Source organism: Paraburkholderia sp. GAS348 (assembly GCF_050434205.1).
GTDB lineage: Bacteria > Pseudomonadota > Gammaproteobacteria > Burkholderiales > Burkholderiaceae > Paraburkholderia.
This window is the reverse complement of the sequence record NZ_JBNPVT010000017.1, coordinates 1-56,744: the sequence shown is the minus strand read 5'-3', so window position 1 is coordinate 56,744 and position 56,744 is coordinate 1. Positions and strand designations below refer to the sequence as shown.

Here is a 56,744-nt window from a genome sequence, read left to right as displayed (position 1 = left end):
GAGCCGGCGTCCCCCGGCGCGTCACGGGTTTCAACGAATCAGGCTTGACGTGGGGTGCCTCATCGAGTCTGTCGACCGGCCGCGGGCGTGCATGCGATCGCGTTCGCTCGCATGACCCTGGCGTTTATTCGTTGTAGAGGTCGCTGCACGGGCCGGCATATCGAACATCGAGCGATGAACCGTCCTTGAATACGAGCCGTTTCACAACTCCGCAATCCTGGACTGTGTGAACCGCACTCCGCTTCACGAAAACACCCGGGCGTTCGTCGGGCAGAACCAGCTGCATCAGCGGACCGAACTTTTGCATGGCGTCGAAAAAGCTGGGTTCGCGCGATGGTTCTGTCACCCCCTCCCAATAAACAAGGGCGGCGCCGGAATTCCGGGCGTCGCGCGCGAGGAAGCGCAGCGTTTCCTGACCAAGGACGTAGGAGGACGTTTCAATATGTGGCACATCGCGCATGCGGGTCTCCGTTGGTAAACTGTGCGAATTATGATGATCGAGCCTGACGGGGGCTCGCGTTCTCATGTCAACCCAGATGCGTCCCCGGGGGGACGCACTTCAACGCCTGCTCGTCTTCGAAGAAATAATCCAGCGCAGCGAAGGCCTTCGGCGCGAGGCCATGCTTTTCGATGACAAGGTCTGCGGCATGCAGACCGCCGGGCGCAGGACATGCGATAGCCGTGAGTTGAGAGCCTCGATGCAATGTCGGAACGACTGCCTTCATGAACCGTGTCTCCATCGTGTGCCCTTCGTCGACGCGAAGGTGTCTTCGGTATTCAAGTAGTACCGGCGCGACTATTACCGCAGGCGATTACTCGCGTGTGACAGCCCCTTGACTGGGACTTCGTCCTCACGCGCATTTTGGGGGCAGGCACTGGCCACCAAAACCCGTGTTAACGCTGAGTCCTATTAGACACGAGAGCCGCGCAATGACAGGAGCCCATTTTCAGTCTGCCCGCACTGACTAACAATTATGTATGTGCAAGCCGCATTATTTGTGCGGCTTGCATGGGTCATCGACGGTGTAAATCGGTTCTGTCGATGCGCGTTTGCGACGAGTCGGCGCTCACAAGCGCTGCGGGGCGAACCGCGCCGACAGATATCAATCGCGTCACCCACAAGCTTTCGATGTGAAAGAATTTGGGGCGGCGCACAATAGTTCCTGCTACGTTCGGGCGCGTAGAATATTAAATGCCAGCGCGATGCGACCGCGTTCCGGCTTCGCGAGGTGCGCAGATGACTACTGAACCGACCCGCCAAATAACGGCTGAAACCGTAGTAACCGACGGCTCCGTCATTTACGTCGTCGATGATGACAAGGCAATCCGCCTTGCCCTCGGAACGCTTATGCGCTCTGTAGGCTTGCGCGTCGAAGTGTTCGAGTCCCCTGACGAATTTCTTCGTTTTCCCCACTCCGCGGGGCCGAGCTGCCTCATCCTCGACGTGCGACTCCGCGGCAAAAGTGGCATTGCTTTTCACCAGGAAATCGTCAATAGCGGCATGCGTATTCCCGTCGTATTCATGACCGGTCATGGGGACATCGAGATGGGGGTGAAGGCGATGAAGGCCGGCGCGCTGGACTTCTTTGCCAAGCCGTTCAAGGACCAGGACATGCTTGACGCAGTTGCTCAGGCACTGGCGAGAGACAGTGAGCGGCTCGCGGCGGAAGCGGCGTTAGCCGGCCTGCGCGCCTCGTACCAATCGCTGTCGCCGCGCGAGAAAGAGGTGATGGCCTTTGTGCTGTCCGGCCTGCTGAACAAACAGATTGCCTCCGAGATGAACTTGAGTGAAATTACGGTCAAGGTTCACCGTGGACAGGTAATGCGCAAAATGAACGCGCGCTCGATGCCGGACCTTGTCCGCAAGGCCGAATCGCTTGGGATCGAGCCCTGTCTGCCCCAGGTCGGTCATCACTAGGCGCCATCGCACCCGAGCGCACCTGCAGAGCGTGGACGACTCGCTAGGGGTTTCCGAGAGCGACCGAGAGCCAGTGAGTCAATGCAGCGGCCCGGTAAGGCTTCTGCAGCAATACGAGTGCGCCGGCACCTACCGCTTTCGCCTGCAGCGACGGGGTCGGATATGCGCTGACAAAGATGGTCGCAGGGGCGTGCCCCTGAGCACGCAGGCGCTCATGCATTTCGATACCAGACATCCCGGGCATACGAACGTCGGAAATCAGGCAGGAGGTATGAGCGGCCTCCCCGGACGAAAGAAATTCTTCTGCCGACTCATACGTGCGTACCTGCCAACCCAGCGACCGGATTAGGCTGCCTAACGCGAGACGGACGGCTTTATCATCATCGACAATCGAAACAACAGGCGTGATTTGCAAAATGCGGCCCTCGACCTCTCTTTCCAAGGGATGACGTGCGGTCGGTGCCGCGCGCCTCGTTTAATCCGCAGATTAGCTTACAACCGCGCCCACTGACATGATACGAATGTATATGTGAACCGAACTACGTCCGCGCCGGTCGCCTCGTGTGTCTCAGATTCGCACTACCTCATGCGTCGTGGCTGGTGGGAGGCTGAATGAGAACGTCGCGCCGCCTTCAGGGTTGTTGGAGGCCCAGATTTGCCCACCATGGGCGTCGAGAATAGAGCTGCATATAGCCAGCCCCATCCCCATGCCGGAGTTGCGTGTCGTAAAGAACGGTTCAAAGAGTCGTGGAAGATTGTCCTCGCGGATACCGGCCCCGGAGTCCTTCACCGCCACGACAACATTGCCTTCAGGGTCAAGGCGGGACTGGATTATGAGTTCGCGCTTGCCGTTGACGCTTGCCATCGACTGCAGGCCGTTGATGATTAAATTGATGAGCACCTGCTGGAGCTGCACACGGTCGCCCATTATCAGAGGTAGCCCCTCCGCGAGACAACGGGTCGGGGAGCCCCTCTGACGCTCACTATCCCGTCCGATAAGGGCAATCGCGTCCTCGACCACGTCGTTGATGGCAACCGGCACCCGGTCCGGCGGCGCCCCCTTCATGAGTTTCCTCACACGTTGCACGATTTCGGCGGCTCTATTTCCCTCGTCTGTCATGTGGTTCACGCAACCCTCTATTTCTTCCATGTTCGGAGGCTGGCGATGCAGCCAGCGAAGACATGCTTCACCGTTCGTAACGATGGCGGAAAGGGGTTGTCCCACTTCGTGGGCAATCGATGCGCTCAGCTCACCAAGCGCCGTTACCCGGCTTGTCCGTTCAAGCTCGCTTCGCGCGTGCCGTAACTGCTCCTCTGTCTGCCTCGCCCGCGTCACGTCCATTACGGCCCCGAGGAACTTCCTGTTATTCGGCTGACCGTTCGCTGCGTGTGCAACCACATGGAGGTGCTTGACGCGTCCATCGGGAAAAAGCAGACGATGCTCGATGTCAAAGTCGTGACTGGAACCGCTCGCCTGTGCAAGCACCTCCTCGAACACCGGTATATCCTCCGGATGTACCCTCTGCCTGACCAGCTCAACGTTGGGTGCAACAGCCGCGTCGTACTCGAAGATAGAAAAAGTCTGCTCAGACCAGGAGAGTTCTCCGCTCAAGACATTCCAGCCAAAACTGCCGGTTTTGCTTAGCTTCTGCGCTTCGGCGAAGTACTGCGCCTGACTCTTTTGAAGCAGTTCCTCGGCGCGCTTGCGCTGCGTGATGTCGTGATTGGTCTCGAGCGTGGCCAACGGGTTTCCCGCGCCGTCGTGCTGCAATGTCCAGCGGCTCGCTACGATTACCGCCGTGCCGTCCCGTCTCGTGTGTATTAACTCGCCCTCCCAGTGGCCTTCGCGAAGAAAAATCTGCTGGATTTGCTCGCGAGCCAGGGGGAACACCGTATTCAGAAGTTCGTCGACCATTTGACCAAGCGCCTCTTCCTTCTTCCAGCCATAAAGCGTCTCTGCTGCGTGATTCCAGTACGTAATGACTTCGTTCCTGTCGCGCACGAATACGCTATCGTGTGTCAGGTCCAGCAGCTGTGCCTGAGCGCGCTGCGTCTTCTCAACCCGGTCAATCCGCCTGACAAGGGTTGTGACCGCGATTGATGTGACGAGAAAGGCCGAAAGTGAAAAGTAATCCTGGGGTTTGCTAACCCGGAAGCTATAGAGGGGCTCCGTGAAAAAATAGTTGAGGAGCGCGGCGCCAAAGACCGAGAAAATCGCGGATGAGATGAAGCTGTCCAGCAAGGACAAGAGGACAAGGACAATCAGAAGACAGTAGCCAGTGGCGCTCAATCCCAACTGCAGCCCGAAGCAGGTCGCAGCAACGGCTCCGAGCGCCATACAGCCCCAAATCCACAAAGGCGCGAGATGCCGTAAGCTGCCGCTTTTATGTGAAGAACCTGTTGCCTGCACCGAACGCCTCCCTTAGCGCAGCTGCGCTGACCACTTCCATCCGGTCTGGCGCAACAACTTGCGGGCGCCATTCTTTCATTCTTTAATAAACGCTCGGAAATATTCTCGACTTCTCCGTCGATTCTGTTCTTCATCTTCATGATGATAGCCGACGGAGATAGTTTCGCGCCGTTCGACACCGCTCATTAAGTCTGCTCACCGCGCCTATACGCCCGTATAAGCAAGTTACCCTAACGCGGCATCCGGATATCCAACCGTAGAGTAGATTCGCCCTTCGGCAAAACCTACTCTTCTCTCATCGAGACCGCGCTTGCCGTTATGACAGCACAAAGCTCGCGGTTCGGCCCGACGACACCATCGCCTTTTCGGATGCCCGCCCGACCGGTTTCCTCTAAACGCCTCCAAGGAATCATCGTGTCACATACTTTGCATAGCTGGATACATGTCGGAAGCAACGCATATGTCGAGTACACCTTCGTGCCGTGGCTTGGCAGAAACATCTATCGCCGCACCGTCGAATTCTCCACAATATGCATCCAGTAGCTGCAAGTCAGGAGTTATTCGACCTCTACCACTGCTTCGCTCTTTGTTACAGAGAGGAACACGATGTTGAACGCTGAACCCAATACGGCTTCGGACATCCTGTCAGAGAATGGCCTTCACGATACGTCTACTGCCCCCGACCTGCCCTCAATCCATCACCCGTCTTCCCGTCGGCCGGGCCGGCTCGCCCAGTCGAAGTCCACCTGCCGGACTTCGTCGCCGAAGGGTAGCGACCCGTGGGCGACGATGGTCGCATCCATCCATCAATTTTCTTCCCCGCCAGACCCGCTGCGGAATTCTCCGGACCTGTCCGGCCGCTCCTGCTCCGCTGGCGGGCTGTTCCGTCCGCGGGAGACGGACGGCGGTGACGTGCGCACCTTTACTGTGACGGTCGTGGAGGAACTTTCCAATTCGCTCTTCGTGCTGTGCTGGCGCGACCCGACGCTTTGCAACTACGAAGACCAGGTCTGGTCGCCGTGTCTCGCTCGCGCGTCGGGGCGTTGCGCCCTATCCGGAAAACATATCGGCCGGGGCGACCCGGTCTACCGTCCCCGAACCCGCGGACGAGGAGTGCCACTTAATGGCGACGCAATGATTCTGGCCAGCGAGATGGTCAAGGTCCGCACAAGCGCCTGATTCGCGTTGGAGTTGGCGCATGTCGGCTCGAACTCACAGATGAAGCATTGCCTGAGGGGTGGCCGACTCAGGGTGCGCTGCTCCGTCTGGCCACAGGAGGTTTCAACATGAAACTAGAGGCCGCTACATTTGTGCGACTGCGCCGTCTCGCTCCGGTTCTCGACGACATACTCAATGCGAGAGAGGTCGAGTACGCTGACCAGGCCGTTGACCTTGCTTCACTTGCTCAGCTGTGCTCACAGTTGTTCGACGCGTACCATTACCAACACCCGGGCGAGATTGCGCAAGCGCGCCTCGACGCCCCGGATGCTATGGGAGGGATGTGGAAGTAAGCCCGCTGGAGTCAAACGGGATTCGCAGACTCGTTTGTCCGAAGGAGGGCGGGGTGAACAAGGTACGCGTTTATGCGCTGCAGTGCATAAACGCGTTAAGGTGGCTGCGGGGCGCGTCCTTGAAAGGTCGATCGCTCAAAATGGTATTGTGGAAGTTGCGGCATCAACTTTTCCAGTGGCGCTTTTTTATTGCAGCACCACGGTCCGATCGCCGTTGATGAAAACCCGCCGCTCGATAAACGCCTTTACGGCCCGCGCAAGCGTGATGCATTCGACATCGCGTCCTGTCGCAAGCAGCCGCTCCGGGCTGTATGAGTGATCGACGCGCTCCACGACCTGCTCGATGATCGGACCTTCGTCGAGATCGTCGGTGACGAAGTGCGCGGTTGCGCCAATCAGTTTCACGCCGCGCGCATGCGCCTGGTGATACGGCTTCGCCCCTTTGAAGCCCGGCAGAAACGAATGATGGATATTGATCGCGCGGGCCGCGAGCGCACGGCTCGTTTCGCCGGAGAGAATCTGCATGTAGCGGGCAAGGATCATCAATTCAGCACCTGACGTTTCGAACAGGTCGAGCAAACGCGCCTCCTGTTGTGGCTTGGTATCGGCGCTAATCGGCAGATGATGGAACGGCAAGCCGTGCTGTTGCGCGAGCGGCTCCAGATCGCGATGGTTCGAGGCAATCCCGGCAATATCCATCTTCAACTCGCCCATGCGCCAACGGAACAGCAGATCGGCGAGACAGTGTTCAAGTTTCGACACCATGATCAGCACCTTCGGCCGCGTGCCGACGTCGTGCATCGCCCACGTCATCTGAAAACGCTCGGCGATCGATTCGAATTCGCGCTTGAGTGCCGCGATATGCAGGGTCTCGTTGCTGTCGACGCCATGAAACACGCAGCGTACGAAGAAGTGCTCGCTGAGGTCATCGTCGAAAACGGTCAGTTCGTCGATATAGCAATGATGCCGGTCGAGAAAACCGACAACGGCGGCAACCTGGCCCGCCGCGCTCGGACAGGCGACCGTGAGAACCAGTTGATCGGGACGGGAATCGGCGGACATACAGGTTCTCCACTTGAACGATAGGGCAACGCCGCGGGGCGCGGCATGCATCATCGCAGTAGAGCAAATCAGCGGGTCACGGGGATAGAAGCTAACCGCCGTCACGCTGGAATGGGAGCGTCAGACGAGGCTGGGGCGGGACGGTGAAATAAGCCCGGCATTCCAGACTTCGGGGTCGCTACTCGACAGATTGATGTCGCATCCGGTCGAATCCTTATAAATCTGGACCCGTATTCTTGTTCCGTCGATGCAGGCATGGCAGATGATCGAATGCATTGCGGATAGTCTCAATCAGCCTGATTAGGTGGAGTCGCCCTGGTTAGCTTTAGTCAGCTTTAGTCAGCTTTAGTCAGTTTTGGCGAGTTTCAATCCGTTTCAACCAGTCTCAGCGGTTTCGAACTGCCCGTTATGCGAGAAGCGCCGCGCGTTGGAAGACAGCGCGCAGCAGGGATCGCTTTATCCAACGAACTACGCAGGCAAAGAGCAGGGGAGAATTGAATGAAGAAGAAAAATCCCGTTAGTCTTTCGGGACTCGTTCTCGCGGCAAGCGCTGTATGCGCACCGACGGTGGCCCATGCGCAAAGCAGCGTCACCCTGTACGGGATTCTGGATGCCGGCATCACCTACGTGAACAATGCCGGCGGCGCGAACCAGTTCAAATTCGACGACGGCATTTCGTACGGCAACCGGATCGGCTTCAAAGGCGTGGAAGATCTCGGCGGCGGCTTGCAAGCGGTCTTCGTGCTGGAATCAGGTTTTCGCCTGGGCAATGGGCAACTGGGATTCGGCGGTGCTGAATTCGGACGCCAGGCTTATGTCGGCATCAAGAACGGGTGGGGGACTTTCTCGTTCGGCAATCAGCTCGACATGACCGAAGAGTTCGTGTTTCTGTACAACATCTCCGCATGGGCGAGCGGCTACGCGATTCACCAGGGCGACTTCGACCGGATGAACGGCGACCGTCTGCCGAACTCGGTGAAGTTCCTGTCGAATGATTTTGCCGGTTTCACCTTCGGCGGCATGTACTCGTTCGGCGACACCGCCGGCGACTTCCATCAGAAGAGCGCATGGAGCGTGGGTGCGCATTATGACCACGGTCCGTTCAACATGGGCGTGGCGTATACGCAGTTGAACAATCCGTTCGGCATCTATGCCTTCGACCCGTACGCGATGATCGGCACGCGCACTTTCCTCGGCCAGCCGACCGTTTCCGTCGATCCGGCCACCGGCGCGGTGACCGATCTGTATAGCTCGTCGGCATTCCCGGTGGACAAGCAAGGCGCGTTTGCGGTCGGCGCGGCCTATACGATCGGCAACCTGATGCTCACCGGCGATTTCACCTATACGACGATCAAGGGCTTCGGGCAGAGTTCGCACATGCAGGTTTATGAAGCGGGCGCGTCGTATAACTTCACGCCTGCGCTGTCGCTGTACGGCGGCTATCAGCACACGAGCTTCGAAGGCAATCACTGGAACCAGGGCTCGCTCGGGTTGCACTACCTGTTGTCCAAACGTACCGATGTGTATATTTCCGGCGACTATCTGCGTGCGTCGAATGGCGTGAATGCGGTGATCGGCTACAGCTTCGCACCGTCGTCGTCGAATACGCAGTCCGATGTGCGGATCGGGATGCGGCATTCGTTCTAAGGTTTTTTCAGCGCATTGACGCGAGCGGTTTCGCAGGCTGCGGGAGCCGCTCGCGTTCATCACTTCGGGTTAGCCGCCACGCGGCCAGCGTGTCCACGCGATTCCCATCGTTTGCCCATCTTCAGTCCGACCATCGCAACACCTGGCCGCAACGCGATTGCGGGAGCCAGTTCGACTCCACGGCACCGTGGCAAACGACCGCCTTCCCCTGTCGAACCTCGACGCGATAATGACCATCAACGGTGCGTTGGCGTCCTTGAGATCCGTACAACTGGTAGCCGGCTATGCCGATCTTGCAGCGAATGCAGGCTTCGTGTTGCCGGCGGGGGCGGTTGCCTGTCTGCCTGCGATCGACACTGTCGAAAGCGCTGCGTCACTTGCGCCGTTTGACCAATTGGAGTCACCGCCATGGCCGAACCGAACACCACCACCGCCACAGCGCTATCGGCCGCTTTCGGCCTCGCGCCGGGTATAGATGCCATTGCGCTGATCGGCGCGTTTACCGGTGCGGCGCTCGTCGTCGTCACGACAAAGAATATCGGCGTGCTGAAGCGCATCGCTTACATGCTGATTTCCCTCGTGATGGGCTATCTCGCGGCAGCCGAGATCGTCAACGTGACGCCGATCCGCTCGACGGGCGTGGCTGCCTTCTTCGCGGCCGCGCTCGTGATTACCGTCACGCTGCAACTGATCAAGCGTGTCAAAGCGGTGGATGTATTCGCGTTTCTCAAGAGACGGAGGTGAGATGCCCATCTTTTTCGCACCGGCCGCGCACACCGCAGCGTTCGTGCGCCTTCTGTGGAGTGGCAATCAATGAGAACACTACGCTCTGGCGATCATGGCGCGGATGTCGGCTTGCTGCAAAGCCGCCTGATCCGCGCCGGCTACACACTCGACGCGACGCACCTTTACGACGACGCGACCGAAACCGCCGTTAAAGCGCTACAGGTTAAAACAGGACTCGTCGACGATGGCGTCGCCGGCCCAAAAACGCTCGCCGTGCTCGCCACCGGCAAGCGCGACCCAAAGCACCTCGCCGACGCCGATATCGTCAAGGCGGCCGACACGCTCGGCATTCCTGTCGCGCTCGTGCGCACCGTGAATGAGGTCGAATCGCTTGGATCGGGCTTTCTGCCGGACGGGCGGCCGAAAATCCTGTTCGAGCGCCATGTGTTCTGGAAGCGTTTGCATGCGCGCGGCATCGATCCGGCTCCGCTCGCCGCCAAGTATCCGAACATCGTTTCGCAGAAATATGGCGGCTATATGGGCAACGCGGCTGAATACACCCGGCTTGCGAGGGCCGAGCTGATCGACGCCGGCGCGGCCTATGAGTCGGCGAGCTGGGGCGCGTTTCAGGTGATGGGGAACAACTGGGGGCGCCTGAAATATTCGAGCATCGATGACTTTGTGACCCGCATGGAAAACAGCGAAGGCGACCAGCTCGAAGCGTTCGTGCGCTATGTCGCGGCCGATAAACGCCTGCTTGCCGCGCTCAAGGCCCGCGAGTGGGCAGTTTTCGCCGAACGCTACAACGGCAAGAACTACGCTCGCAATCTGTACGACGCGAAGCTCGCGCGGGCATATCTCAAGTACGCCGGCGCCGAGGCGGCCGCATGAAAGCGATCGCCGTGGACAAGGCAAAACAACAGGCGCAGCGGGTATGTCTCAAAGCTGCCGAAGGCTGGAATGTTTCGACTGCCGCACAGCGGCTTGTTAGTTCGACGGTGCACAAATCGTTACCCAGCGGTACATGATGCAACCAGGAACTGAGGGATTCGGATTGCTCCTTGCTGCAGCAGACAGCGATATGTCAACCGCTTACCGAATCGTCAACAGCGGGAGGCTGCTGGCGGTACCCGACCATGTTCATGCCCAGCGTGGCGATTTTCGCCGCAATTTCCTGAGAGTTCAGGCGGCCGTTTGGATGGTACCAACGGTGCACCCAGCGGACCATCCCGCTGATACACAAAGATGCCAGTTTGGCATCTGGAACATGAAAGACGTTGGCGTCTACACCCTCCTGGATGAGTTGCGCCAGCAGCTTATTGAATGATCGCTCGATGTCCTGCACGCGCTCCAGCAAGCCAGGCGACAAGTTCTTCTCTTCTTGCATATAGATGCCCACGGCGATCTGATGCTTGATGTTTTCGTTGACGAAGACACGAATGAACTGGCTAAGCCGCTCTTCCGGAGTGCCGTCTGACTTCAAGGCCTGCTGTATGTGGCCTACTAGCCGGCTGGCCGACTGCTCGTACACGGCTTCGAGTATGGATCGCTTATTTGGGAAGTAACTGTAGATGAACGGCTTGGTTACCCCCAACTCGGACGCGAGCATCTCGACGCTAGTCGCTTCGAAACCCTGCTCATAGAACAACCGGGAGGCCTCTTCGATTATCCTGGATCGTTTGTACTCTTTGATTTCTTCACGCATGGCTATTGGACCCGGCATAACGCCGTCAGACTGAGTACGTAATTCTAACTCGCGAGGGCACACGTCCCTTTGGCGCGGCAACAGCAATCTGTTCGTCATCAGCGCCCGCCAGTCAAAAACCACCAGCCGCCGAAGAACGAAGCGCTATCAGCACGGCGACAGTCCGGCCGCCGACAGTTGGCGGTATAGGGCATCGCTTCTATCACGCCTGCCTGTCTCCCATTGGGCCAGTCCGGCTGATCCCGAAATCGGTGCATCGATCAGCATGGTTGAATCAAATACCACCGTGCGCTCCTGAATGCGCCATGCCCCACTGCGGCGGGTTATACGGTCGATGTAACGGCACGCAATCAGCAAATCAGCCTCGCCTGAGCCGTTTGTACCAAGATCTCCAGCCAGCGCCACCAGGCTTGCACGGGCGTTGGCGGGATAGCGCTGGATGGCGAGGCAATAGGTTTCCACCAGCGCTTCGTCCGGGCCGCAGAATTCGATGAGCATGTTGCCCAGCCTGTGCATCGAAAAAGGGATGGTGCGGTGGCGTTCACGTATCCATTCGATGAGTCCGTTCACCCCGCCGACATAGGCGCCATGGTTGTCGACGGCGTCTGGATGGAACACTGCCCTGATGGCATCGAAATCCAGGCGGTCGATCCCCCGGCACCAGCGGAAAACCACATCCTGAATGGCGGCTCGGTCTGCCAGTCGTTCCACCGAGTAATCGTTCACGTCATTCGGCATGCTGCTGCTCCTCATGTAAGTAGGGCCAATGTGCCTCGGGCGATCGCAATTGCGCGGATGGCACGACGCGTACCCAATATTACTATGCGGTATAAAAAATAAAATACTGGTGTGTGCTATTTGCGCTTGATGCATCGGTCAGGCTCGCTCGAAGTCGGACGAAACACGCTTATTTGGAGTACACATTCCGCGATTCCGCATGATTCCGCGTTTACCCGATCTTTTATAAAAATACCGATGAGTATATATTTGTACCGAATAGTCGGAAGCCGGACTTTTGACAGGGGGTACAAGGGACATGCAGCAAGCGATGATCGAGGACGAGCAGGGGGAAGAGGCGACTGTGTCGTTGGAGGTGTTCGAGACGGCCGATCCGTTACTTCTGGGATTGACCGTGGTGTACCTCACGGGAGATATGGATCTCTTGATCGAACTGGAGGGAGCCCGCCGCGGATCTGGACGCCCCAAGCTTGGCGATTCCTTGAAGGCGCAAGTGCTGGCAAAAGCGGCGGGGCTGCTGACCAGGCGGCGGTCTCACAGCCGCCCGGCGGCTAATCTTCCGGCGAATGTGATGAACCGTCTCATAGCATTGGCAGTGGGTTTTTCCCCAGAGGCGCACTATGTCTCGATGTTGCTCGACCAGGCTGGCTTCTCCACTGGAAAACTTGCCCCGAAACTCGACGTGCCGCGGGAACAGGCAGCCGACTTTCATGTTGTGGTCATCGGGGCGGGGATGTCCGGCATCTGCGCCGGCATCGACCTCAAGAATGCTGGTATCGCGTTTACCATCCTTGAAAAGACCCACTCGGTGGGAGGGACGTGGCAGCAGAACGCCTATCCGGGCTGTGGGGTGGATACGCCGAGCTACTTCTATTCATATTCATTCGCGCAGAACGCGGAATGGTCACGCTACTTCGTCAAGCGGGACGAAATCCTGGCGTATTTCGAACGTTGTGTTTCCGAGTTCGGGTTGACGGAGCACATCCGGCTGGAAACTGCGGTGACAGCCGCAATTTTTGACGAGAAACGCCAGAAATGGCGCGTCACGGTGTCGGACGCGGGTGGTACGCAAAGCGAAATCTGGTGCAATGCGATCATTACCGCTGTCGGTCAACTCAACATCCCGGCCATTCCGAAGATTCCAGGGCTGGACAAATTCGGCGGCAAGGTAGTTCACACCGCGGAATGGTCGGATCAGCACGACGCGGCAGGCCGCCGTGTCGGCTTGATCGGCGTCGGCGCGAGCGCCATGCAGGTCGGCCCCGCCATCGCGAACAGCGTGACCCGACTCAAGGTCTTCCAGCGAGAGCCGCACTGGATACTGCCAAACAATTCGTACCACGCCGACGTGCCCGTGACGGAGCAACGGCTGCATCAGCAGTGGCCCGATTACTTGCGGTGGAAGCGACTGCAAATGATCTGGACCTATGGCGATGCGGTTTACGGCGCGTTGAAAGTGGATCCGCAATGGGCAACTCCCGATGTATCGCTCAACGAAACCAGCGAGCGCTACCGGCAGAATATGCTCGCCCATATTCGGAGAGAAGTTGGCGACGACCCCGACCTGCTGGCCAAGGTCACGCCATCCTATCCACCGTACGGGAAGCGGGTACTCCTCGATAACCATTGGTACAGAATGCTCAAGCGTGACAACGTGAACCTCGTGACGAGCGACATCGAGGCAATCGAGTGCGGAGCCATACGCACGCGAGATGGCGCAAGGCATGCGGTGGACATGATCGTGCTCGCAACGGGCTTTCAGGCCAGCCGAATGCTGTGGCCGATCGACTTCCAGGGACGCGGTGGCGTGCGGTTGCGAGAGATCTGGAACGACGACAATCCGCGCGCCTATCTCGGCATCACGATGCCAGGCTTTCCCAACTTGTTCGTCATGTACGGGCCGAACACCAACCTCGGCTATGGCGGGAGTGCCATCTTCAATTCGGAATGCCAGAGTCGCTACATCACCGCCTGTCTGGTGGCTCTCAGGGCTAACCAATGGGCCACATTGGAATGCAGACAGGACGTGCACGACGCGTACAACACCACGGTGGACAACATGCACGCCAACATGGTGTGGGCACGCAACAACGTCAGCAACTGGTATCGGAATCACGGGGGGCGCGTTACCACCAATACGCCCTGGAGCATGGGCGACTATTGGAGCATGACGCGAATTCCTGACTTTACCGACTATGTCGTTCGCGGGCAGGATGGTCACAAAATCGCACCTGTCGCTTCTGCATAGTTTTCTTCCACGACTCGGAACCATTTGACAACAGGATACGACGCCGAAAGAGCGCGCAACCCCGATGGGCTCGCACGCCAAGCCGCGTTCAGTGATCACATGGACTTGAAGCTCACCGGGAACACTTCGAGATGTGGCGCGAGTCGATCGTTGATGGCGTTGGCAAAACAGTCCGGGCGTCGGCTCTGCAGCAAAAGTGGGGGCAACGCATCGTGTTGCCCGATCATCGGTGGGGCGAGGTCGAGGAAATTGCAAATCTGGTCGCCTTTGCGGCATCTCCCGTATGCGGCTTCGCGACCGGCGCGATTTTTGTTGCCGACGGCGGCGAGTCGCATAACTGAGGTCTATCGGCATGAATTACGACTCTGATTCCGCGCGCGCGAGCTGGCTTACGCGATGCCTGTCGCCGCATGCGAATGATACATACCCGACCTTTCTGCAGCGGCGCGCCACAAGCCCCGACCGCGTCGCGCTGATTCACCAGGATCGGACGTATACCTACAAGCAATTGCATGCCGCCATCGAGGCGACCGCCAAAGTGCTTGTGGCCGAATACGGCGTGATGCCGGGTGATCGGGTAATGATCAACATGGAGAACAGCGATCATTTCGTCATTTTCTATCTGGCCATTCAGCGCGCGGGCGCGGTTGCCGTGCCCATCAATCCAAAGCTTGTGGGACGCGAAATCGCATACCTGTTGTCGGATGCGCGACCGGTGCTTTATGTCTGCGACGACAACAGGATCGATGCGGTGGGTTCGATCAACAGTTCTGCTTCGATGGCAGCCGCCGCGGTCTCGACAGTGATGCATGCCCGGTGCGGCGACGCGCAACTGCCCGAGCCGAACCCGGATCTGCCCGCGACGATTTTCTACACATCGGGCACAACAGGTGTTCCCAAAGGGGTCGTGCATACCCACCGGACGCTGATTGCAGGTGCCTTCCAGAATTCGCGTTCATGGGGCTACGATCAGTTCGGCAGTGTCACACTCGCCGTGACGCCGCTTTTCCATGTTGCTGCCCACTCATGGTTCTATCCGGTTCTTGCATTCCAGGGCACGCTGGTCGTCGACGGGTTCAAGGTAGAAAGAACTTTCGACTTGATCGAACGATTTCAAGTCGATGGCATAGGGGCGGTGCCGGCGATGTTGTTGATGATGATCGGCGCGGAGAAGCGCGATCAGTACGACCTGCGCTCGGTCCGCAATATTCGCTTCGGCGCGTCGCCCATGCCGCCGGACAAATTGCTGGCCGTGCAAGCGCTGTTTCCGAACGCCGACTTGTACCATGGCATGGGGCAGACCGAATCCGGCGGCACGATCAGCGTGCTGCCGGGCACGCTGGCGTTCAGCAAGAACGGCAGCACTGGCTACCCTATTGCGGGTTGCGAGGTCCGAATCGTGGACGATGCTGGCCGCGATCTGCCGATTGGAGCGCTGGGTGAAGTGCTGGCACGCGGACCCAACGTGATGAACAGGTACTTCAATATGCCCGAAGCCACGGCGAGCACGCTGGTAGACGGTTGGCTACACACCGGCGACATCGGGTATATCGACACAGAGGGATGCATATACCTGGTCGACCGGAAGAAGGACATGATCATCCGTGGTGGCGAAAATGTCTATTCGGTGGAGATTGAACACGTCATCATGCAGCACCCGGGTGTCGGGAAATGTGCGGTTGTTGGCGTACCTGATGCTGTGCTCGGAGAAAAGGTCTGCGCGTTGATCGTGCCGCTCTCGAGAGAGCGGCAGGACCCGATGGCGGACGATCTGCTCGGCGAGCTCACAGCCTTGTGTCGCGAAAAGCTCGCGCCTTTCAAAGTGCCGCAAGTATGGCGTGTACTCGAGGAACTGCCGTGCACGGCAACCGGAAAGGTGCAGAAAGCCATCTTGCGCAAGCAGGCAGCGGACCTCCTCTACGGCGGTTGACGGCGACATGTTGCCCTCTCGTTACGAACTGACCGCGGACGAAGCGCGCCTCCACGAGTTCCGCATTGCTTCGACCGACTTTTGCCATGTGGGGCACGATCTGCATCGCCCTGAATGCGTGGTCGCGCTGCAAGACGGCAGTTGGATTGTTTCGGACCATAGTGCCGTTGTGACATGCATTCGCCCAGATGGAACGCAGCACCGCTACGGCCGCGCATCGGGTCTGCCAAACGGCTTCGCGATCGACGACCGGGGCGAACTCATGGTCGCCGACCTGGCGAACGGGGCCGTACTGGGACTCAGCGCCGCCGGCGAAGTCAGAACCCTTTACGATCGTTGCGAAGGGCAGCCGCTTGGGGCGGCAAATTTTGTCCTGGCCGATGACGAGGCGGCCGTCCGATGGATCACTGCTTCTACAAGGCGCTCTCCTTTCCAGAGCGCGATTTCGCATCCTCTGCCGGACGGACGGATATACCGGGCCGATGGTCCGCACCTGACGCTGGTAGCCGACGGTCTGTACTTTCCCAACGAGATGCGAGTAGACCGCCAACGCGGCGCTGTCTATGTCGTCGAGACGACAGCGGGGCGCATTAGTCGAGCCCCGCTGCTGGCGGGTGACGAGGTTGGCGAATTTTCGCCCTTTGGGCCCGCGCCGCTCTATCCTGGCGCTTATCCGGACGGTCTGACGCTCGACGAAGAGGGGAATCTCTGGATAACGGAACTCTCGCGCAACGCCATTTTGATGCTCGACATGGCGGGGCGCCTTCACGCCATCTTCGAAGATCCCACTGGAAAGACGCTCAATAAGCCAACCAGCCTCGCGTTTGGCGGAGCTGATTTGCGTACCGTCGCTGTCGGCACACTGAAGATGGACGTGCTGCCCTTATTCCGTTCTCCCGTGCCAGGGCGTCCTGCGCGTCACTGGAGGATGAATACCCGCTTTGGAGCGTGGAAATCCGTGAAAACCCCCTCCGTGTCCCGAGTTGGAAATTCATAGACACAAGCGCGTGACGCTGGCGCGGACGTCGTCGGCCGATTTGGTCCAGCTGGAAGGTCTCGGATCGGTGTTGTTGCTCTGGATGTATTGGCGAATAGCCTGTTCGAGTTGGTGGAGGGAGCGATGAGTGCCACGGCGGATGTATGTCTCGCTGAGGCGGGTCGCGAATACTGGGCAGCCCGGAGCCTCGTTGCGGGTAAACACCCTCCGTTAGCAAGATTGACAGCGCTTCGGCTCTCGATGTACTTTAGGTAACAGCGATACCTAAAGTGGATTGCGCGGAAACAGACGCGGGACGCCTCCAGCGCTTGCGTCGATTTCGTGCACCCGACAGAACGCACCCGTTTTACAACCTGGAAGTGTTGCTTGGGATATAGAAGATGAAATTGTGTCGATTCGGCGATGTGGGAAGTGAGCGCCCGGGCATGTTGGACATGCATGGCTCAATTCGGGACTTGTCGTCCGTCATTGATGACGTTGGACTCGACGAAATCAGTCCAGGCGGGTTGGCAAAGCTGCGCGAGATTGATCCACAAACGCTACCTCTGGTTCAAGGGTCTCCGCGAATGGGGGCGCCGTGGAAGGGCGCATCCAAATTCATTGCGATCGGCCTCAACTATGTCGAGCATGCAAAGGAGTCAGGTCTGCCCATCCCCGACGAGCCGGTTGTGTTTCTGAAAGCCACTACCTGCATTTCGGGGCCTTGCGACGACGTGATTCAGCCACGCGGTTCGACGCAACTGGATTGGGAGGTTGAGCTCGGGGTTGTGATTGGCACCAAGGCTCAATACGTGGATGAGCAGGATGCGTTGGACTACGTGGCTGGATATTGCGTCGTCAATGACGTTTCAGAGCGGGCATTTCAAATGCAGTCGCCCCAGTGGGATAAAGGCAAGGGATGCGATACGTTTGGGCCTGTCGGTCCATGGCTGGTGACTGCCGACGAAGTTCCAGATTCCCAGCGCCTTGATCTTTGGCTCGAGGTGAATGGCAAGCGCATGCAGGATGCCAACACCCGATCGATGATCTTTCCTGTCTCGAAGCTTGTCTCGTACGTGAGTCGATACATGACACTCTTGCCGGGCGACGTGATTACGACGGGTACGCCAACCGGCGTCGGCTTGGGCGTCAAGCCCAGTCCTGTTTACCTGAAACCTGGCGATACCATGCGCCTGGGAATTTCGGGGCTGGGTGAGCAACAGCAAAGAGTCGTGAGCCTGGAGTCAAATTAGGAGCGGCGACTTGACCGCACGGGAGGGGCAGTGTCGCAATAAGGGGTCGGGGGTGGAGTTGGCGAACCGACTTGGTTGACGAACACGATTTGCCGGATGACGAAGATGCCACGTTAAGCATTCCTGTTGATATGGAATCGGTTCGCCACACCATCCTTATCGCGACACAACCGTTTTGAACGCGTTCCTGAGTTCATTCTCGCGTTCCGTATAAACGAAAGAGGTCCAATCATGCAGTCAATCAACGCTTCGAAACCTTTTATCGTCGGTCTTGGCGGCACAGCGCGTCCCGACTCCTCAACCGAAAAGGCGCTTGCGATCGCACTATCCAGTGCTGAACGTGCGGGCGCGAGAGTGCAGTTAATTGGAAGCGATCTGCTGACGCGGTTGCCACACTATCTGACCACGGAAGTCGCAAGCTCACCGGAGGCATTAGCGCTATTGGATGCGTTGCGCCGCGCAGACGGCGTGATTATAGCGAGCCCGGGCTACCATGGATCAGTGTCGGGTATCTTAAAGAATGCGATTGATTATCTCGAGGAAACGGCTAGGGACGATCGCGCGTATCTTCACGATATCCCAGTCGGATTGATTGCAACCGCCTATGGTTGGCAGGCCACGAGTAGCACCCTTGCGACTTTGAGGACGATTGTTCACGCGCTGCGAGGATGGCCGACACCGCTCGGTGCCGCGGTCAATAGTTCAGGAGGAATATTCTCCGCGGAACGATGCAGTGATGCAAAGGTTATCGAATTACTCGAGACGGTCGGTCAGCAGGTTGTCGAGTTCGCTCTAATGAAATGCCGATCCTTGGCCGACTCGGAACGAACAGCAGCCTTGGAGACGGTAGTGTCGCAATAAGGATGCTTGCCGACCAGTTCTATTCGATGGTTACATAAGCAATCCTATCGATCTGGAATTCGTTCGCCACATTATCCTTATCGCGACACTGCCTGTGCAGCTGCGCACAGTGGACGTGCGCAGTTGATATTTACTGCCGACATAGAAAATGGATAATCGATTTTCGGAATTGTAAAGTTCCTGGCGAAGATACAAAAAAGCGTATCGTCGTTGCCTAATGCTCCCTTTTCAGAGGAGCCAACTCGTGTTGTCGGAGACTAACATGGCGGAAAAGTTCAAGAAGGTTGATATCATTCGTGGCCCATTCGACCCGGGCGGGCAGCCCGAAACGCGCACCGGTCAGCCGCTTGAGCTTGGCTTCTTTGCCTGGAACATCAAGGGCGGCATGACGGCGTCCAAGGCCGTCCTTTCGAACCCTGAACGACTCCAGAATTACTGGGAGTGGCCGAACTCGATGCGGCTGGTTCAACTGGCCGAAGAAATCGGCTTTGACTATCAAGTTCCGTTCGGCCGCTGGATCGGGCAAGGGGGCGAGACCGACTACAACGGGGCGGCCTTGGACTTTTTGGCGTCAGCGGCCGCAACCGCGCCGGTCACGAAAACTCTCGGGCTGTTCTCGACCGCTCATATTACGTTCCGTTTCCATCCGCTGCACATCGCGAAGTTCGGCGCCACCATCGACCACATTTCGAATGGGCGATGGGGCCTGAATGTTGTCACGGGCTATTCGGAAAGCGAAATGCGCGCCTTCGGCTTCGACAAAATGATCGGGCACGACGAAGCCTATGAAATGGCTGACGAATTCGTCTGTTTGATGAAGCATCTATGGACCGAGGAGGAACGATTCGATTTTCATGGCAAGTACTACCAGGCCTATGGCGCCTTCCTGGCGCCAAAGCCTCGGCGAAAGCCGCGCCCGATTCTCATGAATGCCGGCGGGTCGGAAGCCGGCATTGATTTCGGTGTCCGGAATTGCGACTGGCTATTCACTTTGGCCGAGAATACCGACGGGTTCCGGAAGAAGGTCGATCACATTCATGAGAAAGCCGGCAAGTACGGTCGCGACGTGAGAGTGGCCACGATGTGCTGGGTTCTGCCGGAGGCCACCAACGCTATGGCCAAGGAAAAGTACGATTGGATCGCCTCGCAAATCGACGTTGGAGCGATTGAAAGTTTCCTCAAGTCGATGAAAACGACTTCGGTTCACGACACCGCAGCGAAGCCCGAAATGATGGAGAGGATCGCCCTCGGCATTACGGCGCCTCAGATCGTCGGCAGTTACGAAAGTTGCGCGGAGCAGTTGAGAGAGCTCAAAAATGCGGGCATCGAGAGCACGCTCCTCTGCTTCTTCGATCCGCAGGAAGGTCTTCATCAAATGCAGGATCACATCATGCCAATCTTGAAGAAGATGGGGCTGCGCAAGAGCTAAATCGACATAAGTAGCCCTGCTGAATCTGTTTGAATTCCGCAACCCTGGCGCCTTTTTGACGCCGGGGTAGCGGATGACGTGTGTCGTAGCAATGGTCGTCGGAAAATTCAAGCGGCGGGCGCTCGTCTTCGCAGGCTTTGGGATGGCCGCGCTCCGAGCTTGGAAAGCCGTCGCTGAATTTTGCATTCCTAACAGGAATGGCGGTCTTGATTTTGCTGGTCAATTGCGTCTGGGCGATGGACACCAGGGATGGCTCAACATCGTCCGAAATCAGAATGTGCATACGCGGCCGATCATCGGTCTTGAGCGATCGGCGTCCCAATCGCCCAATGAGTATCGGCGTTACTTTTTTCGTCGCCGCGACCCAGATTATCTATTGTGACTCTAATGTGCCGGTGTTAATGTAACGACGTTACCTATTTTATATGGGCGCCCATCTTGCAAGAAGCTCAGACATTCGACTACATCGTGGTAGGTGCCGGATCAGCTGGTTGCGTCACGGCATCTCGCCTGGCGGGCGAGTTCGGCGCGGATGTGTTGCTATTGGAAGGAGGATTTCCGGATAGCCACCCGCTCATTCACATGCCGGCCGGGTTTGTGAAGATGGTGTTCAATCCTGGCCGATTTCTGGTCAACCATGTATCGGAGCCACAACCGGCATTGAACGGACGCCGTGTCGGCGTCTTGCAGGCCAACGTCATCGGCGGCGGCAGCTCCGTCAACGCCATGACTTATACCAGAGGGACGCGGGCCGACTACGACAAGTGGGACGCCGCGATCGGCGGAGTGGGGTGGGGATGGGACGATCTCTTGCCTCACTTCATTCGACAGGAAGGTAACCAGAGGTTGGGCGCGCCATTCCATGGCGTCGATGGTCCGCTGAAGGTTTCCGATGCCCATCATCCCCCTACCAGGATTTCGCGGGCGTTTCTATTAACTCTCCAGGAAATGGGTATCCCTTTCACGCCGGACGTTAATAGCGGCGATGAGCGCGGCGCGACTTTCATCCAGTCGACGACTTATCTGGGCCGCCGCTGTAGCGCGGCTCAGGCGTTCATCGCTCCTCTCGAGGATAACCCGCGTTTAAAGATCAAATTCCGATCGCCTGCGCTTCGAATCCTCTTCGAGGGCGATCGCGCTGTCGGTGTCGAGTTCGCCGACCAAGGCAGAACCGTCACAAAGGCGTTCGCGCGGAATGAAGTCATTCTCGCCGCGGGCGCTTTCATTTCGCCAAAGCTCTTGATGCTGTCGGGGATTGGACCGGCGGCCGACCTCGCCCGATTGGGGATCGAGGTCAAAGTTGATCTGCCCGGCGTCGGCCAGAACATGCAGGACCACAACGACGCGAGCATCGCTGTGCAGACGACGGCCAATTTTGGTTTTTCGGGGGAAGACAGCGGCCGGCGAATGCTGGTGAACGGCCTCCAATATCAGCTCTTCCGGTCCGGCCCTGTTGCTTCGACCGGTTCAGAAGTTACGGCGTTTCTAAATCCGCTAGCCCCCGGCGGCGATCCCACCATACAACTCTATTGTGTCGGCACGCTTTATCCTCAGCCGGGCAAGAAGGAGCGGCAGTCGCCCGGCGCTACCCTGATTGCCAATCTCGTGGCGCCAAAATCACGGGGGTCGATGCGGCTCCGCTCCGCGGACCCCGCTGATCCGCCGGTCATCGATGCTGGATGGCTTACGCGAGTGGAGGATGTTCAGGAGCTTGTCGGTGGTGTCAAGTTTCTCCATGAACTCGTAAACACGCGCCCATTTTCCGACAAGGTTGCACGTGTCCTCTCACCAGTCGGCTCGATGAGTGATGAAGAGATCGCAAATTATGTAAGGCAGGTGACGGGCACGAACTGGCATCCCGTCGGCAGCTGCAGGATGGGCTTGGAGACGGACCCGATGGCTGTGGTCGATCCAGCGTTGCGGGTCCATGGGGTGGATGGCTTGCGCATATTCGATGGATCGATCATGCCCAACATCATCAGTGCCAACACGAACGCGCCAATCATGGCGATCGCGGATCGCGGCGTGTCGCTGATGATGGGAACAGTGTCATTGCGTGAGAAGTAGACGATAAACGACGACAAGGAGGAGTCATGTCTGCACCTGCCTACGAGCAACCGTACTTGCTCATAAACGGCGAAAGAGTTGGCCGCGATGGTCGCGACGGCTTGCCTGTGCGCAATCCGTCGACGGGCGAGGTTCTCGCGGAATTGCCGGTCGCCACGCCTTCGGATCTCGATCGGGCCATCGAACTGGCTGGTGGCGCATTCCGCACGTGGTCGGCAGTGCCTCCGGTGGAAAGAGGAAAGGTGCTCAAGCGCGCCGCGGAGCTGATGCGGGAGCGCATCGAATCGATCGCCACCGCCATAACCCTGGATGAAGGGAAGCCACTCTTCGAGGCCCGGTGGGAGGTGTCGTGGACTGCCGATGTCGTCGACTGGCAGGCTGAGGAAGCACGGCGCAGCTATGGTCGCGTCCTTCCGGTTTCAACCAAAGGGCGGGCGCTCGTCGTCAAGGAACCGGTGGGGCCGGTTGCCGCGTTCACGCCTTGGAATCTTCCCGCCTTTCTTCCGGCGCGGAAGATTGCCACCGCGTTGGCAGCCGGCTGCACATGCATCATAAAGCCCGCGGAGGAAACCCCCCTGGGCGCATTGAAGATCGCGGAATGCTTTCTCGACGCAGGCATTCCGCGAGCCGCTCTCGCGGTGGTGTTCGGCGAACCTTCGATGATCTCCACCCATTTGATCAACTCGCCGGTCATCCGGAAGATTTCCTTCACCGGGTCGACTAGAGTCGGCACGCATCTGGCCGAACTCTCGGCGAGGCACGTCAAGCGAATGACCATGGAACTCGGGGGGCATGCACCGACGGTCATCTTTGACGACGTCGATCTCGATAAGGTGGTTGCCGAGGCGGCGGCCTACAAGTTCATGAATGCGGGCCAGATATGCATCGCGCCGACGCGGTTCTATGTCCATGAGTCAGTGCATGACAAATTCGTCAAGAACATCTCGGAAGCCGCCAGATCATTAGTTGTCGGCGATGGCATGGATTCGGCGACGCAGATGGGGCCATTGGCTAATTCGCGGCGGATGGATGCCATGGAGCGATTGATCGACGACGCTACCCGGCAGGGCGCCGATCTGATCGTTGGCGGAAGCCGAACCGGGAATCACGGCTATTTTTGGCAGCCGACAGTTCTTGCGAACGTTCCGGAGTCGGCGGCCATCATGAATGAAGAGCCCTTCGGTCCCGTGATCGTCACCAGTCCCTTCGTGGATGAAGACGACGTGATCGCCCGCTCGAACCGCTTGGGGTATGGCCTCGCCGCATTCGCCTTTTCCGGTGCATCGGACAGAGCAAATCGCTTGGGTTCGGCGATCGAGGCGGGAATGGTCGGCGTCAACACCTTCGCCGCCACGATGCCGGAAGCTCCGTTTGGTGGCGTCAAGGACAGCGGCTATGGCCTCGAAGGCGGCACGGAGGGGATCGACGCCTACCTGACAACCAAGTTCATTCATCAGTTGTAAACGGGCTCAAGTTCGACATCCGGTGACGTGTCGATGACAGCGCCGGCGGGCTCCGCGGCAGTGTCGCAATAAGGTGTCGGGGGTGGAAATGGCGAATCGACCTGGTTGACGAACACGATTTGCTGGATGTCGAAGACGCCACGCACGACACTGCCGCCGGGCATCGCCCGGGTGCTGAAACGGCTGCACTATCCGTTGGACGTGATTCTGCCGTGCAACGTGGTCGAGCAGGATCATCGCGCCATCGAACGCATCATCAGGGCGATGTGGCTAAATAGACCAAAGAATTGAAGAAAAGAAACAAATGCTAAAATATCATTTAGAAATGCTTATGAAAAAGAAATTTGGCGCTGCATTGGCGTTGGCGTTGGCCGGAGGATCGGCTTTCGCACAAAGTAGCGTCACGCTGTACGGGATCGTGGACACCGGTGTGTCCTACTACAACAACTCTGCCCGTGGTGGGTCGTTCATTGGCGTGCCCACTCTTACAGGCGAAGTGCCATCTCGCTGGGGCATGAGGGGTACCGAGGACTTGGGCGGGGGCTATAAGGCTTTCTTCGTGTTGGAAAATGGCTTTCAGCCGGGCACGGGCACGTTGAACTATGGCGGGCGACTGTTTGGGCGCCAGGCGAACGTGGGTTTGAGCAGCGCGTTCGGATCGCTTACCTTGGGCCGACAGATGAATATGACCTTGTACGAACTGTCGAACGCTGACGTAATCGGACCGTCCATTCATTCGATGGCGGCTTTTGATCCCTATCTTGCGAATGCTCGAAGTGACAATGCGATCGGCTACATGGGTACCTTTCGCGGGTTCACCGTTGGGGGCACCTATAGCTTCGGACGCGACGCCGCCGGGCCTGTCGGCCCGTCGGCCACCAATTGTCCAGGCCAGATGCCGGGAAACTTTGTCGCGTGTCGGCAGTACACGGCCATGCTCGCATATGACTCGGACAGTTTCGGACTGGCTGCGTCCTATGACGTGATGCGCGGCGGTGCTGGAGCCCTCGCGCCGTTGAACAACTCGGGTTACACCGACACTCACAATATTGTCGACGGATATGTGCGTTTCGGCCCGGCAAAAGTAGGAGCGGGGTGGATCAGAAGAAATCTCGCGGCTGCCAGCCATTTGCAAGCCGATATCTTCTTTGCTGGTGGAACCTGCTACGTTACGCCGTCACTGTCCTTCGACCTGCAGGGCTCTCGCTATCTGCAACGGGTCGAAGGAGGAAAGGGCGGCGTAAGCTCAACGTTGATCATTGGCCGAGCTAACTACTTTCTGTCCAAGCGTACGACTGTCTATACATCCGTGGGGAACATGTTTAACAGCGCACTGGCTGCAAATACGGTCGCTGCGGGGGGAACGGTTGCCACCGGCTCAAATCAGGTTGGCGTCATGGCAGGTATTCAGCAAAAGTTCTGAGCAGGAACGTTTGCCTTCAGCCGAGCCGGACGGCAGTGAGGACATGCGACGTGGCTGGTTAGGCATATCGAAGGCGGACGGCTGCGCACGCCATAGAGCATTCCATTCAAAGGTAGAGCAGAAACACCATGGCTGAATCGCATAGCAATACCCGCTGGGAGCCGAAGTCGTCGCATCTGACCAGGTCCAATGCCCGACAATTGATGGCTCGTCTGGGGCTGACTCGCTACGAAGACCTGTACGCACTCTCCGTCAACGACCCCGAAACGTACTGGCGGGAGATCAACGAGTTTTGCGGCGTGGTCTGGTCGGTCCCCTACGATCATCTGGCAGACCTGTCGCTCGGTGTCGAGCATCCGCATTGGTTTCCAGGTGGGAGACTGAACTGGATCGACACGGTGCTGAAGTGGGCCGCCGACCCGCAGTTCCGTGACAAGCCTGCTCTCGTCGCCGAGCATGAGGACGGGGACATCGAGACAGTCACTTATGCCGAGCTATGCGAGCGAATCCGCGCCTTCGCGGCCGGACTCCAGCGTCTTGGTGTCGGGCGCGGCGAGCGCGTGGGTTTGCTGATCGAGGCGGGTGTCGAAGCCTATGTCAGCTATTTGTCCGTCATCTATCTGGGCGGGATCGTCGTCCCGCTCTTTTCCGGCTATGGGGTGGACGCCATCGTGGCGCGGCTGTCGGCCTCCGATGCGCGCGTGCTTATTTCGACCACAGGTTTCTCACGGCGGCGGAAGTTTGTCGATCTGGTGTCGCTGGTTCAGGAGGCCGCGCAACGCCTTCCCAATCTGCAAACGATCATCTGGAAGCCGCAGGACCGGCAGGGTGCCATTCCTGCTGGCGTTCACTGGTTCGAGGTGCCAGTCCCTCCGCCGCCGGCGATGCGCAGCGCAGAGACCGGCCCCGACGATCCGTTCCTGATCATCTACACCTCCGGCACGACCGGCGAGCCGAAGGGCGCCGTACACACTCACGGCAGCTTTCCGCTACGGATTTTGAGCGATGCGGCCATGCACCTCGACGTGAGCCATGATTCGGTTCTCTTCTGGCCGGCCGACGTGGGCTGGATCGTGGGCTCCATCGTGCCGGTGGCCGCCTTGATGCTGGGCGCTACCATGGTGACATACGACGGCGCGCCCGATTACCCCGACTGGTCGCGGCTGGGGGCGACGATCCAGCGCCACCGGGCAACCCATTATGGCGCCTCCCCTACGCTGATTCGCGGTCTCGCCAGCCACGAAGAAGAGGCGCTGCGCGCCGACACGTCTTCGCTGCAGATACTGATCACCGCCGGCGAGGCCATCGACCCGGAGCATTTCCTCTGGTTCCACCACGGCATGGGGCGCGGCGAGGCGCCGGTGATAAATTACACAGGGGGCACCGAGGTCAGCGGCGCTCTCCTCACCAGCGTAACGCTGCGCCCGATCATGCCCGCTTCCTTCAATACACCTGGCCTGGGCGTGCCGGTCGACATTATTGATGCCGCAACCGGGGATTCGCTCACCGGGGTGGTGGGCGAACTGGCCATCCGAGGGCCCTTCGTCGGCATGACGCAGTCGTTCTGGAACGACGACGAGCGCTATCTCGACGCGTACTGGCGCACACTGCCGGGCGTCTGGGTACATGGCGATCTGGCGCTACGCGACGCGGAGGGTTTCTATTACATCCGCGGCCGTTCCGACGACACGATCAAGGTCGCCGGCAAACGCCTGGGCCCGGCGGAAGTCGAAGAAGCTGTGCTGGAGCTCGATAGCATCACCGAGGTGGCTGCGGTCGGCCTGCACGACCCCATGAAAGGCCAGCGAATCACGATCTTCGCCGTGCCTCGTCATCCCGCCGAAGGCACGGCGGCCGCGGTGCTCGCGGACTCGATCAAGGAACAGGTCGGGCGTCGTCTCGGCAAGCCGTTTCGCCCCGACGAGGTCTATCTGGTCCGGGAGTTGCCCAAGACGCGCAGCGCCAAGGTCATGCGGCGTGTCATACGCAATCTGTATCAAGGGCAGGCGCTGGGCGACCTGTCCTCGCTGGAAAACCCGAGTGCCATCGATGAGTTGAAGCGCCTGCTGCCGACGGCAGCCCAGCACGTGTCCGGCTCTTTCACTAACACCAAGGAGTGACTCATGATGATGGCCTGCGTAGCATTTGGAAGATATAGCCAAGGAGAGCGCGACGAAAAGCACTTATGCCATTAAAGAAGCGTCCATAACACAGCTGACGGCGTCCGATGATTTCATCGAAACCGATGATGCGTCCAGACTGACCAGGATCCGGCATCGCAGCATGCAAAACGCTTCAGAATGTTCTGCCGCGTATCTTCACTGATTTCTAGCGCGCAAGTTTTTCAATTAATTGAATATGAGCCATACATGATCGATAAGGTGTTGACCGGATCCCCGGATGACGAAGTGAGAACGCCCTCTTTTTTCATTCCGTATAGTAATAAGGAAAGAGGCGTCATTCTCATGTTCTCGTTCTTGGGGACTGTATTCGACGGCGCGGACTTCTCCGTTTTCCTGTTCTTCATGGTTCCGATCGCGCGGCATCTGAACGTGTCGATTGTCGAAGTGTCGGTGATCCAGGCAATCAGTTATGTCATGGGCATTCTCGGCGGAATTCTTTTCGGCATGCTCGCAGACCGAAAGGGAAGACGTCTTGGTCTTGCAGCGACGGTCGCAACCTTTGGAGTCTTTACATTTTTGACGGCGTTCGCAAACAACTATTCAACCCTTCTTCTGTTTCGATCGATCGCGGGTATCGGAATCGGTGGAGAGGCTGGAATTGCATTCGCCTATGTGAACGAAGCATTTCCAGGGCGTCAGTCTCGGCGGGGATTGATCAGCAGCCTCGTGCAAACCATGTTTCTGGTAGGAATCTGGCTCACGGCGTGGGTGTACTCTGCGACGACCGCTGCTTACGGCAGTGACGCATGGCGTTGGGCTTTTGGTTATCTGGGGCTCGCGGCAGTGCTGTCCGCTGCAGTGCGGACCTTCATGCCGGAATCACGGATGTGGCTGGCTACAAGAAGCGACCGGAATCAGGAGAAGGAACAGGCTCCGCTAGTGACTATGTTCCGGAAGGGTCTTGCTTCGCGTGTTATTGGAGCGACCGTCATGTTGTCCTTCTGCTTTTACGGTTCCTACGCAGGCGTCACTTACGCGCCGGCCATGTGGCAGACGGTTTATCACCTGCCCGCGGCCGTAATCGGCAAACTGGGCATGCTTGGCAGCTTCGCAGCCGCCATCAGCTACGTTGTTGGAGGGGCGCTCTCGGACTGGAAAGGGCGACGTTGGGCATTCGTCGCCACAACCGGCGTCGGCCTGTTTGCCTATGTATTGTTCTTGCTGGGTGTCACCGGCGTGCTTGGTTCAAATTCAGTACCCGGTGCGGTGGCTTGGAGCGTACCAGTTGTCCTGGCTTACCTGGCGACACAATTTGGTTACGGAGCATTGGGAATTTGGGGCGTGTGGCTAAGCGAACTGTTTCCCACCCAGGTGAGAACTACAGCGCAGAACTTTGTTTATTACACGAGCAGAGCGATCGGGGGGGGGATCGCGCCGCTGGTCGGTCTGATGGCGAGTCAGAAATTGGGGCTTGGATTGGAGTATGCAGTCGCTTTGGGGATACTCGGCCCGCTTGTCGCGTTGGTGCTCTGGCGGGCTCTCCCTGAGACGCGTGGAGAGGCACTTAGCCGCTAAGCAGTGGTGCCCCGGCTGGATGCTCTTGTACACGCGACATTGCCACCGGGGTAACGCACCAGTCACGTCCAGCACTGCCTGTACCGCCTGTACTGCCTGTACTGCTATTCGCGTTTTCAGTTGCCTTTTGCCTGATGACGGCATGCGTATATGCCAGTAGCGCGATAGAAGGGAAAACCTAACCAGGTTATAGATCAGCACGGCGAGAGCACCGTCCAGGCGCGATGGCGCCGAGCTGTCACAGTCGTCCTCGCCAAACGCGCTGCTGCCATCTTTCGTTTGTCGGCACTGAAAAGCTCGACGACGCCGATCCCGAGCCATCCACGCGACGTGCTTGCGTGCGTAAGCGTTGCCCCACCATTGTAATTACCCACAATCTGCCGGGGCAAGTTCATAGCCAAGTTGGATATCGGTCAGGCGTCGCATGCCGCGCCACATGACAATATTGCCTGGAGGCGGATCGCCGGCACGCGCGAGATAAGCGCCACGTCTGGCCAGCTTCATCGCGCTACGCGACATCTGTTGCCCGGAAACGCGAACACTGATTTGTCCCTCCTGCCAAAGCGCGACCACTGCCAAGTCGAGATTTCGGACTTGGGGCGATGCGTACATAGCATCTGTCTACGTGATTTCCCGTAGCCGCCCGACTCGACGTTGACATCCCGAAGCTTCGCGCCTACATTAGGTAACGCTGTTACCGTAAACATGAATGGGCGTATGACACATGACACAGACCGTAACTACTCGCGCCCCAAGGCGCGTGCGAATCGCCGCCGACGTGGGTGGTACGTTTACCGACGTCACCACTTTCGATGTTCAAACCGGTGAATTGAGACTGGGAAAAGCGCTCTCAGTGAACGAGAAGATCGTTGACGGAATTAATGCCGGGGTTAAGAAGGCCGGCTCCAGCTTCGACGAAGCGTCTCTGTTCCTGCACGGTGCGACGGTTGCCATCAACACCATCCTTGAGCGGAGTGGTGCCAAGGCAGCGCTTGTTACAACAAGAGGCTTCCGCGATGTATACGAGATCGGTCGAATTAACCGTCCGGACGCCTACAATCTTTTTTTCAAGAAGCATGTGCCGCTGATTCCGCGTTCCGCTTCGTTCGAAATTGCGGAGCGTGTCGGAGCAGACGGAGAAGTTCTCGAGCCTCTCGATCGCGATTCTTTGGAACAAGTCGCCCGGGCGCTCGAGCGCGCTGGTGTCGATTCAATCGCGATCGCCTTCATCAACGCTTATCGAAATCCCGAACACGAAATTGCTGCGAAGGAGTTTTTTGCGCAACGCTTCCCAGGGATGTTCATCTCGGCTTCACATGAACTTTCCCGTGAATATCGCGAATTCGAACGCACCTCCACGGTTGCGGCGAACGCCTACGTTGGCCCTCGCGTACAGAAATACCTCGATGAGATTGATATCCAGCTCAGAAAGGAGGGTTTTGACGGACGGTTTCTGATTGTTCAGTCTACCGGTGGTCTCTTCGATCTCCCGCAAGCCCGGAAGGAATGTATTCGCATGCTGGAATCGGGACCTGCCGCCGGCGTGATTGGTGGGCGAGCGCTCTGCGAGCAGATTGGCATTGAGGATGCCGTCACCTTCGACATGGGGGGGACCACCGCGAAGTCCGGGGTCATCGTTGGCGGTGAAGCACTGGTTTCCAATCAGGTGATGATCGGGGGATATGCGCAGGGGCTGCCCGCACAGATTCCGATGATCGATATCCAGGAGGTCGGGACGGGGGGTGGGAGTATCGCCCGCCTGACGGCAACCAAGGCGCTGCGTGTCGGGCCGCAAAGCGCGGGTTCGAATCCCGGACCGGCGTGCTACGGGCTGGGTGGTGTCGAGCCGACGGTCACGGACGCAAACCTGGCGTTGGGTCGACTTTCGGCCGATCGTTTTCTTGGGGGCGACATGAAGCTCGACACGTCGCTTGCCAAGGCCGCATTGGATCGCTTTGTCGGCGAACCGCTCGGACTCTCTACCGAAATGGTGGCGGATGGAATCATCCGGATTGCTGCGACGTCGATGGCGAACGTTGTCAAGCGCGTGACTACGGAGCGCGGTCTGGACGTTCGTGATTTCCCGATGATTGCAATTGGCGGCGCCGGTCCGCTGCACGCTTCTCTCGTCGCGCGCGAGTTGAGGATCGCCAAGGTGATTATCCCGAATGCGCCGAGTCATTTTTCCGCATACGGCATGCTGGTTGCCGACCTTCGCCGCGATTTCGTTCAAACAATGTTCACGCGGCTTGCCGAACTCGATTTTTCGGCAGTCGTCGGATTGCACGAGGCGATGGAGCGACAGGGCGTGGCGGACATCGAGCAGGCCGCGGGCCAGACCATCGAGATGCTGTTCACGCGTAGCGCGGACATGCGATACGTGGGTCAGGAACATGCGGTTACGGTAGAGGTCCCGCTTGCGGCATACGAACATCAGGACATGGCGATGTTCAAGTCCTGTTTCGATGCGGAGCATTTGAAGCGCTACGGTTTTTCCTCGCCTGAACAGGATGCTGAAATCGTGAGCATCCGGTCTTCCGTTGCGGGATTGATGCCAAAACCGACCGTGCAAGCATGTGAGAGCCGCAATGGCGATGCGCTGCGTGAAAGCACATTCCAGGACGTGTATTTCGACGGTCACGGTTATGTCAATACTCCTGTCTACCAACGCGTATTACTTGCGCAGGGAGACAGAATCGAAGGTCCGGCCTTGATCGAAGAAGCGGCTACGACGACGGTTTTGTTCCCCGGTGATGTTGCGAACGTGGACGGTTGGGGAAATATTATTATCAACGTGGGGTTGTAATGAACCAATCTATTGAACTCGCTACTCCCGCGGTCGTGCGGGTTGACCCAATCATCTCCGAGATTGTCCGGAACGGCCTTGTGGCTGCGACCGAAGAGATGAAGACAATCTTGACCCGAACCGCCTATAACGTGATCATCTACGAGGCGCTCGACTTCACGACGGGATTGTTCGATGCACAGGGCAATACATTGTCGATCGGCCTCGGATTGCCCATGTTCATGCGGGGCATGAGTGTGACGGTCAAGGCAATGATGGCGCATTTCGGTGAAGCGGGAATACATGAAGGTGATGTCCTGCTGACCAACGACGCGTACATTACCGGCAGTCACCTGAACCACATCACTGTCGTTGTGCCGATTTTCTACAATTCGCGGATCGTTGCGTTTTCAGCCTGCATGGCACACTGGCAGGATATTGGTGGTACGCCTGCCGGCATGTCCCTGGACATTTACTCCGAAGGGCTTCAATTACCGTTCCTCAAGCTTTATCGACGGGGTGAACGTAATAACGATCTGGTGGACATCATTGCGATCAATGTCCGCAACCCCGAGCTCGCACTCGGTGACCTGCGTGCTCAGGTAGGCGCGGCCAAGGCCGGCGAGAAGCGCATGCAGGAAATGATCGAGAAATACGGGAGCGAGTCTGTTCTTGGCGCATTGCAGTCGATTTTTGACCAGAGTGACGCTGCCGCTCGAACAGAGGTGAGCAAGCTTTCCGACGGCATCTATGAAGCGGAATCTTTCCTTGACGATGACGGCGTGTCTGTCGGTGAGCGCATCCGCATCAAAATCCGCGTGATCGTCAAAGGGGACAAGATCACGGTCGACTTCACGGAAGTGAGCCCGCAAGTAAAGGGGTATTTCAATTCCGGCCCATCGACCGGGCTGGCTGCTGCACAAGTTGCATTCAAATGCCTGTTCGCCGGCACCGAGCTGCCGATCAACGACGGCTGCTTCCGTGCGCTCGATGTCGTGCTTCCGCCGGGCACCATCGTATCGGCGAACAAACCCGCGCCGATGAAATGGTGGATGACATTTCCGATGACCGTGGTCGACACCATTTTCAGGGCGCTCGCTCCGGCATGTCCGGAAAGCGTGATAGCCGGTCACCACGCTGATTTGGCCATGCGGTATCTTTATGGCATCAATGATCGAACCGGACTCCCTGAAGTCTTTTACGTGGGTCTCCAGGGCGGAGGATGGGGAGCCAAACACAACGAAGACGGCATGTCTGCGACCGTGGCAATCAATGACGGCGATACTCACAACAGCCCCGTCGAGCAGCTTGAGGCAAAACACCCGATCGTCGTCGAGCGGTACGAATTGCGAGCGGATTCGGGCGGCGCCGGGCGGCAGCGTGGCGGCCTCGGCACGGAGCTGAGTGTTCTGATGAAGCAGGACGTTCTGTTCACGACGGCAATCGAACGCGTAGAGTGTCGACCGTGGGGGCTCTTTGGCGGACTCAGTGCACTTGGCAATGAAGTTTCAGTGACCCGGACTGGCGCGGACGAGGTACGTTATCCAACTGGCAAGTTATCCTCTCAGAGCCTTCTCAAAGGGGAGTCAATCAACGTTCGCACGGGGGGGGGAGGCGGCTTTGGCCCTCCTCTCGAACGTGACGTGCTCGATGTGGAACGGGACGTGCGCGAAGGCTACGTGACGCTACGCGCCGCCCGCGATAAGTATGGCGTCGTCATTGATCCGCTTACCGGGATGGTGGACGAGAACAGAACTGCGGCGCACCGGCAGCATCTGCAGGACGCTCAGTTGCCAAAGGACAAGCCGTTCGCGTCCGATGATCTGTCCGAAGACCAGCGCACGTTGCAAAAACAGCTGCTTGATCAGGCGGTTGAGGTTGAGCGCTCGCTGCAATCGGCAGGTGTCCCGTGGACCTGGACGCGCTGTTGTTAACATAAGCGTTCGACGTGCGCTGCGCCTGCGGTGCAGCGCCACCGCATTGCACGATTCGGATGTCTTGTGTGCGGAGGTCATGGGACGACACCGAAAGGGGCGCCCCATGACCGAAGCAACAAGCATGAAGAAGAACGATCCGGACACGCGAAGCCTGGGTCTTTGGGACGGCCTCAGCATGCGAGATTCCTGACATCTCGACGGAATTCGAAATTTCAGCGCGCGCCGCTATATGCGACGGCGCCCTGATATAAGGATTTTTGCGAGCGGATCAGCTCAAAGAGGTCAAGTGTTGGCGCGTGTCGGCCAAACTTCGGCGAGATGCTCAGCCGTGGAAATCACATCAGGAGCGCATGCAATGAAGCGCTCTCGATCCATGCGCGGCGTTGGCGCGGCCATACTGACTACCCCGACACACTCGATTTCTCCGCTGGCATTTCTGGCCATGATGGGCGCCGCAAGCGTCGCGACTCCGAGTTCCCGCTCCTCGTAGCTGATGGCGAAGCCTTGCGCCCGGCACGTCTTGAGATCATCGAGAAATTGGTCCCGCGAAGTGATCGTGTATGGCGTATACGCGACAAACGGCGACGGACCAATGATCTCGCGGACACGCGCCTCCGGCAGAGTCGCGAGCCAGGCTTTTGCGGTGGCGTGTGCGTGATAGCTCAGTTCGTGGCTGTAGACTGAATCGATCATCAAGCCCCATTGCTTGCCGGTCTCTGAGTGGACCCAGATTGGAATGCCGTCTTCGATGACGGCCAGCCTGGTGTGCTCACCCGTTTTCTCCGCAAGCGTGTGCAAGATCGGAAAACATTCGCTCAGAAATCTTCCTGTGGCTAGCTTTCGGAGTCCAAGGTTGCTGATCTTGTAGGTCAGCTTGTACGCCAGGGTTTCGCGATCCTGCCGCAAGTACCGCAGCGCTAACAGGCTGGTGACGATGCGAAATGCGAGATTCTTGTTGACGTCAAGATGGCGCGCGATTTCGGTGACGGACATGCCAACCTCGGAATCTGCCAGTAGCTCGATTATCCGCATCGTGCGCGCTACGGTAATCAGCGCATCGGGTCCCGCAGCCGTGTCGGAGGAGGAGCCGTCATTGCCCTCGTCAATCACAGTTTTGACCGATTGTGCCGCCGATTTGTTGCGACGGGGTTTGGCGGGTTCGATTGCTTCAGAAGCGTTCTTTTTCAAGTGTTCCCCGATTCAGAAAGGTTGAAAGGCCAAGCTTCGATAGTATTGTAAACGCTCGATTTTTGGCACTACGCCCAAATTATTGCGAGTCGCTCGGGCCCTTTCGAATGGTATCGCGTCAGGAACGGCTTCCTGATGGCGTTTCGGGCTCCTCGGGCCGGCTCCCAAGCTCGTCGTCGTCCGCAGATGGCGGCCGCCATCCGAGCCTGTGTAAAAATGCGTTGATCGCCTGAACTGGATTGACTCGTTCAGCCCGTCTTCTACCATCCGACGGTGCTGCTGAATATCTACATTGGTGCGCAAATTCGGACAGCCGGATAAGTGGGTCGGCCGGGGCTTGAGTCAGCGACAATGCTGACAAAGGAACCGGAAAGATGACGAAGAGAACTAGACGGACACACTCAGCGGCGTTCAAAGCGAAGGTGGCACTGGCAGCGCTCAAAGGCGAGCGGACGCAGGCCGAACTTGCGCAGCAGTTCGATGTGCATCCGAACCAGATCACGGAATGGAGACGGCAGTTGTAGAAACGCGCCGCGAACGTGCGCGAAGAACAACAGTACAAGCAGACGCAGCGCGGTCGCCCTGGACCCGAGACGGCCTACCGCAAGATCATCAAGCGTCTTCTCCTTCAGGTTTCGCGCGCGATTTTAGATAGACTTCGCGGAAGCGTGGCTTGCGCTTCTCCAGGAATGCATGTACGCCTTCCTGCGACTCCTCAGTCCCGTAGTAGAGTGCGAGCGCCTGCATGCCAAGTCCGCCGATCCCCTTGATCGAATCCGTGTCCGCATTAAACGAGCGTTTTGCAATAGACAGCGCCGTCGGGCTCATTGCGAGGATTTCCTCGCACCACTTATCGACTTCGGCGTCCAAGTGATCATGTGGCACGACAGCATTGACTAAGCCCATGTTTAGCGCCTCAATTGCCGAATACCGGCGGCACAAGAACCAAATCTCGCGAGCTCGCTTTTCGCCGACCGCTCGGGCCAACAACGCGGTTCCGAACCCCGGATCGACAGAACCCACCTTCGGTCCTACCTGACCTAATTGTGCTGACTCCGACGCAATCGCAAGATCACAGCAAGTCACCAGGACATTGCCTCCGCCAATGGCATATCCATTGACGCGGGCAATCACAGGCTTCGGACACTCTCGAATCGCGCTTTGCAGCTCTTCAACGGGGAGCCCGATCAGACCGCGACCGTCGTATCCGCCATCGTGCGCAGACTGATCGCCACCGGTACAAAAAGCCTTGTCTCCTGTGCCAGTCAGAACCACCACGCCCACAGTTTTGTCCCACGATGCAGAGCTGAACGCATGAATGAGCTCTTCGCAGGTTTGTCCTCGAAACGCGTTATATTTTTTTGGACGGTTGATGGTAATACGGGCAACGCCCCCTTGCACTTCATACAGGATATCAGTGTATTCGCTCATCGTGTCCTATGCCTGATCAATCGCCCTTATCTCTCGACTTGGGGCGCAATGCCCGAAATGAAAAATTAGGAATGCCCGTGTCGCGAGAATGGCAGCTCGGAAAAATTAAAAAAATGTAGTTTCCCGACCCGCCAAACGCTATATATTTTGTGGGTCCCGAAATTCATTATCCATTTTTTACCAGGCAGCGAAATAGAAAGCGCGCACGGCCACTGTGCATTTAAGCACGCAAAGGTACCTGCCGGTGCGCCCGATAGGATTACTCATGCGCGAACGGGTGAGACGGGATTCTTGCATTTTCCCCTTGTTAGGACGTATCGAGCGAAGCCGGATGCGCGCCACCCCCTCCCGAAGTCATGGCGGTAGTGGCGGGTGAATAGCAACGAGGTCCTGCTAACGGAGCGTCTAACAATTACTGTGCAGATTCGCACACCAAACATGCGTCGATTGCCGTTGCATCGAATGCTCCCCAAGTACAGAATTTTGAAAAAAGGTCGGATGAAAGTGCTTTATACGATTGGGGTCAGCTTACACACTACTGAACCACATCTTTGATCCGGTGAGTGGAAATCCCGCTTTTATTGCCGCGGAGTTCCATTTTTTTAAACCAAAGGACTTGGCATGGGAAAATTATATAGCTCTGCGGATGAGGCGCTAGCTGACATCGTTATGGACGGCCAGACGGTTGCTATTGGGGGATTCGGGGTATGCGGCATTCCTGAAAAGTTAATTTTGGCACTACGCGATAGCGGTAAGACTGGACTAACTTGCATAAGTAATAATGCCGGGATCGATGATTTTGGTTTGGGCATTCTTCTAAAAACTCGCCAGATCAGGCGGATGATTTCTTCTTATGTCGGGGAGAATAAGGAGTTCGAGCGGCAGTATCTGGCTGGAGAGCTCGAACTGGAGTTCACTCCGCAGGGCAGTCTTGCCGAGCGATTGAGAGCGGCTGGTGCGGGAATTCCTGCGTTCTTCACCCGTACTGGCGTGGGAACAGTAATCGCCGAGGGTAAAGAAGCGCGTGACTTTGATGGGAAACGCTACATCATGGAAACCGCATTGCACGCTGACGTTTCTTTGGTAAAGGCGCACATGGCAGATCGCTCCGGAAACCTGGTGTTCTCGCGAACCGCCCGAAATTTCAATCCCGACGTTGCGATGGCTGGAAAAATCACCGTCGCTGAAGTTGAGAAAATTGTCGAAATCGGGCAGATCGATCCTGACGATGTTCATCTGCCGGGCATATTCGTTGACCGGATTGTCGTCAACAGCGACCCGCAAAAGCCCGTTGAACGACGAAGCTTCCGCACACGTAGCAATTGAGAGGCTAACAATGGCTTGGACCCATGAAGAGATGGCTGCGCGCGCTGCCGCAGAGCTTCACGACGGAGATTACGTAAATCTCGGAATCGGACTTCCGACAAAGGTGGTTGACCATGTCCCCGAGGGAATGCAGGTGTGGCTTCAATCGGAGAATGGCCTTATTGGAATCGGACCTCCGCCCTACGAGGATGAGATTGACCCCGATCTGATCGACGCTGCGAAACAAACGATTACAACGGTTCCCGGTGCTTCAATCTGCTCGTCCTCAATGTCGTTCGCGATGATCAGGGGTGGCCATATGGACCAGTCGATACTTGGGGCCATGCAGGTAAGTGAGGGCGGAGACCTTGCGAACTGGATGATCCCCGGCAAATTGGTCAAGGGCATGGGCGGCGCGATGGACCTTGTCGGGGGCGCGCGGCGCGTAGTCGTTCTGATGGAACACAATACGCGCGCAGGCGATCCGAAGATTCTCCGTCGCTGCTCCCTTCCGCTGACAGGGGCAAATGTAGTAAACCGGATCATTACGGATCTCGCGGTAATCGATGTGACTGACCACGGACTCGTAGTCAAGGAACTAGCCCCCGGCATTTCGCGGGAAGCGTTGCAGAGGCGTACTGAACCGACCCTGTCGTTCGCCATCCTTTAGTTTTCTGGTTTCACACCGTAGTTTGAAGTGCGCCGCAGCAAGAACCCATTTTCAATGGGAGGCGCACTCATTTGTCCCTGATCGAGCTGATGACCTCGGCCTACAGGCCTGGGATGAAGCTGCACGCGTTCACCATTGATGCGCAGGTTTAACTGCCTGGCTAGCAGGCCTTCGTACGGCTTGATCGCTGTGCTATTGACCAGATGATGTACGGCAAAACCGGCGGCCATCAGTCCGTCGACGAGCTGCAAGAATGGCCGGATGTAGAGTTGCATCCTATCCTGTCGCTCAATCATGTTAAAAAGGTGGCTTCCGCCCTTTGGGGACGGCTAGCCACCTAACTCTTACGGCCAAATCCTAACTAATCTGGCTGTCGGCCGCTTGATCGGCTGGTGTCCATCAGAATAGGTGATAGATGCCAATACGGGTAGCGATCTGATGGTTGTTGCTCGACGCATCACCCGTAAGGCCGTTAAAGATGGCTGCGTTTGTCGCCGCTCCTCCAGCCCTTTGCCAGATAGCTATCGCATAGATTGACGTGCGCTTCGACAGGGAATATCCCGTCGTCACGCCGACCTGGTGGTAGACGGGCACCGCCTGGTTATAGCCGATATGGCCGTGCGTGTAGTTGTACGCAATACCGGCATACCACGCCGCGTTAATGTTGTACTTTGCCCAGGCTTCATAATTCTCGAATTTGACAGTGCTGGTAGTGCCGTTTGCATCATCAAATTTTGTATTCGTATAGTCGACACCGATCGTCGCCGATCCTACGGTGTAGTTGACACCTGCGCCGAACACCTGCTCATTGCCTGGGTGTCCGACATAGCTGAAAGGTCCGCCTGCTCCGATTGCTGCGCCGGTCGTATTTGGTACGTAGTCGCCATCCGACAACAAAATCGCTGGATCCTTCGCGTACAGATATGCCCCAGCGACATTGAGTCCCCCGACCGAGTACGTTGCACCGACACTCCACAGGCCTGTTGTCCCACGGCCTGGCGCATTCGTATTAGTAAACGAATAAAGCCCTCCAAATTTCAGACCGTTGAGATTCGGACTCGTATACTTGACGGCGTTGTCCACTCGAAACGAATTAACGGTATTATCAATGTCACCGCCGTGCACGTTTGCACCGCCGAAATTGCCTAGTCCGGTCATTGGCTGAAGGTAGTCCACAATGGAATCGTATTGACGACCCAACGTGACGGTGCCGAACCGGTTGTCTGAAATGCCGACGTACGATTGCCGGCCAAAGAGACGACCCCCTTGAAGCATTTTGCCATTTTCAGTGCTGAAGCCGGATTCGATCTTAAAAACGGCACTTAGGCCGCCACCCAGATCTTCAGAGCCACTAAGCCCCCATCGGCTACCATAGACGCCATCGTAAGTGCCGTCCTGCATATGCCAGATTGAGTGCCCGCCACTATTGTTCGTGTAATCGATACCCTCGTCAATAATGCCGTACAGCGTTACGGACGATTCAGCAAAAGCGCTTGATGCGATCAATGCAGAAATAACGCCAACAAGAAGTGCATTTGTCGGCAAATCTCGGCGAAGAGAGTGACTCATGGTGTGACGCTCCTCCAGTTGTATTTAGATATTTTCGATTAAAATTCCCCAAGCTTATTGCTTACTGCGTGCCCAGACTGCTAGATTTATAGATATTTATTATTCGAAATTTCATTATCCATGTTTTACTGCGCAGCGAAATAGAAAGCACGCACAGCGGCTGTGCTTTTATGCACAGAGAGGCACCAGCCAGCGGGCTCGATGGGGTTCCTGCGACCGACCCGGGCGAACCGAAGTCCTGCACGCGCTTCTGTCCTGGTCGCATCGAACGAAGCCACCTTGTGACATTCCCGAATTCTCAGCTCGACTCCATACAGCTACCCGCAATTTCGTGCAAAATTGCACAATGGATGTGCGCGGTTGCTATTTTCGGGTGACCAGGAAAATGAACAATCAGACTCCAGAACTGAAAATAGCATGTCGCCCTGCATGATGATCTCGATGAATCATGGCGAAAAATATATTAACTAATATTCGTCGGGTTCTGATTGCCATTCCTATAAAGGCGGCACGAGAAAATTGATCTTCTGTATTTTTAAATCTGATTGAAGATTTTACTGGCGAGTATTGGCAGCCAGCCTTCTCGTAATGGCTACTTCGATGCATCGCTCGTGAATGGCACTGAGAAGGCCGTCATGTCGCCAGGATCATGAAACTCATCACCCAGGCTTCTTACCGGGCGAATTCGGTCATCGTCCTGCAGGAGACGAATTGCACGTCGTGCTGGCGAGGACACGGGTATCGGCTCATTTGGCGATGACAAGGAGAGTCGAAGTCGCGGAGGCGTAAAGCTTCCCGGCGTCATCCTTCAATGTCGCCTCGACGAACGCTGCGCGACGGCCAATGCTCAAAACGCGGCCTTCCGCGCGAAGCTTACCGGTTTCGTGTGTAATGGCTTTGTGGTACGCCACTTTAAGTTCCAAAGTCGTATAGCCCTGCTTTGCCGAAAGTCGGGAGTGCGCTGCGCAGCCACATGCGGAATCGAGAAGGGTAGCTGCGTATCCTCCGTGTACGGTGCCGATGGGGTTGTAGGCGCGCAATGACGGCACGCCCTCGAAAGCGGCGAATCCTTCCCCAACCTCGACAAGACTGAACTCGAGGGTTTCGCCAATGGGCGGGCGACCTCCCATTTCTATAAGCTTGCGAAGCTGTTCAAGCCCAGTCAGGCCGGACGGTAGTTGCTCTACGAGGTTCATTCGACAGACTCCAGACAAAAGCGCTATTTTAGTGCCCCTCGCGAGCGCAACAGGATCTCGTCCGACTGTTTTGGGCCGGGCTCGGCCCGAGCGAGCATTTGTCCGGAGAGTCCGTTTGCGATTCCAGCGATGTAATGACGCTCCGGGTCACGGTGGGTGTCGGGCCCCAGCGGTAACTGCCGACACGGACCAGTTCCCTTTCGGAGCGGCAGAGGCTAACGTACCGTCGGTGTCGGGATTCAAGGCATCCGTTGCAGCGTCAGCGGATGGACGACGGATGACGTGCAAGCGCGGTCACCTTCATCGTCATATACGGAAACAACGGCAGACCCGAGAGAATGGTGTGCAGTTCGTCGTGCGAGTCGACGTCGAAGATGCTGTAGTTCGCGTACTCACCGACCACCCGATGCAGTTGCTGCCACTTACCTTGCCGTTGAAGCTCCTGAGCGTATTCCTTCTCGCGAGCCTTGATTTCATCGGCTTGAGCAGCCGGCATGTCGTGTGGCAGGTGTACGTCCATTCTTACGAGATAAAGCATGGTTCTCTTCCAAAAAATGTGATGCTCCTGCCGGTTCCGTGGCAGGAGAGAGTCGAAGTGACTGGTTCTGCGTTGAGCGTGTGTGCTCAGATGTTTTTGTCGCGACGGTAGAAGGCGAGCTTTTCCTCATCGATATGGAGGCCCAGGCCAGGTCCTTCTGGCATATGAAGGTCGAAGTCCCGATATTGGGGGCGCGCAGTGACGATGTCGTCTTTCAACAGGAGAGGTCCGAACAACTCCGTACCCCAGGCAAGTTGCGGAAGGGCACTAAATCCGTGCGCCGATGCAATCGACCCAATACTACCCTCAAGCATCGTGCCGCCATAGAGGGAGACACCGGCTGCATCCGCGATGGCGGCTGTACGCATCATTCCGTAGATTCCACCGGACTTCGCAATCTTCAGTGCAAACACGTCCGCACAGGCGCCGCGCACAAGTTCAAGCGCATCCTCCGGGCCAGTCACCGCTTCGTCGGCCATGATGGGTACGATGAAACGCGATGCAAGTCTGGCGAGTGCTCCGCGCTGCTCTCGCGGAGTGGGTTGCTCGATGAGGTCGATGCCAGCAGCTTCGAGCGCCTCGATTCCGAGCGCTGCGTCAACTTCGTTCCAGGCCTGATTCACGTCGACCGTGACTTTGGCGCGGTCGCCGAGCGCGGCTTTGATCTTCGATACGTGCGCTACGTCATCACGAACGCTACGGCGGCCAATCTTCAGCTTGAATGTATTGTGACGACGTTCGGCCAGCAGCGTTTCTGCCTCATCGATGTCTCGTTGTGTATCACCGCTCGCGAGTGTCCAAAGGACCGGAAGCGTCTTGCGGACAGCACCGCCAAGAAGGGTCGAGACCGGGACACCCAGGCGCTTGCCTTGCGCGTCCAGCAACGCTGTCTCGATTGCGCATTTTGCAAACCGGTTTCCACGCGCGACCTTGTTCAGCTTGAGCATTGCGTCGTTGATGTTGGTCGCGTCTTGCCCGGCAAGTGCGGGTGCAAGGTAAGTGTCGATGGTCAGCTTGATGCCTTCGGGACTCTCGTCGCCGTACGACAGACCGCCAATCGTAGTGGCTTCGCCAATACCCTCGATGCCATCGCTTGAGCGCAGACGGACGATGACCAGGGTTTGCTGCTGCATCGTCGCCATCGCTAGCTGATGCGCGCGAATAGTTGGGAGGTCAACCAGAATCGCTTCGACGGAGGTGATTTGGGCGTTCATACCTGGAATGTTGGAGTTGAGGGGTTGCTGAAGTATTGCGCGCCCAACAATCGGCTGTCCAACACCATTGACGTCTAGTGTCATACCCACGAGGTATGCCGGAAATTACCGCCCCCGGTCGGCAGCGGGCGTATGGGGTATCCGTTCCTCCTCGTACAGCCGATAGATGAGTTCGAGCATTTCCCGAATGTCCCGCGACTCGTCGAGCATGCGCGTGCTCATGATGATTGGGGAAACCAGCGTGGGGTCGTCCAGCTCTTTGTAGCTCACATCATCTCGCTTCAGGCCGTACACGCTGCTCGGTACGACAGAAATTCCTTCCCCCGCTGCTACGAGACCTAGCGCAATCTGCAACTCTCGAACTTCATATATCCGGCGCGGCTTGAGACCACGGTCTTCGAATGCCGACAGCACCTGGTCTGCATAACTGGGCCGCGGCGCCTTAGGGAAAATAATCAGGGTCTCGTTGACCAGGTCGCCAAGAGCGAGGACAGGCTTGGCGAGTGCGAGGGGATGGCCCTCCGGGTAGGCAACAATCATCTTCTCTTCGCGAAGGATCACCCGGCGGATGTTCGCATCCTCATGACGAATACGGCCGAACCCGACATCAATCACACCGTCCTTCAGCGCTCTAATCTGGTCCATCGTCGACATCTCGTGGAGGCTGAGTTCGACCGTGGCGTTCTCGTCGCGGAAGCGACGGATGATTTTTGGCAGCATTCCGTACAACGTCGAACCCACGAAACCGACAGAGAGGCTGCGCTCGATGTTGCCCACGCGCCGCGTCATTGATTCGAGTTCGGACGTCTGAGCCAGCAATTGGACGGCATGAGCATAGAAAAACTTACCCGTCTCTGTTAGCTTCAACGGGCGCGAGTCGCGCTGGAATAGCTGCACCTCAAGAATCTCTTCAAGTTGCTGTATCTGACGGCTCAAAGGCGGTTGGGCCATGTTCAGCCGCTGTGCCGCGCGCGTGAAATTGCGTTCCTCGGCTACGGCGACGAAATAGCGAAGATGCCGCAGTTCCATTTCAATACCCCATGGATATAGATCGATACTAAATCAGTGTTGGACGAGGTCTTCCGGTGTCCATTATTCTGCATTCACACTCTGTTTTAGCACCCATTATACCTCTCAGGCATATTCAAGCGGGTGCAAAACCAAGGGTTTACCCGATCAGAAAGTAGAGATTCAGGAGCAGACATGAACGTCAAAGTGTTCGATACGATGGAAGTGCAGGACCTGCTGAAGGCCGCTGCTAACGTTGGTGGCCAGGACGGCAGTGCTCGCGCCAAACAGATTGTCCATCGCCTGCTGAGCGATTTGTTCAGGGCCATCGACGACCTTGACATGACGCCTGACGAAATCTGGGCGGGCGTTCACTTTTTCAACAAGCTTGGCCTGGACGGTGAAGCGGCGTTGCTTGCCGCTGGTCTGGGCCTGGAGAAGTATCTCGACATTCGCATGGATGCCGAGGACAAGGCGGCTGAAATCACCGGCGGCACGCCGCGTACCATCGAAGGTCCGCTGTATGTCGCCGGTGCGCCCGTGCGCGATGGCATGTCGAAGATTGATCTCAATCCGGACGAGGATGCCGGCCCGCTGGTCATCCGCGGCACGGTAACCGGTCCAGACGGCAAGCCCGTCGCAGGGGCGGTGGTCGAATGCTGGCATGCCAACTCGAAAGGCTTCTATTCGCACTTCGACCCGACCGGCGCGCAGAGCGAGTTCAACCTGCGCGGCGCGGTCAGCACCGGTCCCGACGGCAAATACGAGTTCCGCACGCTCATGCCGGTCGGTTATGGCTGCCCGCCGCATGGCGCGACCCAACAACTGTTGGACATGCTCGCCCGCCATGGCAACCGCCCCGCGCATGTGCACTTCTTCGTCACCACCGACAAGTACCGCAAGCTGACGACGCAAATCAACATTGAGGGCGACCCGTTGATTTGGGACGACTTTGCCTACGCCACCCGCGAGGATTTGATTCCCCATGTGGTTGAAAAGACGGGCGGCGCCGCGCTGGGCATGAAAGCCGATACGTATAAGGAAATCGAGTTCAACATCGAGTTGACTCCGCTGGTTCAGGGCAAGGATAACCAGGTCGTCCATCGTCTGCGTGCGTCTGTTACCGCCTAACCGCTGAACGCGGCTGCTAGTCGTACTACTGCTGCCGCTCAATTCTTCGCAAGAATCTTTCGACACCGATGCGTGTGCTCCATCACCTGAAGCACGCGTAAGGAGAGCACACATGTCTGCAATTATCGACAAAGCCTCGCAGCTGGATGAACTGCTGCATACGGCCGTTCAGGACGACAAGCAAAACGGTGTATTCCGTTGCCGCCGCGACATCTTCACGAACACTGACTTGTTCGAGCTCGAGATGAAGCACATTTTCGAGAGCAACTGGGTATATCTGGCGCATGAAAGCCAGATTCCCAACAACAACGACTACTACACGACCTGGATTGGCCGCCAGCCTGTAGTGGTAACTCGCGACAAAAGCGGCGAACTGCACGCGGTCATCAATGCCTGCGCGCATAAGGGCGCGATGCTGTGCCGTAAAAAGCATGGCAACAAAGGCACCTTCACGTGTCCTTTCCACGGCTGGAGCTTCGCCAACACCGGCAAGCTGCTGAAAGTGAAAGATGTGAAGACCACCGAATACCCGGTGCAATTCAATACCAACGGCTCGCATGACCTGAAAAAAGTCGCGCGCTTCCAGAGCTATCGCGGCTTCCTGTTCGGCAGCCTCAACGCGGACGCGATCCCGCTGGAGGACTACCTCGGCGAGACCAGGGTCATCATCGACCAGATCGTTGACCAGGCCCCGGACGGGCTGGAAGTGTTGCGCGGCAATTCATCGTACGTCTACGACGGTAACTGGAAGATGCAGATGGAGAACGGCTGCGACGGCTACCACGTCAGCACCGTGCACTGGAACTACGCCGCGACGATGGACCGGCGCAAGGTCGAGGGCACCAAGGCCGTGGATGCGAACAGCTGGAGCAAGTCGGTCGCCGGAGTGTACGGGTTCGACCATGGCCACATCCTGCTGTGGACCAAGACGATGAACCCGGAAGTGCGGCCGGTCTATCAGTACCGCGACGAAATTAAGGAACGTGTGGGCGAAGCGAAGGCGGATTTCATCGTCAACCAGACCCGGAACCTTTGCCTGTATCCCAACGTGTTCCTGATGGACCAGTTCAGCACGCAGATTCGCGTGGTGCGGCCTATCAGCGTAGGCAAGACCGAAGTCAGCATCTTCTGCTTCGCTCCCAAGGGTGAAAGCGCAGCCGACCGGGCTACCCGCATCCGCCAATACGAGGATTTCTTCAACGTCACGGGCATGGGCACTGCGGATGACCTTGAAGAATTCCGTGCCTGCCAGGCGGGCTATGCCGGCACCACTGCATTGTGGAACGACCTGTCGCGCGGTGCGCCGCTGTGGGTCGAAGGGGCCGACGCGAATGCAAAAAATATGGGTCTGAAGCCACTCATTTCAGGCGAGCGCAGCGAAGACGAGGGCTTGTTTGTGTGTCAGCACGAGTACTGGGTCGACGTAATGCGCGATGCACTGAAGAAAGAACAAGGGGAGGCACTGGCATGAGCTTCGATTACCAGAAAATCTGTGCTGCGCTGTACCGCGAAGCGCGCCTGCTCGATGACCGGCAGTGGGACGACTGGCTTGCGTGCTATGCCGAGGACGTCACGTACTGGATGCCCGCGTGGGATGACGACGACCGGCTCACCGACGACCACGAAAGCCAGATTTCGCTAATGTACTACCCGGACCGTGGCGGCCTTGAAGACCGGGTGTTCCGCATCAAGACAGAGCGCAGTAGTGCTTCGATGCCTGAACCACGCACCAGTCATAACGTTACGAACGTGGAAGTGCTGGCCGAGCGTGAGAGCGAGGTGGACGTGCGCTACAACTTCAACACGCTCAGCCACCGCTACAAAACCACTGACCAGTTTTTCGGCACGATGTTTGTCACTCTGCGCAAAGTCAATGATGAACTATTGATTTCCTACAAGCGCATTGTGTTGAAGGACGACTACATCCGCCAGGTGCTCGACGTTTACCACGTCTGACGTCGAGCGTCAGCGGAAATCAGAAGTACAGGAGGCAAGATGTCCAGCTACAACATTGCACTGAATTTCGAAGACGGCGTGACCCGCTTCGTTACATGCAAGGCGGGCGAGAAGGTGCTTGATGCCGCCTTTCGCGCCAAGATTAACCTGCCGATGGATTGCTCCGACGGCGTGTGCGGTACCTGCAAGTGCCGCGCCGAGAGCGGAAGCTACGACCTTGGCGACGATTACATCGAAGACGCGCTGACCGAGGATGAGAAGGAGAGCGGCCTCGTCCTGACCTGCCAGATGGTGCCAGAAAGTGACTGTGTCATTGCGGTGCCGGCATCTTCCACTGCATGCAAGACTGAGCAAAGCAAGTTCGCTGCAACAGTAATAAAGGTAGAAGCACACAACGATGCGGCCATCGTGCTCGAACTGGATGTTGATGCGGCCGCGCCGGTATTCCTGCCGGGCCAGTATGTCAACATTGATGTTCCAGGCAGCGGTCAACATCGCTCGTACTCCTTTTCATCGGCGCCGGGTGAATCGAAAATCAGCTTCCTGATTAAGAAAATTCCCGGTGGTGTGATGAGCACCTGGCTCGAATCCGCACAGGCAGGCAACCAAGTGGAGCTGACCGGGCCGCTCGGCAGCTTCTATCTGCGGGCCGTCGAGCGGCCGTTGCTGTTCCTCGCAGGCGGCACCGGCCTGGCACCGTTTCTGTCGATGCTCGAAGTGCTGGCTCGCGCGAATTCGCAGCAGAAGGTTCACCTGATTTATGGCGTAACGCGAGACCTCGACCTCGTGCAGGTCGATGCAATCGACGCGTACGTGGCGAAGTTGCCGAACTTCACCTACAGCACCGTCGTGGCCGAAACGGATTCCACGCATCCCCGCAAGGGTTGGGTGACGCAGCACATGCCGGCCGAGGCTGTAAATGATGGCAACGTGGACGTGTACCTGTGCGGTCCGCCGCCGATGGTCGATGCGGTGCGCAAGCATTTCGACGACAACGGCGTGAAGCCCAACAGCTTTCACTACGAGAAGTTCACTCCTAACGCAGCACCGAGGGCCGCATGAGCGCGCAACGATTTGCCGGCAAGGTCATGGTGGTCACCGGTGCCGCGCAGGGCATTGGTCGCGCGGTAGCGCTTCGCGCAGCCGCCGAAGGCGGCAAGGTGCTGTTCGTCGATCGCGCCGAGTTCGTCTCCGAAGTTGCCGCCGAAGCGAGTGGCGCGGACACAGCCGGGTTTGTCGCCGACCTTGAGACGTACGAAGGCGCTGCGTCGGCAATGGCCTTTGCCGCGCGCAAGTTCGGCGGCATCGACATACTCATCAATGGCGTCGGTGGCGCGATTCGCATGCGCCCGTTCGCCGAGTTCGAACCTGAGCAGATTGACGCGGAAATTCGCCGCTCACTCATGCCCACGCTGTATGCCTGCCATGCTGTGCTGCCGTACCTGCTCAAGCGCGGCGGTGGCACCATCGTCAACGTCTCCTCGAATGCCACGCGCGGTATCCGCCGCGTGCCGTATTCGGCGGCCAAGGGCGGTGTCAACGCGATAACGCAGTCACTTGCGATGGAGTATGCTGAGCACAACATCCGTGTGGTCGCCGCCGCGCCGGGCGGGACCGACGCGCCTCCGCGACGGATCCCTCGCAATACTGCCGGCGACAGCGAGCAGGAAAAAGCCTGGATGGGCGATGCAGTGAAGCAGGTCACTGAATCAACCTTTTTCAAGCGTTACGGCAGCATTGACGAACAGGTCGCGCCGATCCTGTTCCTCGCTTCAGACGAGGCAAGCTATATCACCGGCACGGTGCTGCCAGTAGCCGGTGGTGACACAGGCTGAGCCATGAATTCCTCGAACCACCCTCGCACAGACGCCTCCCGGGTCCAAGAAGGCAGGGCCCGAAAGGTCATGGCTTTACGTGAATGAACGCTGTACGAGGCGGCCCCTCGTGCACAACCGATCCAATCGTCCGTCGACGGAGAACCAACATGAGCTCACCCTGCATCATCACCGTAGCGATCACTGGCTCCGTGCCGCGCAAGAAGGACAATCCTGCCGTGCCGATCTCGATCTCCGAGCAGATCGAGAGCACACACGAAGCCTACGAGGCAGGCGCAACGCTCGTTCATCTGCATGTCCGCGACGAGCAGGAAAATTCGAGTTCTGATCGCACTCGCTTCGCCGAACTCCAGGACGGTATCCGCCAGCATTGCCCGGGAATGATCGTGCAGTTTTCGACAGGCGGCCGCGGGCGCTCCTTCGAGCAGCGCGGCGCGATGCTCGACCTACGCCCGGACATGGCGTCGCTCGCCACGGGATCGGTGAATTTCCCCACCACGGTGTACGAGAATCCCCCTGACTTCGTGCGCTCGCTCGCGGCTTCCATGCTCGACTACGACGTGAAGCCGGAAATCGAAATCTTCGATCTGGCCATGCTGTACAGCACGGTCGATCTCGTCGAGCAAGGTCTGCTCAAGGCGCCGGTGCATGTTCAGTTCGTGATGGGCGTCAAGAATGCGCTGCCTGCGCGCCGCGAAATTCTCGAGTTCGAAGTGAAACAGCTCAGCGAACTCCTGCCCGACGCGACCTGGACCGCCGCCGGTATCGGCCGCCACCAGCTCGAAGTCAACCACTGGACCCTGCAGATGGGCGGACACTGCCGCACCGGTCTTGAAGACAACGTCCGCTGGGACAAGGACACCCTCGCGGCCAGCAACGCGCAACTGGTTGCACGCGTTGCCGCGCTTTGTGCCGAGTACGGGCGTCCTGTCGCGACTGCTGCGCAAGCGCGTGAGCTGTTGGGTTTGAGCCCGGTGTGAGTGCGTCAGACAAGCGCTTTCGGCCAAGCTATACCGCGGGCACGGTGTTGCCAGTAGCTGGCGGTGACGCAGGCTGAGCCGGTCGATCATCGCTTCGCGTCTTGCTTCGTCGAGTTGGTCCCATAGACTGTCGCCGTAGGGCCTATCCGCGCAGTAATTGGGGATACTTTGTGACAACGTCCCGGATGAAATCCCAAACCACTCGGATACGTCGCGTTCTGAAAAGATCTTCCGGCGCGGCCAGCCAGAGAGTTCGCGTGATTTGCGGCTGGTCGGGAAACAAATTGACCAGATCCGGCCGACCTGCCGCGACGTATGGAGTCAGAAGTGCAATCCCCAAACCCGCTGCAACCGCTTCTCGTTGCGCGAGCACGCTCGTAGAGGTGAACCTTCTTCTCGGCTCTGAAACCAGTTCATCGAGAATACGATAGCGCTCGCTCAGAGAACCATCGTGAACGTAGTCAACCAAATCGTGATTTCCTATGTCCGATAGTTCGTGAATCGGAGCGTTCGAGTCAAGGTAGGTCCGGGAACTATAGAAAAAGTAATCGACTTCTGCGAGTCGGGCAACTATATAGCGCCCTATCTGTGGCGGCTCCAAGGTTACAAGGATCTCGACCTCTCGCGTAACTAAACTGGGAAACTGTGGCTGGGCCATGAGTTCCACATGGAGGTCAGGTTGTTGAGCGTTGAGTTCAACGATGCGGGGGGCCAGGACATGAATGCCAAAAGCCTCCGGCGTTCCAACCCTGACGGTTCCGTACACCACGGTGGACTGGCTCATATGTTCCTCGAGCGCACCCAGCAAGGCATTCTCCATGCGTTCCGCGTGAGGGACCAACGCCTTCCCGGCGTCGGTGAGATAAAAACCGTTGCGTCGCCGATCAAACAACACTGAACCAAGAGACTGCTCCAGCCGGTTGATCCGACGCGACACGGTTGAATGCTCAACTCCTAGCCTTTCTCCTGCTGATGAGACTTTTCCGGTCCGCGCGACTTCAAGGAAGAATCGAAAATCGGTCCACTCGGGCTCATTCATAATTTCCGCTGATGCGTTTGCGAATGCTCGTTACAGGTGACTTAATGGCGGAGAAAGCGCAATCATCGTACCTTCTAAACGCGGAGGCTCATTTCGATGTTGGACTACTCCACGCGAAGTGGGCTGTCAGGTGACGCGAACTCTCCGAGGCCTTGCAGATCTTGCCTTACGGCTTTGAACTGGCCATGCTTGCATGGCGACGTCTGCGATCGCTTTCAGCTTTTGCGGGCCAGCTCCGTCTCGTGCCTGGACGGCCATTCCTCGGGTCACCGCGCTGTAGAAGGCAGCGAGGGCGGGCACATCGGTGTCAGACGGTAGATCGCCGTCTTTGACGCCATTGCGCAACCGCTGCGCGATCATATCTTCAGCGTCCGCGCGGTGCTTGACCATCATCTCACGAACAGAATTGAGGTCCGGGGGCAGATGCGTGCCAGCCAGAGAGATCATGCAGCCCGACGGGTGGCTCTGCCGCGAGTATTCCAGGGCGGTGGCGTCGAGAAGCTCCTTGAATGCTTCTCGCGTGTCGGCCGTGCCGAACAGTCTGCCAGCGAACCAGGCTTCCGACATGTTCAGGTATGCGTCAGTTGCTTCCTTGTAGAGCTGCTCCTTGCTGCCGAACGAGTTATAGAAGCTCGAAGGGCTGATCCCCATGGTCCGGATCAACTGGTCGAAGGAGGTTCCTTCGTACCCCTGCTCCCAGAAGAGCTTCATGGCCCGGTTCAGAGCTTCCGTGCGATCAAAGGTCGAGGGCCTGCCGCGACCGCGCCGGGGTTGCGTATCATTTATTGTAGCCATAGCTCCATAAATCGTTGACATGCGGTAGAGGCGAGCCTATTATGCCATAAAGGAGTGATCGCTCCAGTATTGAGCAGAAACACTGGTTGGAAGGATGAGCTTTGCGGTGCGCTTGCGAACGGGTGTCTGGTTGGCGCGCTATGGTGTCGGCAGTTCGCCTTTGCGGCGACGCGGCAGGCTTCCACGTTCGAGGTGGAGCGGCGATAACTTGCCGCTTCTCGGGAGAGCCAGGACGGATGTCCGTTCCATCGCTTCTCAAGCGCTGGGCAGCAAGGGGGTATCGTTGTCCAAACGGCAATTCGAACCCGTGATGTCGGGCAATGCGGAGTTGGCCAAGGCGTTCGAGTTCCCACGCACGCCGCTCCAGCAGTGCTCATTCAACTGACCAGGCTGTTCTCTCAAGTGCCTTGCTCCTGGGCGAGCATGGCTTCGTCAATTTAAATTGCCGCAGAGGTGTCGAGATGAAGATTGGTTTTATTGGAGCCGGTGCTGTAGCGCAGTCCCTCGCCAGGAGCGCCATTCAAGCGGGACACGAGGTTGTCCTGAGCGCACGTCGTGGGCCGCAGGGTTTGCGCGATATCGTGGCCGAACTCGGTCCGAAGGCTTCGGCAGATGCAGTCCAGGAGGTGGCCCAGCTCGAGTTGGTCATGCTCGCTGTTCCATGGCTTCAAGTCCCGTCGGCTCTGGAAGGCCTGCCTGATTGGGGCGGCCGCATTCTGGTGGATACCACCAATCCGTTCTCGCAAGTCGAGCCTGAGCTCATCTTGGCGGATTTAGGAGGCACGGGCGCTAGCGAGATCGTTGCAGCACACGCGCCGGGGGCTCGTGTGGTCAAGGCGTTCAACGCCATCCGCATGGAGTATTACGACAAGGGCCCGAAGTTTCATGACGGAAAGCGCGTCATCTTCGTCTCCGGGGACGACAGGGACGCGAAGACGGCGGTCATCGGACTCGTCGAAGAGTTTGGCTATGCGTCGGTAGATCTTGGCGGTCTGGTTTCGGGCGGTCGCATGCAGCAAGCCGGTGGTCCGATTGCTGGCCGCGACTGGGTCGTAGCTCCATAAGCGCTCGGACTCCTTAGGATCCGTTGCAGCAGGTCGGAATCGGGGAGCGCGCTTCGATGTCACGGGGCGCGCTCCCGGCCATTTGACGACACGGACACCTTTGCCATTCAGTCCGCGAGAACACTGAGCTCGGCATTCAGGTGCGGATTTACGGGGTCGGGTGGCGCCGATATCTTGGCCGCTTTGCCCACGTTGTGAGGTGGGAGTTAAGGAAAACTGCTGGGTGCCGCCATCCGTGAACGCTGTCTGTATTCGATTGCCTGTTTGTTTACCATGGCAAGTGCGAAAAAACTATTCAAAAATCCAGAACAATATCTGCACGCTCGAGTACCAGTCATTCCCGAAGTTCAGGAGCATAATCACAATCTAGGAAAAAAGTGACTCTTCGAGGGGGAAGTTGAATTCAAACCGCCTATCGTCCGAACCCTACGAGTCACAGCTCTACGGTGCAGAGCGACTGATTGCTGAGCCCCTTGCTGAAAAAGGCCCTTTGCCGCAGCCACATCGCGCTTTCCCGTGAGCATGAAGTCTATCGTCTGGCCGGCCCGATGCGCCGACCGATATAGATAAACCCATTTGCCTCCGAGCTTCAAGTACGTCTCGTCAACCCGCCAGGACCGTCCCGCAGGTGTTGCGAGACGATTCCAGCGATCGCTCAGCCCGACACTCCAAGCATTCGCTGATCGCTATTTGCACCACAGCCCGATTTCTTGTTTGCGCTTTCCACGGCGCCATTCTTTCGATCGTTGGCGTCTCCGAAAGACCGCGGAGCGGTTCAATGGCTCCTACGAGCCGGATTGCTGAATTAAGTCCGTTTGCTCAATAGTTTCTTGTCTCCTGCAGGTGCTACGGCGGCGCAATTGAGTGGATATACTCGTATCTGGTGCGGCGGGGTGATCGCGAGAAGCCCTTGCCAGCTTTGGGCTTTACCGTCCGTCAGGACGAAAGAACAGGAGAGTTTGATGAACAGCAACGTTACAGTTACCGAAACAAAATTCAGCGGCGTGCGAGTGGAGGTCAGGACTCCTTCGGCGTTCGACGATGTCGTCAATCGTCTGACCAGACTGTGCGGAAGATCATCGATACCGGAACTAGTCGAGCTCGCGTCGGAGGATATCTCTGAGGCTGCCTATGTGAGCGAGGTCGAACGCCGTTTCGTGGGTGAAAGCGGTTTCATGCTCTTTAGCGAGATCGATCACGGAGGCTGGATCACGAAATTTGGAATCAATCGTCGCACCGTGCGCTGGATTCTCGGGAACCCACTCATCGCAATCACCATGCTGCGTCATGACCTCACCGCGGGGCTATTTGCACCAGTTGAAGTTCTCGTGACGGAATCAGCAAGCGGCGAAGGCACCGTTGTCACGTACGTTCGACCTTCATCTCTTATCGTGATTGGCGACAATCCGCAGTTGAAAGCCGCGGCGTTGGCACTGGACCAGAAGTTTGAATTACTTATCGAGCGCATCACCTTGACTGAATGACGCGGCCTCGGGCGTGGGCGCCGGCACAGTGACGGTCCGGCGACTCGCATCTCGGGCAGGGAATCATCGTTCAGGAACATTCGAGTCGACACGTCGAGATCGTAAGGTTGGACAGCCGGAGCCGATTGTTCGAGCTGCAGGTCGTGCCGGCGATCAAGCAGATGATCAGATTACGCAGCTGCTTCAGCGAGTGATCAATCATCAAAGATGCAAACGGTAGGAATTACTATGGACTATATCGAAAGCTTGCGCATCTTTCGCGCAGTGTTTGAGGCTAAAAGCTTCCGGCGCGCTGGCGACATGCTAGGTCTTACGCCGCCTGCCGTTTCCCGTGGAATCTCGACGTTGGAGCGGCGGCTCGGAACGCGGTTGTTTAACCGCACGACGCGGCAATTTTCACTGATGGAATCTGCAGAGCGGGTTTATGATCGCTGCTGTCGCATTCTCGACGACCTTGCCACGCTCGAGGCTCAAATTTGTGGAGAGGCTCCCGTTCCGACCGGCTTATTGCGTGTGGTCGCACACACGACCGCGACCATTAATCGGCTTGGTCCGCTGATGGCGGATTTTAAACGTCAGTATCCGGGAGTCAGCCTTGACGTGACGCTCACCGAGCGCCCAGTCGATCTTGTTGGCGACGGCTTCGACCTGGGCATTGTATTGCCCTTTATGTTGAGTACGGATCGGGCCGCGACGAGGGTTTTAGAGCGTATACCTTTGGTTCTTGTCACAACGAAAGAATACCTTGCCCACCACCGGCGGCCGGAAAAGCCGGAAGATCTCTCCGGCCATACCTTTGTCGCCATGCCGCCGGCCCTGCGTAAGCCAACTTTGACTTTTCGTACAGAACGAGGGGACGTGGCAATTCCCATCAAGCTGGACGTCGTATCGAATAGCCCGCTTTTTAACCAGGAACTCGTGTCGCTAGGTTATGGTATCGGCGCGTTGCCCGTTTCACTGATCGAGAGCGCGGTGGAAGAAGGGCGGCTGGTTCGCTTGCTCGACGACTTTGAAATCAAGGATGGCTGGGTCGAAATCAGGCTTGCATACGGTTCCCGCGCTGTGTTGTCCTCGAAGGTGCGCGCTTTCATTGATCATGCGAGCGTATTCTTCGACAAACTGACACACGATGCCGGCCACCCGAACAGCGGTTAAGGCCAAGCTTTTCGGCTGTGGCGTCCGCACTCGAAAGTGGACGGCACTGGGCCACGTTTGCACTAAGGCATGAGGGATTCGGATTAATCGCAGTTGCGGTTGACGTGACGCAGCAAGCTGACCAGAAACCCAACCTCTGCTGGCGTCAATCCAGCTTGTACACGCTCGATGACCGCGCGAGCGATTGGTGGTACGCGAGCGGCCAGTGCTCGTCCGTGTTCGGTCAACTCAATTTGAACGATGCGGCGGTCCGTTGCGCTTCGAACCCGGTGAACGAGTCCGTGCGCTTTCAGGCGGTCGATAAGTCTTGTCACGGCACTCTGATCGATGCCGCATTCTTGCGCGAGGCCCGAGGAGCTATCACACCGACCGCTTGCGAGGAGGTGCAGGATGCGTGCTTGCATTCCGGTCACGCCGAGTTCCGATTGCGTTCCTTTTGTCAACATGTTCGTCAGGCGGGTGTGGACCCGGTAGAGCAGGTATGCAAGGTTATTGTCTGTTGCAGGTCCTTGTGCCGAAATGCTGGTTCGATCAAGCGTTGTCAGGTCCAACGTGTTCGAATTGTCGCTAACCTTTTGGGACATCATTTATAACCCGATATAGATTCCGGCGCAGCGAAGTAGTTTACAACGCTCCAAACCTGTTTTCGAACTCATGCTGAGCGGCATTTCACTGAGTTGGTTGATGCCGAAACGCGTCAACCTCAAGCTGCGAGTTCTCGCTTGAAGGGACTAACGTGCGTTGACAATGCGCCCGTCACGGAGAAGTGGGGTGAGCGTCCGCGCAAGCTAGTCAGATTGGGTGACATGGCGTGAGCTAGTTCGGCCATTGTCAAATCAGACGGAACCCGCAACGAATAAAGGATATCGAACTGATTTTGTGTTAGGTAATCGTTCAGCGGATGGCGCTCTTAGATCTGCGTGATGCGCCGTGCTGCCTGGTGGGGAGAAAAATAGTGATCGTTCTCCAGCAGATGTGCAGGCATGCGGCAGAGTAGCAGACGGGCATACTCTCGATCAATGTTTGCTTCGACATCAATCTGTTTGCCAATCTGATAGTCGTTCCACCGCCCCGCGATCGGCCTGGAGCCAAACGCGCTTTCCGGCACCGCGCGCGTGCTGCCCCAGTTCGACCGATGCGCAGATGTGCTGGCTAACTCGAGGGCGTGATTATCGAGCGGAGGCGGTGCGTCGCTGGCGCGCCCAGCGTTTCAATGACCGGGCGAAGCGGGGCGGAAATGCGAGGCGTTTTGGATCTCGCTTAATCCCGCCACCGCGTTGCCGTGACTATTGCCGTGACGGCAACAATTTTCTGCAGTTCTGGAGAGCAGGGAACGCCCACCATGAATCGACTTCTGGCAGGTGATACCGGATTATCCACACGGCCGAGAAAAAATTGA

At 57.6% G+C, this 56,744-nt stretch carries 52 protein-coding genes and 3 pseudogenes; 35 read left to right on the top strand and 20 right to left on the bottom strand.

Features of this window, described 5'->3' with window-relative positions; genetic code table 11:
* Positions 1-124 precede the first annotated feature (124 nt).
* The gene (locus tag P3T22_RS24130) at positions 125-460 is read right to left on the bottom strand and encodes a hypothetical protein (RefSeq protein WP_063499031.1); all 336 of its coding nucleotides are present in this window, start codon (positions 458-460) and stop codon (positions 125-127) included.
* Between the two features lie 67 nt (positions 461-527).
* Positions 528-725, bottom strand: coding sequence for a hypothetical protein (locus P3T22_RS24125; protein ID WP_429326352.1), 198 nt, complete (start codon positions 723-725; stop codon positions 528-530).
* A 512-nt stretch (positions 726-1,237) separates the two neighbouring features.
* Between P3T22_RS24125 and P3T22_RS24120 the strand changes: the two genes are divergently transcribed.
* Complete coding sequence (locus P3T22_RS24120) at positions 1,238-1,918, top strand: response regulator transcription factor (RefSeq protein ID WP_063499033.1); 681 nt, start codon at positions 1,238-1,240, stop codon at positions 1,916-1,918.
* A gap of 43 nt (positions 1,919-1,961) precedes the next feature.
* On the opposite strand, the gene P3T22_RS24115 is transcribed toward P3T22_RS24120, so the two are convergent.
* Entirely contained in the window at positions 1,962-2,360 is a 399-nt protein-coding gene (locus P3T22_RS24115) for a response regulator transcription factor (protein WP_236721088.1), read from the bottom strand.
* Positions 2,361-2,486: 126 nt separating this feature from the next.
* Entirely contained in the window at positions 2,487-4,328 is a 1,842-nt protein-coding gene (locus tag P3T22_RS24110; RefSeq protein WP_429326351.1) for an ATP-binding protein, read from the bottom strand.
* A 606-nt stretch (positions 4,329-4,934) separates the two neighbouring features.
* On the opposite strand from P3T22_RS24110, the gene P3T22_RS24105 reads away from it, so the two are divergent.
* Positions 4,935-5,507, top strand: coding sequence for a DUF3331 domain-containing protein (locus tag P3T22_RS24105; protein WP_429326350.1), 573 nt, complete (start codon positions 4,935-4,937; stop codon positions 5,505-5,507).
* 107 nt (positions 5,508-5,614) lie between these two features.
* The gene (locus P3T22_RS24100; RefSeq protein ID WP_063499034.1) at positions 5,615-5,839 is read left to right on the top strand and encodes a hypothetical protein; all 225 of its coding nucleotides are present in this window, start codon (positions 5,615-5,617) and stop codon (positions 5,837-5,839) included.
* Between the two features lie 186 nt (positions 5,840-6,025).
* Here P3T22_RS24100 and purU read toward each other — a convergent pair whose 3' ends face one another.
* Positions 6,026-6,901 (bottom strand): formyltetrahydrofolate deformylase, encoded by an 876-nt coding sequence (gene purU / locus P3T22_RS24095; RefSeq protein WP_429326349.1) that lies wholly within the window; start codon positions 6,899-6,901, stop codon positions 6,026-6,028.
* Positions 6,902-7,399: 498 nt separating this feature from the next.
* On the opposite strand from purU, the gene P3T22_RS24090 reads away from it, so the two are divergent.
* The 5 genes from P3T22_RS24090 to P3T22_RS24070 all read left to right on the top strand — a co-directional run bounded on the left by P3T22_RS24090 (position 7,400) and on the right by P3T22_RS24070 (position 10,302).
* Entirely contained in the window at positions 7,400-8,548 is a 1,149-nt protein-coding gene (locus tag P3T22_RS24090) for a porin (protein WP_429326348.1), read from the top strand.
* Between the two features lie 157 nt (positions 8,549-8,705).
* The gene (locus tag P3T22_RS24085) at positions 8,706-9,023 is read left to right on the top strand and encodes a hypothetical protein (RefSeq protein ID WP_429326347.1); all 318 of its coding nucleotides are present in this window, start codon (positions 8,706-8,708) and stop codon (positions 9,021-9,023) included.
* Complete coding sequence (locus P3T22_RS24080) at positions 8,957-9,292, top strand: putative holin (RefSeq protein ID WP_429326346.1); 336 nt, start codon at positions 8,957-8,959, stop codon at positions 9,290-9,292. Before P3T22_RS24085 ends, P3T22_RS24080 begins: the two co-directional genes overlap by 67 nt.
* A gap of 69 nt (positions 9,293-9,361) precedes the next feature.
* Complete coding sequence (locus P3T22_RS24075; RefSeq protein WP_429326345.1) at positions 9,362-10,165, top strand: N-acetylmuramidase domain-containing protein; 804 nt, start codon at positions 9,362-9,364, stop codon at positions 10,163-10,165.
* Positions 10,162-10,302 (top strand): hypothetical protein, encoded by a 141-nt coding sequence (locus tag P3T22_RS24070; RefSeq protein WP_429326344.1) that lies wholly within the window; start codon positions 10,162-10,164, stop codon positions 10,300-10,302. The genes P3T22_RS24075 and P3T22_RS24070 overlap by 4 nt, the downstream gene beginning before the upstream one ends.
* 56 nt (positions 10,303-10,358) lie before the next feature.
* Here P3T22_RS24070 and P3T22_RS24065 read toward each other — a convergent pair whose 3' ends face one another.
* Together P3T22_RS24065 and P3T22_RS24060 are read right to left on the bottom strand one after the other, a co-directional pair.
* Positions 10,359-10,979 (bottom strand): TetR/AcrR family transcriptional regulator, encoded by a 621-nt coding sequence (locus tag P3T22_RS24065; RefSeq protein WP_429326343.1) that lies wholly within the window; start codon positions 10,977-10,979, stop codon positions 10,359-10,361.
* 147 nt (positions 10,980-11,126) lie between these two features.
* Positions 11,127-11,717 carry a nuclear transport factor 2 family protein gene (locus tag P3T22_RS24060; protein ID WP_429326342.1) on the bottom strand — a complete coding sequence of 197 codons (591 nt, stop codon included), beginning with the start codon at positions 11,715-11,717 and terminating at the stop codon, positions 11,127-11,129.
* 310 nt (positions 11,718-12,027) lie between these two features.
* Here P3T22_RS24060 and P3T22_RS24055 point away from each other — a divergent pair, with 310 nt between their 5' ends.
* From P3T22_RS24055 to P3T22_RS24025, 7 genes are all read left to right on the top strand, one after another.
* Entirely contained in the window at positions 12,028-13,965 is a 1,938-nt protein-coding gene (locus P3T22_RS24055) for a flavin-containing monooxygenase (RefSeq protein ID WP_429326341.1), read from the top strand.
* Between the two features lie 131 nt (positions 13,966-14,096).
* Positions 14,097-14,306, top strand: coding sequence for an SDR family oxidoreductase (locus P3T22_RS24050; protein ID WP_429326340.1), 210 nt, complete (start codon positions 14,097-14,099; stop codon positions 14,304-14,306).
* An 11-nt stretch (positions 14,307-14,317) separates the two neighbouring features.
* Complete coding sequence (locus P3T22_RS24045) at positions 14,318-15,895, top strand: class I adenylate-forming enzyme family protein (RefSeq protein WP_429326339.1); 1,578 nt, start codon at positions 14,318-14,320, stop codon at positions 15,893-15,895.
* A gap of 88 nt (positions 15,896-15,983) precedes the next feature.
* The gene (locus P3T22_RS24040; protein ID WP_429326338.1) at positions 15,984-16,892 is read left to right on the top strand and encodes an SMP-30/gluconolactonase/LRE family protein; all 909 of its coding nucleotides are present in this window, start codon (positions 15,984-15,986) and stop codon (positions 16,890-16,892) included.
* 380 nt (positions 16,893-17,272) lie between these two features.
* Positions 17,273-18,124, top strand: coding sequence for a fumarylacetoacetate hydrolase family protein (locus tag P3T22_RS24035; protein WP_429326337.1), 852 nt, complete (start codon positions 17,273-17,275; stop codon positions 18,122-18,124).
* Between the two features lie 231 nt (positions 18,125-18,355).
* Entirely contained in the window at positions 18,356-18,985 is a 630-nt protein-coding gene (locus tag P3T22_RS24030) for an NADPH-dependent FMN reductase (protein WP_429326336.1), read from the top strand.
* A 262-nt stretch (positions 18,986-19,247) separates the two neighbouring features.
* Complete coding sequence (locus P3T22_RS24025) at positions 19,248-20,414, top strand: LLM class flavin-dependent oxidoreductase (RefSeq protein WP_429326335.1); 1,167 nt, start codon at positions 19,248-19,250, stop codon at positions 20,412-20,414.
* Here P3T22_RS24025 and P3T22_RS24020 read toward each other — a convergent pair.
* The gene (locus P3T22_RS24020; RefSeq protein ID WP_429326334.1) at positions 20,374-20,697 is read right to left on the bottom strand and encodes a hypothetical protein; all 324 of its coding nucleotides are present in this window, start codon (positions 20,695-20,697) and stop codon (positions 20,374-20,376) included. The genes P3T22_RS24025 and P3T22_RS24020 overlap by 41 nt on opposite strands.
* A 155-nt stretch (positions 20,698-20,852) precedes the next feature.
* Here P3T22_RS24020 and P3T22_RS24015 point away from each other — a divergent pair, with 155 nt between their 5' ends.
* The 8 genes and pseudogenes from P3T22_RS24015 (at position 20,853) to P3T22_RS23980 (ending at position 33,784) form a co-directional block, all read left to right on the top strand.
* Positions 20,853-22,481, top strand: coding sequence for a GMC family oxidoreductase (locus P3T22_RS24015; RefSeq protein ID WP_429326333.1), 1,629 nt, complete (start codon positions 20,853-20,855; stop codon positions 22,479-22,481).
* Positions 22,482-22,507: 26 nt separating this feature from the next.
* On the top strand, positions 22,508-23,944 hold the full coding sequence (locus P3T22_RS24010; RefSeq protein WP_429326332.1) for an NAD-dependent succinate-semialdehyde dehydrogenase: 1,437 nt from the start codon (positions 22,508-22,510) through the stop codon (positions 23,942-23,944).
* Positions 23,945-24,070: 126 nt separating this feature from the next.
* Positions 24,071-24,160, top strand: a pseudogene (locus P3T22_RS24005) (IS6 family transposase); the annotation flags it as partial.
* Between the two features lie 115 nt (positions 24,161-24,275).
* Positions 24,276-25,367, top strand: a complete 1,092-nt coding sequence (locus P3T22_RS24000; protein WP_429326331.1) for a porin — start codon at positions 24,276-24,278, stop codon at positions 25,365-25,367.
* Positions 25,368-25,495: 128 nt separating this feature from the next.
* Positions 25,496-27,487 (top strand): AMP-binding protein, encoded by a 1,992-nt coding sequence (locus P3T22_RS23995; RefSeq protein WP_429326330.1) that lies wholly within the window; start codon positions 25,496-25,498, stop codon positions 27,485-27,487.
* Between the two features lie 249 nt (positions 27,488-27,736).
* Entirely contained in the window at positions 27,737-29,065 is a 1,329-nt protein-coding gene (locus tag P3T22_RS23990) for an MFS transporter (RefSeq protein WP_429326329.1), read from the top strand.
* A gap of 724 nt (positions 29,066-29,789) precedes the next feature.
* Positions 29,790-31,871, top strand: coding sequence for a hydantoinase/oxoprolinase family protein (locus P3T22_RS23985; protein ID WP_429326328.1), 2,082 nt, complete (start codon positions 29,790-29,792; stop codon positions 31,869-31,871).
* Complete coding sequence (locus tag P3T22_RS23980) at positions 31,871-33,784, top strand: hydantoinase B/oxoprolinase family protein (protein ID WP_429326327.1); 1,914 nt, start codon at positions 31,871-31,873, stop codon at positions 33,782-33,784. Before P3T22_RS23985 ends, P3T22_RS23980 begins: the two co-directional genes overlap by 1 nt.
* Before the next feature lie 285 nt (positions 33,785-34,069).
* Here P3T22_RS23980 and P3T22_RS23975 read toward each other — a convergent pair whose 3' ends face one another.
* Positions 34,070-34,975 (bottom strand): IclR family transcriptional regulator, encoded by a 906-nt coding sequence (locus P3T22_RS23975; protein ID WP_429326326.1) that lies wholly within the window; start codon positions 34,973-34,975, stop codon positions 34,070-34,072.
* Positions 34,976-35,349: 374 nt separating this feature from the next.
* On the opposite strand from P3T22_RS23975, the pseudogene P3T22_RS23970 reads away from it, so the two are divergent.
* Positions 35,350-35,496 (top strand): annotated as a pseudogene (locus P3T22_RS23970) (transposase); the annotation flags it as partial.
* Between the two features lie 91 nt (positions 35,497-35,587).
* On the opposite strand, the gene P3T22_RS23965 reads toward P3T22_RS23970, so the two are convergent.
* Positions 35,588-36,406, bottom strand: a complete 819-nt coding sequence (locus P3T22_RS23965; protein ID WP_429326325.1) for an enoyl-CoA hydratase-related protein — start codon at positions 36,404-36,406, stop codon at positions 35,588-35,590.
* A gap of 621 nt (positions 36,407-37,027) precedes the next feature.
* On the opposite strand from P3T22_RS23965, the gene P3T22_RS23960 reads away from it, so the two are divergent.
* Positions 37,028-37,732 carry a CoA transferase subunit A gene (locus tag P3T22_RS23960; RefSeq protein WP_429326324.1) on the top strand — a complete coding sequence of 235 codons (705 nt, stop codon included), beginning with the start codon at positions 37,028-37,030 and terminating at the stop codon, positions 37,730-37,732.
* A gap of 10 nt (positions 37,733-37,742) precedes the next feature.
* On the top strand, positions 37,743-38,381 hold the full coding sequence (locus tag P3T22_RS23955) for a 3-oxoacid CoA-transferase subunit B (protein WP_429326323.1): 639 nt from the start codon (positions 37,743-37,745) through the stop codon (positions 38,379-38,381).
* On the opposite strand, the gene P3T22_RS23950 is transcribed toward P3T22_RS23955, so the two are convergent.
* From P3T22_RS23950 to P3T22_RS23925, 6 genes are all read right to left on the bottom strand, one after another.
* On the bottom strand, positions 38,378-38,656 hold the full coding sequence (locus P3T22_RS23950; RefSeq protein ID WP_429326322.1) for a hypothetical protein: 279 nt from the start codon (positions 38,654-38,656) through the stop codon (positions 38,378-38,380). The two genes, P3T22_RS23955 and P3T22_RS23950, sit on opposite strands and share 4 nt — an antisense overlap.
* A gap of 124 nt (positions 38,657-38,780) precedes the next feature.
* Positions 38,781-39,950 carry a porin gene (locus P3T22_RS23945; protein WP_429326321.1) on the bottom strand — a complete coding sequence of 390 codons (1,170 nt, stop codon included), beginning with the start codon at positions 39,948-39,950 and terminating at the stop codon, positions 38,781-38,783.
* A gap of 746 nt (positions 39,951-40,696) precedes the next feature.
* Positions 40,697-41,146, bottom strand: a complete 450-nt coding sequence (locus P3T22_RS23940) for a PaaI family thioesterase (protein ID WP_429326320.1) — start codon at positions 41,144-41,146, stop codon at positions 40,697-40,699.
* Positions 41,147-41,405: 259 nt separating this feature from the next.
* Positions 41,406-41,684 (bottom strand): muconolactone Delta-isomerase, encoded by a 279-nt coding sequence (catC, locus tag P3T22_RS23935; RefSeq protein ID WP_429326319.1) that lies wholly within the window; start codon positions 41,682-41,684, stop codon positions 41,406-41,408.
* A gap of 86 nt (positions 41,685-41,770) precedes the next feature.
* Positions 41,771-42,898 (bottom strand): muconate/chloromuconate family cycloisomerase, encoded by a 1,128-nt coding sequence (locus tag P3T22_RS23930; RefSeq protein WP_063499043.1) that lies wholly within the window; start codon positions 42,896-42,898, stop codon positions 41,771-41,773.
* A gap of 105 nt (positions 42,899-43,003) precedes the next feature.
* Positions 43,004-43,927 (bottom strand): LysR family transcriptional regulator, encoded by a 924-nt coding sequence (locus P3T22_RS23925; protein ID WP_429326318.1) that lies wholly within the window; start codon positions 43,925-43,927, stop codon positions 43,004-43,006.
* Positions 43,928-44,101: 174 nt separating this feature from the next.
* Here P3T22_RS23925 and catA point away from each other — a divergent pair, with 174 nt between their 5' ends.
* The 6 genes from catA (at position 44,102) to P3T22_RS23895 (ending at position 49,808) form a co-directional block, all read left to right on the top strand.
* Positions 44,102-45,037 carry a catechol 1,2-dioxygenase gene (catA, locus tag P3T22_RS23920; RefSeq protein WP_429326317.1) on the top strand — a complete coding sequence of 312 codons (936 nt, stop codon included), beginning with the start codon at positions 44,102-44,104 and terminating at the stop codon, positions 45,035-45,037.
* A gap of 112 nt (positions 45,038-45,149) precedes the next feature.
* A complete protein-coding gene (locus tag P3T22_RS23915) occupies positions 45,150-46,508 on the top strand; it encodes a Rieske 2Fe-2S domain-containing protein (protein WP_063499046.1) in 1,359 nt (452 codons plus the stop codon).
* The gene (gene benB / locus P3T22_RS23910; protein WP_429326316.1) at positions 46,505-46,993 is read left to right on the top strand and encodes a benzoate 1,2-dioxygenase small subunit; all 489 of its coding nucleotides are present in this window, start codon (positions 46,505-46,507) and stop codon (positions 46,991-46,993) included. The genes P3T22_RS23915 and benB overlap by 4 nt, the downstream gene beginning before the upstream one ends.
* 39 nt (positions 46,994-47,032) lie before the next feature.
* Positions 47,033-48,055 (top strand): benzoate 1,2-dioxygenase electron transfer component BenC, encoded by a 1,023-nt coding sequence (gene benC, locus P3T22_RS23905; RefSeq protein ID WP_063499048.1) that lies wholly within the window; start codon positions 47,033-47,035, stop codon positions 48,053-48,055.
* Positions 48,052-48,828: a benzoate diol dehydrogenase BenD gene (gene benD / locus P3T22_RS23900; protein WP_063499049.1), complete on the top strand. Its 777-nt coding sequence runs from the start codon at positions 48,052-48,054 to the stop codon at positions 48,826-48,828. Before benC ends, benD begins: the two co-directional genes overlap by 4 nt.
* A 149-nt stretch (positions 48,829-48,977) precedes the next feature.
* Positions 48,978-49,808 (top strand): 3-keto-5-aminohexanoate cleavage protein, encoded by an 831-nt coding sequence (locus P3T22_RS23895; protein WP_429326315.1) that lies wholly within the window; start codon positions 48,978-48,980, stop codon positions 49,806-49,808.
* A gap of 142 nt (positions 49,809-49,950) precedes the next feature.
* On the opposite strand, the gene P3T22_RS23890 is transcribed toward P3T22_RS23895, so the two are convergent.
* The gene (locus P3T22_RS23890) at positions 49,951-50,847 is read right to left on the bottom strand and encodes a LysR family transcriptional regulator (protein WP_429326314.1); all 897 of its coding nucleotides are present in this window, start codon (positions 50,845-50,847) and stop codon (positions 49,951-49,953) included.
* Positions 50,848-50,973: 126 nt separating this feature from the next.
* The gene (locus tag P3T22_RS23885) at positions 50,974-51,558 is read right to left on the bottom strand and encodes a TetR/AcrR family transcriptional regulator (RefSeq protein ID WP_429326313.1); all 585 of its coding nucleotides are present in this window, start codon (positions 51,556-51,558) and stop codon (positions 50,974-50,976) included.
* A gap of 545 nt (positions 51,559-52,103) precedes the next feature.
* On the opposite strand from P3T22_RS23885, the gene P3T22_RS23880 reads away from it, so the two are divergent.
* Entirely contained in the window at positions 52,104-52,706 is a 603-nt protein-coding gene (locus tag P3T22_RS23880) for an NADPH-dependent F420 reductase (protein WP_063499052.1), read from the top strand.
* A 473-nt stretch (positions 52,707-53,179) separates the two neighbouring features.
* Here the strand turns inward: P3T22_RS23880 and P3T22_RS23875 are convergent.
* Positions 53,180-53,329: pseudogene (locus tag P3T22_RS23875) on the bottom strand (DDE-type integrase/transposase/recombinase); the annotation flags it as partial.
* Positions 53,330-53,668: 339 nt separating this feature from the next.
* Between P3T22_RS23875 and P3T22_RS23870 the strand changes: the two are divergent.
* The gene (locus tag P3T22_RS23870; protein ID WP_429326312.1) at positions 53,669-54,190 is read left to right on the top strand and encodes a DUF302 domain-containing protein; all 522 of its coding nucleotides are present in this window, start codon (positions 53,669-53,671) and stop codon (positions 54,188-54,190) included.
* Between the two features lie 228 nt (positions 54,191-54,418).
* The gene (locus tag P3T22_RS23865) at positions 54,419-55,345 is read left to right on the top strand and encodes a LysR family transcriptional regulator (RefSeq protein ID WP_429326311.1); all 927 of its coding nucleotides are present in this window, start codon (positions 54,419-54,421) and stop codon (positions 55,343-55,345) included.
* An 83-nt stretch (positions 55,346-55,428) separates the two neighbouring features.
* Here the strand turns inward: P3T22_RS23865 and P3T22_RS23860 are convergent, their stop codons facing one another.
* The gene (locus tag P3T22_RS23860; protein WP_429326398.1) at positions 55,429-55,791 is read right to left on the bottom strand and encodes a MarR family winged helix-turn-helix transcriptional regulator; all 363 of its coding nucleotides are present in this window, start codon (positions 55,789-55,791) and stop codon (positions 55,429-55,431) included.
* Positions 55,792-56,744: the final 953 nt, after the last annotated feature.

What these genes read in the sequence shown, in the direction of transcription:
- P3T22_RS24050 (WP_429326340.1), top strand. Translation starts at nt 14,097, where the DNA reads ATGTGGCGCGAGTCGATCGTTGATGGCGTTGGCAAAACAGTCCGGGCG.
- P3T22_RS23980 (WP_429326327.1), top strand. Translation starts at nt 31,871, where the DNA reads ATGAACCAATCTATTGAACTCGCTACTCCCGCGGTCGTGCGGGTTGAC.
- P3T22_RS24070 (WP_429326344.1), top strand. Translation starts at nt 10,162, where the DNA reads ATGAAAGCGATCGCCGTGGACAAGGCAAAACAACAGGCGCAGCGGGTA.
- P3T22_RS23880 (WP_063499052.1), top strand. Translation starts at nt 52,104, where the DNA reads ATGAAGATTGGTTTTATTGGAGCCGGTGCTGTAGCGCAGTCCCTCGCC.
- P3T22_RS23945 (WP_429326321.1), bottom strand. Translation starts at nt 39,950, where the DNA reads ATGAGTCACTCTCTTCGCCGAGATTTGCCGACAAATGCACTTCTTGTT.
- P3T22_RS23995 (WP_429326330.1), top strand. Translation starts at nt 25,496, where the DNA reads ATGGCTGAATCGCATAGCAATACCCGCTGGGAGCCGAAGTCGTCGCAT.
- P3T22_RS23860 (WP_429326398.1), bottom strand. Translation starts at nt 55,791, where the DNA reads ATGTTGACAAAAGGAACGCAATCGGAACTCGGCGTGACCGGAATGCAA.
- P3T22_RS23885 (WP_429326313.1), bottom strand. Translation starts at nt 51,558, where the DNA reads ATGAAGCTCTTCTGGGAGCAGGGGTACGAAGGAACCTCCTTCGACCAG.
- P3T22_RS23990 (WP_429326329.1), top strand. Translation starts at nt 27,737, where the DNA reads ATGATCGATAAGGTGTTGACCGGATCCCCGGATGACGAAGTGAGAACG.
- P3T22_RS23915 (WP_063499046.1), top strand. Translation starts at nt 45,150, where the DNA reads ATGTCTGCAATTATCGACAAAGCCTCGCAGCTGGATGAACTGCTGCAT.
- P3T22_RS23895 (WP_429326315.1), top strand. Translation starts at nt 48,978, where the DNA reads ATGAGCTCACCCTGCATCATCACCGTAGCGATCACTGGCTCCGTGCCG.
- P3T22_RS23965 (WP_429326325.1), bottom strand. Translation starts at nt 36,406, where the DNA reads ATGAGCGAATACACTGATATCCTGTATGAAGTGCAAGGGGGCGTTGCC.
- P3T22_RS24035 (WP_429326337.1), top strand. Translation starts at nt 17,273, where the DNA reads ATGAAATTGTGTCGATTCGGCGATGTGGGAAGTGAGCGCCCGGGCATG.
- P3T22_RS23870 (WP_429326312.1), top strand. Translation starts at nt 53,669, where the DNA reads ATGAACAGCAACGTTACAGTTACCGAAACAAAATTCAGCGGCGTGCGA.
- P3T22_RS23950 (WP_429326322.1), bottom strand. Translation starts at nt 38,656, where the DNA reads ATGCAACTCTACATCCGGCCATTCTTGCAGCTCGTCGACGGACTGATG.
- catC (WP_429326319.1), bottom strand. Translation starts at nt 41,684, where the DNA reads ATGCTTTATCTCGTAAGAATGGACGTACACCTGCCACACGACATGCCG.
- P3T22_RS24030 (WP_429326336.1), top strand. Translation starts at nt 18,356, where the DNA reads ATGCAGTCAATCAACGCTTCGAAACCTTTTATCGTCGGTCTTGGCGGC.
- P3T22_RS24020 (WP_429326334.1), bottom strand. Translation starts at nt 20,697, where the DNA reads ATGCACATTCTGATTTCGGACGATGTTGAGCCATCCCTGGTGTCCATC.
- P3T22_RS24125 (WP_429326352.1), bottom strand. Translation starts at nt 725, where the DNA reads ATGAAGGCAGTCGTTCCGACATTGCATCGAGGCTCTCAACTCACGGCT.
- P3T22_RS24105 (WP_429326350.1), top strand. Translation starts at nt 4,935, where the DNA reads ATGTTGAACGCTGAACCCAATACGGCTTCGGACATCCTGTCAGAGAAT.
- P3T22_RS23985 (WP_429326328.1), top strand. Translation starts at nt 29,790, where the DNA reads ATGACACAGACCGTAACTACTCGCGCCCCAAGGCGCGTGCGAATCGCC.
- benC (WP_063499048.1), top strand. Translation starts at nt 47,033, where the DNA reads ATGTCCAGCTACAACATTGCACTGAATTTCGAAGACGGCGTGACCCGC.
- purU (WP_429326349.1), bottom strand. Translation starts at nt 6,901, where the DNA reads ATGTCCGCCGATTCCCGTCCCGATCAACTGGTTCTCACGGTCGCCTGT.
- P3T22_RS23865 (WP_429326311.1), top strand. Translation starts at nt 54,419, where the DNA reads ATGGACTATATCGAAAGCTTGCGCATCTTTCGCGCAGTGTTTGAGGCT.
- P3T22_RS24025 (WP_429326335.1), top strand. Translation starts at nt 19,248, where the DNA reads ATGGCGGAAAAGTTCAAGAAGGTTGATATCATTCGTGGCCCATTCGAC.
- P3T22_RS23930 (WP_063499043.1), bottom strand. Translation starts at nt 42,898, where the DNA reads ATGAACGCCCAAATCACCTCCGTCGAAGCGATTCTGGTTGACCTCCCA.
- P3T22_RS23890 (WP_429326314.1), bottom strand. Translation starts at nt 50,847, where the DNA reads ATGAATGAGCCCGAGTGGACCGATTTTCGATTCTTCCTTGAAGTCGCG.
- P3T22_RS24090 (WP_429326348.1), top strand. Translation starts at nt 7,400, where the DNA reads ATGAAGAAGAAAAATCCCGTTAGTCTTTCGGGACTCGTTCTCGCGGCA.
- P3T22_RS24000 (WP_429326331.1), top strand. Translation starts at nt 24,276, where the DNA reads ATGAAAAAGAAATTTGGCGCTGCATTGGCGTTGGCGTTGGCCGGAGGA.
- P3T22_RS24080 (WP_429326346.1), top strand. Translation starts at nt 8,957, where the DNA reads ATGGCCGAACCGAACACCACCACCGCCACAGCGCTATCGGCCGCTTTC.
- benB (WP_429326316.1), top strand. Translation starts at nt 46,505, where the DNA reads ATGAGCTTCGATTACCAGAAAATCTGTGCTGCGCTGTACCGCGAAGCG.
- P3T22_RS24060 (WP_429326342.1), bottom strand. Translation starts at nt 11,717, where the DNA reads ATGCCGAATGACGTGAACGATTACTCGGTGGAACGACTGGCAGACCGA.
- P3T22_RS24120 (WP_063499033.1), top strand. Translation starts at nt 1,238, where the DNA reads ATGACTACTGAACCGACCCGCCAAATAACGGCTGAAACCGTAGTAACC.
- P3T22_RS23960 (WP_429326324.1), top strand. Translation starts at nt 37,028, where the DNA reads ATGGGAAAATTATATAGCTCTGCGGATGAGGCGCTAGCTGACATCGTT.
- P3T22_RS24045 (WP_429326339.1), top strand. Translation starts at nt 14,318, where the DNA reads ATGAATTACGACTCTGATTCCGCGCGCGCGAGCTGGCTTACGCGATGC.
- P3T22_RS24065 (WP_429326343.1), bottom strand. Translation starts at nt 10,979, where the DNA reads ATGCGTGAAGAAATCAAAGAGTACAAACGATCCAGGATAATCGAAGAG.
- P3T22_RS23940 (WP_429326320.1), bottom strand. Translation starts at nt 41,146, where the DNA reads ATGAACCTCGTAGAGCAACTACCGTCCGGCCTGACTGGGCTTGAACAG.
- benD (WP_063499049.1), top strand. Translation starts at nt 48,052, where the DNA reads ATGAGCGCGCAACGATTTGCCGGCAAGGTCATGGTGGTCACCGGTGCC.
- P3T22_RS24055 (WP_429326341.1), top strand. Translation starts at nt 12,028, where the DNA reads ATGATCGAGGACGAGCAGGGGGAAGAGGCGACTGTGTCGTTGGAGGTG.
- P3T22_RS24010 (WP_429326332.1), top strand. Translation starts at nt 22,508, where the DNA reads ATGTCTGCACCTGCCTACGAGCAACCGTACTTGCTCATAAACGGCGAA.
- P3T22_RS24130 (WP_063499031.1), bottom strand. Translation starts at nt 460, where the DNA reads ATGCGCGATGTGCCACATATTGAAACGTCCTCCTACGTCCTTGGTCAG.
- P3T22_RS23925 (WP_429326318.1), bottom strand. Translation starts at nt 43,927, where the DNA reads ATGGAACTGCGGCATCTTCGCTATTTCGTCGCCGTAGCCGAGGAACGC.
- P3T22_RS24100 (WP_063499034.1), top strand. Translation starts at nt 5,615, where the DNA reads ATGAAACTAGAGGCCGCTACATTTGTGCGACTGCGCCGTCTCGCTCCG.
- P3T22_RS24075 (WP_429326345.1), top strand. Translation starts at nt 9,362, where the DNA reads ATGAGAACACTACGCTCTGGCGATCATGGCGCGGATGTCGGCTTGCTG.
- P3T22_RS23955 (WP_429326323.1), top strand. Translation starts at nt 37,743, where the DNA reads ATGGCTTGGACCCATGAAGAGATGGCTGCGCGCGCTGCCGCAGAGCTT.
- catA (WP_429326317.1), top strand. Translation starts at nt 44,102, where the DNA reads ATGAACGTCAAAGTGTTCGATACGATGGAAGTGCAGGACCTGCTGAAG.